General features: G+C 42.3%; 42 protein-coding genes. 28 read left to right on the top strand and 14 right to left on the bottom strand.

Annotated elements, in window-relative coordinates:
• Window positions 1-137: 137 nt before the first annotated feature.
• The 6 genes from C7460_RS10790 to C7460_RS10765 all read right to left on the bottom strand — a co-directional run bounded on the left by C7460_RS10790 (window position 138) and on the right by C7460_RS10765 (window position 6,480).
• Window positions 138-2,414: a glycoside hydrolase family 9 protein gene (locus tag C7460_RS10790; protein ID WP_115868111.1), complete on the bottom strand. Its 2,277-nt coding sequence runs from the start codon at window positions 2,412-2,414 to the stop codon at window positions 138-140.
• Window positions 2,415-2,522: 108 nt separating this feature from the next.
• Window positions 2,523-3,179: a phosphatidylserine decarboxylase family protein gene (locus C7460_RS10785; RefSeq protein WP_115868110.1), complete on the bottom strand. Its 657-nt coding sequence runs from the start codon at window positions 3,177-3,179 to the stop codon at window positions 2,523-2,525.
• 2 nt (window positions 3,180-3,181) lie between these two features.
• Window positions 3,182-4,456 (bottom strand): Glu/Leu/Phe/Val family dehydrogenase, encoded by a 1,275-nt coding sequence (locus C7460_RS10780; protein WP_115868109.1) that lies wholly within the window; start codon window positions 4,454-4,456, stop codon window positions 3,182-3,184.
• A 69-nt stretch (window positions 4,457-4,525) separates the two neighbouring features.
• Window positions 4,526-5,344, bottom strand: coding sequence for a phosphatidate cytidylyltransferase (locus C7460_RS10775; RefSeq protein WP_115868108.1), 819 nt, complete (start codon window positions 5,342-5,344; stop codon window positions 4,526-4,528).
• Window positions 5,337-5,543 carry a putative signal transducing protein gene (locus C7460_RS10770; RefSeq protein WP_115868107.1) on the bottom strand — a complete coding sequence of 69 codons (207 nt, stop codon included), beginning with the start codon at window positions 5,541-5,543 and terminating at the stop codon, window positions 5,337-5,339. Before C7460_RS10770 ends, C7460_RS10775 begins: the two co-directional genes overlap by 8 nt.
• Window positions 5,536-6,480, bottom strand: coding sequence for a CPBP family intramembrane glutamic endopeptidase (locus C7460_RS10765; protein ID WP_115868106.1), 945 nt, complete (start codon window positions 6,478-6,480; stop codon window positions 5,536-5,538). Before C7460_RS10765 ends, C7460_RS10770 begins: the two co-directional genes overlap by 8 nt.
• A 38-nt stretch (window positions 6,481-6,518) precedes the next feature.
• Here C7460_RS10765 and dusB point away from each other — a divergent pair, with 38 nt between their 5' ends.
• Together dusB and C7460_RS10755 are read left to right on the top strand one after the other, a co-directional pair.
• Window positions 6,519-7,514 (top strand): tRNA dihydrouridine synthase DusB, encoded by a 996-nt coding sequence (gene dusB / locus C7460_RS10760; RefSeq protein WP_115868105.1) that lies wholly within the window; start codon window positions 6,519-6,521, stop codon window positions 7,512-7,514.
• A gap of 23 nt (window positions 7,515-7,537) precedes the next feature.
• Window positions 7,538-8,434, top strand: coding sequence for a DMT family transporter (locus tag C7460_RS10755; protein WP_115868104.1), 897 nt, complete (start codon window positions 7,538-7,540; stop codon window positions 8,432-8,434).
• Between the two features lie 56 nt (window positions 8,435-8,490).
• On the opposite strand, the gene C7460_RS10750 is transcribed toward C7460_RS10755, so the two are convergent.
• Complete coding sequence (locus C7460_RS10750; RefSeq protein ID WP_115868103.1) at window positions 8,491-9,411, bottom strand: hypothetical protein; 921 nt, start codon at window positions 9,409-9,411, stop codon at window positions 8,491-8,493.
• 549 nt (window positions 9,412-9,960) lie between these two features.
• On the opposite strand from C7460_RS10750, the gene C7460_RS10745 reads away from it, so the two are divergent.
• The gene (locus C7460_RS10745) at window positions 9,961-11,805 is read left to right on the top strand and encodes a glycosyltransferase (RefSeq protein ID WP_115868102.1); all 1,845 of its coding nucleotides are present in this window, start codon (window positions 9,961-9,963) and stop codon (window positions 11,803-11,805) included.
• 61 nt (window positions 11,806-11,866) lie between these two features.
• On the opposite strand, the gene C7460_RS10740 is transcribed toward C7460_RS10745, so the two are convergent.
• Together C7460_RS10740 and C7460_RS10735 are read right to left on the bottom strand one after the other, a co-directional pair.
• Window positions 11,867-13,027, bottom strand: coding sequence for a homogentisate 1,2-dioxygenase (locus tag C7460_RS10740; RefSeq protein WP_115868101.1), 1,161 nt, complete (start codon window positions 13,025-13,027; stop codon window positions 11,867-11,869).
• Window positions 13,028-13,056: 29 nt separating this feature from the next.
• Window positions 13,057-14,682, bottom strand: coding sequence for a S41 family peptidase (locus C7460_RS10735; protein WP_245986303.1), 1,626 nt, complete (start codon window positions 14,680-14,682; stop codon window positions 13,057-13,059).
• A gap of 129 nt (window positions 14,683-14,811) precedes the next feature.
• Here C7460_RS10735 and C7460_RS10730 point away from each other — a divergent pair, with 129 nt between their 5' ends.
• From C7460_RS10730 to C7460_RS10715, 4 genes are read left to right on the top strand one after another with little or no spacing between them, the layout of a single operon-like run.
• A complete protein-coding gene (locus C7460_RS10730) occupies window positions 14,812-15,516 on the top strand; it encodes a hemerythrin domain-containing protein (protein WP_115868100.1) in 705 nt (234 codons plus the stop codon).
• The gene (ruvX, locus tag C7460_RS10725; RefSeq protein WP_115868099.1) at window positions 15,516-15,929 is read left to right on the top strand and encodes a Holliday junction resolvase RuvX; all 414 of its coding nucleotides are present in this window, start codon (window positions 15,516-15,518) and stop codon (window positions 15,927-15,929) included. Before C7460_RS10730 ends, ruvX begins: the two co-directional genes overlap by 1 nt.
• A complete protein-coding gene (def, locus tag C7460_RS10720) occupies window positions 15,926-16,477 on the top strand; it encodes a peptide deformylase (protein WP_115868098.1) in 552 nt (183 codons plus the stop codon). Before ruvX ends, def begins: the two co-directional genes overlap by 4 nt.
• Window positions 16,474-17,268 (top strand): amidohydrolase, encoded by a 795-nt coding sequence (locus C7460_RS10715; protein WP_115868097.1) that lies wholly within the window; start codon window positions 16,474-16,476, stop codon window positions 17,266-17,268. The genes def and C7460_RS10715 overlap by 4 nt, the downstream gene beginning before the upstream one ends.
• Here C7460_RS10715 and C7460_RS10710 read toward each other — a convergent pair.
• Window positions 17,257-17,640, bottom strand: a complete 384-nt coding sequence (locus C7460_RS10710; protein WP_115868096.1) for a hypothetical protein — start codon at window positions 17,638-17,640, stop codon at window positions 17,257-17,259. The two genes, C7460_RS10715 and C7460_RS10710, sit on opposite strands and share 12 nt — an antisense overlap.
• Window positions 17,641-17,683: 43 nt before the next feature.
• Here C7460_RS10710 and C7460_RS10705 point away from each other — a divergent pair, with 43 nt between their 5' ends.
• Window positions 17,684-18,949 carry a UDP-N-acetylmuramoyl-tripeptide--D-alanyl-D-alanine ligase gene (locus C7460_RS10705; RefSeq protein ID WP_115868118.1) on the top strand — a complete coding sequence of 422 codons (1,266 nt, stop codon included), beginning with the start codon at window positions 17,684-17,686 and terminating at the stop codon, window positions 18,947-18,949.
• 74 nt (window positions 18,950-19,023) lie between these two features.
• Here C7460_RS10705 and C7460_RS10700 read toward each other — a convergent pair whose 3' ends face one another.
• Together C7460_RS10700 and C7460_RS10695 are read right to left on the bottom strand one after the other, a co-directional pair.
• The gene (locus C7460_RS10700; protein WP_115868095.1) at window positions 19,024-22,038 is read right to left on the bottom strand and encodes a glycosyltransferase family 117 protein; all 3,015 of its coding nucleotides are present in this window, start codon (window positions 22,036-22,038) and stop codon (window positions 19,024-19,026) included.
• Between the two features lie 139 nt (window positions 22,039-22,177).
• Window positions 22,178-22,480, bottom strand: coding sequence for a TIGR03643 family protein (locus C7460_RS10695; protein WP_115868094.1), 303 nt, complete (start codon window positions 22,478-22,480; stop codon window positions 22,178-22,180).
• Between the two features lie 130 nt (window positions 22,481-22,610).
• Here C7460_RS10695 and C7460_RS10690 point away from each other — a divergent pair, with 130 nt between their 5' ends.
• Window positions 22,611-22,748 (top strand): DUF2256 domain-containing protein, encoded by a 138-nt coding sequence (locus C7460_RS10690; protein ID WP_115868093.1) that lies wholly within the window; start codon window positions 22,611-22,613, stop codon window positions 22,746-22,748.
• Here the strand turns inward: C7460_RS10690 and C7460_RS10685 are convergent.
• Window positions 22,739-23,386, bottom strand: a complete 648-nt coding sequence (locus tag C7460_RS10685) for a sulfate ABC transporter permease (protein WP_115868092.1) — start codon at window positions 23,384-23,386, stop codon at window positions 22,739-22,741. The genes C7460_RS10690 and C7460_RS10685 overlap by 10 nt on opposite strands.
• A gap of 85 nt (window positions 23,387-23,471) precedes the next feature.
• Between C7460_RS10685 and C7460_RS10680 the strand changes: the two genes are divergently transcribed.
• Window positions 23,472-24,641, top strand: coding sequence for a tetratricopeptide repeat protein (locus tag C7460_RS10680; RefSeq protein WP_115868091.1), 1,170 nt, complete (start codon window positions 23,472-23,474; stop codon window positions 24,639-24,641).
• On the opposite strand, the gene C7460_RS10675 is transcribed toward C7460_RS10680, so the two are convergent.
• Window positions 24,638-25,699, bottom strand: coding sequence for a glycosyltransferase (locus C7460_RS10675; RefSeq protein WP_115868090.1), 1,062 nt, complete (start codon window positions 25,697-25,699; stop codon window positions 24,638-24,640). The two genes, C7460_RS10680 and C7460_RS10675, sit on opposite strands and share 4 nt — an antisense overlap.
• Window positions 25,700-25,953: 254 nt before the next feature.
• On the opposite strand from C7460_RS10675, the gene C7460_RS10670 reads away from it, so the two are divergent.
• The 18 genes from C7460_RS10670 to C7460_RS23740 form a co-directional block, all read left to right on the top strand.
• The gene (locus tag C7460_RS10670; protein WP_147302913.1) at window positions 25,954-27,033 is read left to right on the top strand and encodes a hypothetical protein; all 1,080 of its coding nucleotides are present in this window, start codon (window positions 25,954-25,956) and stop codon (window positions 27,031-27,033) included.
• Window positions 27,034-27,111: 78 nt separating this feature from the next.
• Window positions 27,112-28,065 (top strand): glycosyltransferase family 2 protein, encoded by a 954-nt coding sequence (locus tag C7460_RS10665; RefSeq protein ID WP_115868088.1) that lies wholly within the window; start codon window positions 27,112-27,114, stop codon window positions 28,063-28,065.
• A gap of 3 nt (window positions 28,066-28,068) precedes the next feature.
• Window positions 28,069-29,934, top strand: coding sequence for an asparagine synthase (glutamine-hydrolyzing) (gene asnB / locus C7460_RS10660; protein WP_115868087.1), 1,866 nt, complete (start codon window positions 28,069-28,071; stop codon window positions 29,932-29,934).
• A gap of 11 nt (window positions 29,935-29,945) precedes the next feature.
• Window positions 29,946-31,046 carry a glycosyltransferase gene (locus C7460_RS10655; RefSeq protein WP_147302912.1) on the top strand — a complete coding sequence of 367 codons (1,101 nt, stop codon included), beginning with the start codon at window positions 29,946-29,948 and terminating at the stop codon, window positions 31,044-31,046.
• Window positions 31,047-31,048: 2 nt separating this feature from the next.
• Window positions 31,049-32,005, top strand: a complete 957-nt coding sequence (locus C7460_RS10650; protein ID WP_115868085.1) for a sulfotransferase family protein — start codon at window positions 31,049-31,051, stop codon at window positions 32,003-32,005.
• Between the two features lie 4 nt (window positions 32,006-32,009).
• Window positions 32,010-33,095, top strand: a complete 1,086-nt coding sequence (locus tag C7460_RS10645; RefSeq protein WP_115868084.1) for a glycosyltransferase — start codon at window positions 32,010-32,012, stop codon at window positions 33,093-33,095.
• Entirely contained in the window at window positions 33,092-33,913 is an 822-nt protein-coding gene (locus C7460_RS10640) for a glycosyltransferase family 2 protein (protein WP_170147966.1), read from the top strand. Before C7460_RS10645 ends, C7460_RS10640 begins: the two co-directional genes overlap by 4 nt.
• Entirely contained in the window at window positions 33,913-35,136 is a 1,224-nt protein-coding gene (locus C7460_RS10635; RefSeq protein WP_115868082.1) for a glycosyltransferase, read from the top strand. Before C7460_RS10640 ends, C7460_RS10635 begins: the two co-directional genes overlap by 1 nt.
• A 45-nt stretch (window positions 35,137-35,181) precedes the next feature.
• Complete coding sequence (locus C7460_RS10630; protein ID WP_115868081.1) at window positions 35,182-36,387, top strand: hypothetical protein; 1,206 nt, start codon at window positions 35,182-35,184, stop codon at window positions 36,385-36,387.
• Window positions 36,388-36,428: 41 nt separating this feature from the next.
• Entirely contained in the window at window positions 36,429-37,724 is a 1,296-nt protein-coding gene (locus tag C7460_RS10625; protein ID WP_147302911.1) for a glycosyltransferase family protein, read from the top strand.
• 262 nt (window positions 37,725-37,986) lie between these two features.
• The gene (locus C7460_RS10620) at window positions 37,987-39,051 is read left to right on the top strand and encodes a glycosyltransferase family 4 protein (RefSeq protein ID WP_115868079.1); all 1,065 of its coding nucleotides are present in this window, start codon (window positions 37,987-37,989) and stop codon (window positions 39,049-39,051) included.
• Window positions 39,048-39,869, top strand: coding sequence for an ABC transporter permease (locus tag C7460_RS10615; RefSeq protein ID WP_115868078.1), 822 nt, complete (start codon window positions 39,048-39,050; stop codon window positions 39,867-39,869). Before C7460_RS10620 ends, C7460_RS10615 begins: the two co-directional genes overlap by 4 nt.
• A gap of 3 nt (window positions 39,870-39,872) precedes the next feature.
• Window positions 39,873-41,132 carry an ABC transporter ATP-binding protein gene (locus C7460_RS10610; protein WP_115868077.1) on the top strand — a complete coding sequence of 420 codons (1,260 nt, stop codon included), beginning with the start codon at window positions 39,873-39,875 and terminating at the stop codon, window positions 41,130-41,132.
• A gap of 15 nt (window positions 41,133-41,147) precedes the next feature.
• On the top strand, window positions 41,148-42,923 hold the full coding sequence (gene asnB / locus C7460_RS10605) for an asparagine synthase (glutamine-hydrolyzing) (RefSeq protein ID WP_115868076.1): 1,776 nt from the start codon (window positions 41,148-41,150) through the stop codon (window positions 42,921-42,923).
• Window positions 42,924-42,926: 3 nt separating this feature from the next.
• Window positions 42,927-43,547, top strand: coding sequence for a class I SAM-dependent methyltransferase (locus C7460_RS10600; protein WP_115868075.1), 621 nt, complete (start codon window positions 42,927-42,929; stop codon window positions 43,545-43,547).
• Window positions 43,537-44,247 carry a hypothetical protein gene (locus tag C7460_RS10595; protein ID WP_115868074.1) on the top strand — a complete coding sequence of 237 codons (711 nt, stop codon included), beginning with the start codon at window positions 43,537-43,539 and terminating at the stop codon, window positions 44,245-44,247. The genes C7460_RS10600 and C7460_RS10595 overlap by 11 nt, the downstream gene beginning before the upstream one ends.
• Window positions 44,186-45,208, top strand: a complete 1,023-nt coding sequence (locus C7460_RS10590) for a hypothetical protein (protein ID WP_170147965.1) — start codon at window positions 44,186-44,188, stop codon at window positions 45,206-45,208. The genes C7460_RS10595 and C7460_RS10590 overlap by 62 nt, the downstream gene beginning before the upstream one ends.
• 82 nt (window positions 45,209-45,290) lie before the next feature.
• On the top strand, window positions 45,291-46,091 hold an 801-nt coding region (locus tag C7460_RS23740; protein WP_170147964.1), incomplete at its 3' end, for a hypothetical protein.

The raw sequence follows: 46,091 nt of genomic DNA, 5'->3' as shown, positions 1-46,091 counted from the left end.
TTTGACGTATAAACACGCCTACAAATTACGCTGGGTCAGTCACTTTTCAAGTAAAAACCTTACTCAAAAGCCAGAAACACACTTTTTAGTATGAAACCGTTATTGTGTGCGGAAGACAGGAGTGGCTTTTTTGTTGACTAGAGTTTGATAATCCTCTGTGTTTCGGTGTATCCCGGATATTCCGCTTGTATCAAATAAACCCCATCCGCTAAATTGTGGACGTTAATCCGGGTCAGATTAGGGGCGATGGAAACGGATTGAACAGATAGGACAGTGCCGGACAGGCTTCGGATTATAATTCGCTGAGGTGTTTGATCATGCTTCAAAAATAGCTCCCCTGTGGTTTTAGTTGGAAAAAGCTTGCTGTAGCTGTTTGCATGTAACAGTGCACCTACCTCAAGAGTTGTAGCCTCAATCGTTGCGTAATCTGACTCCCAGTCTTTGTAAGATGCCTTCACTCGATAGGTATAATTGGTGCCTGGTAGTAGCCCTTCGTCTGTATAGCTGGTGGTGTTGGCCGCTAGCTTTGCTACTTCTTCAAACGCACTATTTCCTCCACTCGATCGCTCTATGATATAATATTCTTCAACAAATGCATTATCCTTCCATATCAGGCTTATTTCGGTGTCTGTCACTGTAGTAGATTCTAAAAGTGTTGGGATAGCTAGTTTGTTTGCGGCAGTGAAATCACTCTCAGATGCCATTGCTTCCAGCCCACCCGCCAGAAAAACGAATGGTGCATTCCAGTTGATGGTGACTTCCGTCATGCTATATGCACAGTCGATATCCAGAAAGGCTTTGGCAGGTAAGTTGCCAAAATCAGTGCCCGTACAGTAGCCGCTATAGTTAGACCACTGACCATCGGGCCCACCAGCAATAAACCCGGGAACAGGATCTGAAATGTTGTCGGCCATGGATTGTCGGTGGTGAATGTTCATCACACGCTTGGAGCCAACTCCAGTGAGAAAACTGTAACCTGTGGCATTTCTACCCAATAAATAATCTACTATGCTAATGGCTGCATTGAGGTATTTAGATTCTTTTGTGTGCAAATACGCATAGAGCAGCACCATGCCATCATTTCCAGCATTGGAGTTAGATCCCCAGTAGAATGAATCATGTGAAATTTTGTAAGGTGCATTAGCTCTTCGTTTTTCTAAATCATTGGCTAGAGCTAATACCTTGTCTTTGATAGAGGAAAAAGATACTGCATCGGTAAGCCGGTCTGGGTTGTTGAGAATAGAGGCCAGCCCTAAAAAATGCGTTCCAGGCCAGGATGGTGCTCCTAGCCAATGATTAAAATCTACCGATTCGAGGTAAGTGTCGTTTTGCGTGGTAAGGTAGAGCTCTATTCCAGCCCAGTTAAATTCATCGGCTACATTGCCATCACCATATGCACCAGTATAGACATCCGGATCATATTGCTGATTCACTTTGTTTTGGTCGTAAATTCGATCTGGATGGTTTAGTGCCCATGTCCAGGCCTTTTTGGCTGCAGCCAAAAGCTGTGTGGCGTACGTGCTGTCAAACGGCTCGTATATACGTGCTCCTTGTGCCAGGGCTGCCGCAAAGTTGAGTGCGGCAGCTGTGGATTTGTAGTAAACGTATCGTTGGGCATTGCTGGTAGCAGGCATTACTTCTCCTACAAAGTTGAGGGTGGTGAGTTTGTGATACACACCACCGTCTTCGTCCTGCATGGTTAGCATCCAGTCCAGTTCATAGCGTACTTCATCTAGCAGGTCGGGGAGGTTATTAGAGCTTTCGGGTATCCGCAATTGAAGCTGGTCGTAATATTGAGGAAAAGCTTCATAGGCCGCCAAAAGCGTGTGTACACTGATCCCTCCGTTTACAATGTACTTGCCAAAATCCCCCGCATCATACCAGCCTCCTGGTGAGCTAATGCTGGTGCCTTCTGGACGGGCGGAACTTGCTGCTGAGCTATGTACCAGTACATGATCGTCTGGATGCCCTGCTGCACGATGCCAGTGATCGCCAAAACCAGGATCAATGGCCATAGATGCTCTATTGAAGTAGTACGCACGGAAAGCTGCCTTGGTGGCTCCGTTCAGTACGTGATCATTGATCACAAAGGGGTATGACTTGCCAATATCAGGGATGTCCAGAAAATATTCTCCTGGTGTAGTCAGGCTAGAAAAATCGGCAATGGTGACACTTTCACCAGAAGATTCCCAGTAACCATAATCAGTCAATTCTCCGGAAAAGGCGCTTTCTTGATCAGATACATTCCTTACGTTGAACCCAGTACCCAATTTGCCTTCTACGACTACTGCGAGCTTTTCGGTATTGGGGTAATAGCCTATTTGATTGAGGCGTATAGCTTCGGTGCCATTTTGCCCATGAGCAGCTGCTAACAGAGTAACTGAAATGAAAAAGTAAAGCCTGAATTTGTGCATGTGTTGATGGATTGCGTCAACACGAATATAAATATCAGGCTAGTAGGTTTGTCACCAATTGACAATTGGTAGGGCCATTATAAACAAATGCCCCCTAATCATCTGGATTTATGGAAGCTCTGCAATTATGGTTTTTCCTCCGTAGCTGATCTCGTTGAGGTCTACTTTGATGTCCGCATCAAGGGGTAGGTACAGGTCTATTCTGCTTCCAAATCGTATGAAGCCAAACTTGTCTCCCTGCTCTACAGTATCACCGGTTTTGGAATAAAAGCAAATGCGACGAGCCACTGCTCCTGCCACCTGGCGCATCATGATTTCTACACCGGATGGTAGCTTGAGACCAATGGAGGTCCGCTCATTGTCAGTACTGGATTTTGGGTGCCATGCCACGAGAAACTTACCCGGGTGGTATTTGAAATAGGAGATTTCCCCTGCTACCGGGCTCCGGTTTACGTGCACGTTCAATGGAGACATGAAAATTGATACCTGTATTCTACGATCTTTGAGGTATTCAGATTCCTCCGTCTCTTCGATCACCACCACTTTACCATCTGCAGGTGCTATGATTTGTTTGGGGTTTTTAGCTACAGGAAACTCTGGATCGCGAAAAAATCTCACAACGAGGATAAAAAAGATGACAGCAGCTACTCCTAGCACGATCTGTACGATCTGAAAGGGTATAAGCCAATAGAGCAGTGCATAGAGCAGCCCTAAGATTAGGGCTGCTACTGGTATGATTTTTTTTCCTTCCTTGTGAATGTTCATTTTTAGAATCCTCCTCGGTATTTATAGGTTTTGGCGACTTTATCTATAGCTACAATATAAGCAGCTATTCTCAGCGATACATTATACTCTTGAGCTGTTTCGTATACTTTATCGAAAGCAGTCTTCATGATCCTGTCTGATCGGCGGTTTACACGCTCGGCCGTCCATTTGTAGCCAAGACGGTTTTGCACCCACTCAAAATAAGATACAGTTACTCCACCAGCATTGGCCAGAATGTCGGGCACAGCCATCACACCATTATCATTGAGAATAGCGTCAGCTTTAGCAGAAGTAGGGCCATTGGCACCTTCTACTATCAGCTTGGCTTTGATCTGGTGGGCGTTGTTTTCAGTGATGACATCTTCTACAGCTGCTGGCACGAGTACGTCTACTTCTAGCAGTAGCAGCTCTTCCGGATCGATCTTTTCTGCTCCGGTAAAGCCCTCCAGTGAGCCGTTGTTCATGTTTCGGTAGTTGATGGCCTCCTGTATTTTGATGCCATCTTTGTTGTAATAAGCACCCGAAAGGTCCGATACGCTGACGATACTCACGCCACGTTCTTCCAGTAGGCTTGCAGCCCATGAGCCGACGTTTCCAAAACCCTGCACCGCGCATGTAGCTTTAAATGGATTGATTTTCATCTTTTCCATGCCGGCAAGGGCCGATATCATTACTCCACGGCCAGTAGCCTCCGTGCGTCCTAGTGAGCCACCAAGTACTAGCGGTTTGCCGGTTACTACGGAGTTTACTGTCATGCCTTGAGACCGGGAATAGTGGTCCATCAGCCAGGCCATCTCGCGAGGACCTGTGCCCATGTCCGGAGCAGGGATGTCTCTGTCTGGCCCGAAGATCTCATGCATGGCCTGAGTAAAGGCACGTGTGAGTCGTTCTATTTCTCCGGGAGACATTTCTCTGGGGTTGCACTTGATGCCTCCTTTAGCTCCACCATAGGGGATGTCTACCACGGCACACTTCCACGTCATCCATGCGGCCAGTGCTTTTACTTCATCCAGATTTACATCCATGTCATAACGGATGCCACCTTTAGACGGTCCCAGGATGTTGGAGTGAATCACACGGTACCCTTCAAATACTTTGATTGAGCCATTGTCCATAGTAACGGGGAGTGAAACAATGACTTGTTTGGATGGGGATTTCAAAACGTTGTAAACTTCATCATCCAGACCCAAGTGTTGGGCTGCAATGTGAAATCTCGACATCATGGACTCAAAAGGATTGCCTTTGTCCTTGATAGGAGCAGGTTCAATGTACGCCATGCTTATATAAGAATTAAATTGGGGTTATTGTTTATTTGGCCACAAAGCTAAGTTTTTCCCCAGATTTAACTAGAAAAGTTTGAGGAAAACGACAATGAACGGAACCGATAGAATTAAGCTGTCAAATCGGTCCAAAAAGCCTCCATGACCCGGTATAGAAGTGCCCGAATCTTTAATCTGCATGGTGCGCTTAAACATGGACTCTACCAGGTCTCCATAGGTGCCGGTAATCACTACAATGAATGCCACGGAGACCCACTGCCACATCTCTAGCCCGGTGCTGTACCGGCTGATGATGATGGAAAATATCACTGCTGTAACGGCTCCACCAATAGACCCTTCCCATGATTTTTTTGGCGAATGCCTCTCAAAGAGCTTACGCTTTCCAAATCGAATTCCTGCAAAATAAGCTCCAGTATCACTGCCCCAGATGATAAACATAAGGCCCAGGAGGATTTCATAGCTGTACCACCCATGGTAGTGCACTACCACGTTCATGAGGGCAAATGGTAGTGCCACGTAGGTGAGGCCTAAATAAAACAACGCAATATTGAGAAAAGGTGTGTTGTCGTTTTTCTTATACAGCTTCACTAAAAAAATGAGTGATGCCACCGGGAAAATGGCAAAGTAATATTTGGGGTCTAGTGTGCCCCGAGATACAAAAAAGGAGAGTACAAATAACGCTGAGCCGATCGTGACACCCAGCAGTCGAATGGGCAGGTAGCTTTGCAGCTTGATGAGTCTGTAAAACTCCCACTGAGCCAGTAGGGAAATGGTGAAAAAGACAATAAAGTAGCTCCATTCGCCGATAATCAGCGATGATATGATAATGGCCGCTCCGGCAGCTGCCGAAATGATACGCTGGTAGAGGTCAGTAAATTTACTCAAAGTTGATGTCGTCGTTTATAAGTTTTAGAGCCTGAATCACATGCTCAGGAGCTACTTTGATTTCGAAAAAACCCAACTGGTAGGCAGAGTCCTTTTTGTTGAGCAGTACGGGTTGCATGTTATGATCTTCCAAGACGGCTTTCACAATTTCTGCCCGGTACTGAAGGGTGTCTCTAAATACGGTCTGCCAATCACGCATTTTTTGTCAGCGCAAAGTAATTTTTGAATAAATATAACAATACCCCACCCACCACAAAAAATAAGGCAGTAACATAGAGTGGAGGAGAGGCCTGATCGTCCATTGGGTCGAATGACGTATAGCCCAGCTGGGCAGCGTATAGCATACAGAGTGTCAGGCCATTATTGACAAAATGTCCTACCATAGCCAGCGAAAGGTGACCAGACCAATAATAAATGTATCCGAAAAGAGCTCCTAAAAAGATTCTTGGCACCACACCATAAAACTGTAAGTGAAACATGCCAAATAGAATGGCAGCTGTCCAGATGGCTACATGGTGATTGGCAAATGCTTTACCAAAAAGATTTTGGACGAGGCCTCTAAACAGGAGTTCTTCACCCACTGCGGGCAGTACGGCAATTACCACCATGGCCAGCCAAAACTCTGAGAGCGAATCGAAAGAGGTAAGGTATCTGGTGATCTGCTCTAGTTGAGCTTCTTTGCTCTGTGCCCATTGCTCAAATCCCGAAATAAAATCGGGTAAGTCTATGTTTTGGTTCCACTCGACAACCACGCTGTTGGCCACCATAAAGCAGAAAACAATTGCGGCAGTCATGAGCATCGGTCTGCTGGCGGGTGTGGGTGTTTGGAAAAAGGAGCTTGCCGAGCTGCTGAGTGTCCATCTCATGTAGGCGAATGGTACAATTACGAAGGCACCTAGTGATGTTACACCCTGAATGATCAGCAAAGGAACTTTAGAGTCCCCATTGGTGTATGGGTTGGTGAAAAGAGCCAAAGCCTGCGCGTGATCAATGCCATAAATACCCATGACAATGAGCAGGCCCAGGTAGTTAAATAAAAAAAGGGCAGTTAGCACATAACCACCCAATATCAATAGGTACAGCCACGGAGATCCCGGTTCAGTGCCGGTAGTGGTGTTTTTGAGGATATTGTTCATAATTGCCCTAAATTTACGGCAAAATTAGCGTTAAGTCTGTGGTCAAAATTGGAAACTTAGAGGTAGGGGAGTTCCCGCTGTTGCTGGCTCCCATGGAGGATGTGAGTGATCCGCCGTTTAGGGCAGTATGCAAAGAAAACGGTGCGGACATGATGTATACGGAGTTTATCTCCTCAGAAGGGCTCATACGAGATGCAGCCAAGAGTGTGGAAAAACTCGATATCTATGATTATGAGCGCCCCATAGGCATTCAAATCTTTGGAGATAAGATAGACTCTATGCGGCAGGCTGCGGCTATTGCTGAGGAGGCTAATCCGGAAATTATCGACATCAACTACGGCTGTCCTGTGAAGAAAGTAGCCTGCAAAGGAGCTGGAGCAGGAATCTTGCTGGATATCCCCAAGATGCAGGAGATGACTGCAGAGATCGTAAAAGCAGTGGATAAGCCCGTGACGGTAAAGACACGACTGGGGTGGGATGATAGTACTATACGGATAGTGGAAGTAGCCAAGCGCCTACAGGATGTGGGCATACAGGCACTGACAATCCATGGACGTACGCGCAAGCAGATGTATAAGGGTGTGGCTGACTGGACCAAAATTGCGGAGGTGAAGAACCACCCTGATATTCATATTCCAATTTTTGGAAATGGCGATATCGACAGCCCTGAGAAAGCTGTGGAGTACAAGGAAAAATATGGCGTAGACGGTATCATGATCGGGCGGGCAGCTATAGGCTATCCCTGGATATTCAATGAAATCAAACACTTCATGGAAACCGGCGAGCATCTGGCACCACCCACGCTAGAAGAGCGCGTTTCAGTAGCCAAAAGGCATCTGGAGTTTTCAGTGGAGTGGAAAGGCGAGCGCAAAGGAATTTTTGAAATGCGCCGACATTATACCAATTACTTCCGTGGTATTCCAAACTTCAAGCCTTATCGCACCCGATTGGTAGAGTCAGACTCATTTGAGGAGCTCTCTGGCATTTTGGCTGAGGTAAGTGAAGTTTTCTCTGATGTGGTGCCTGTAGTTTAAGCTACTATTTCCCAACGACAACTATGACCCAAAAACCCACCCTGAAGGCCTGGGGCCTTCTCATCGGACTCTCTCTGATTTGGGGGAGCTCCTTTATCCTGATCAAAAAAGGTCTGCTAGGTCTCACCTCTATGGAGGTGGGCAGCTTGCGTATCTTGTCTGCGGCATTGGTTTTACTGCCTTTTGCTATCAAAAACCTCAAGAAAGTGAAGCGAGCCCATCTGCTCCCGCTGATTTCAGTAGGTTTTGTGGGTAGCTTTCTGCCTGCGTTTTTGTTTGCCATTGCGCAAACCCGGCTGGAGAGTTCGGTCACTGGAGTACTCAATGCGCTCACGCCTTTGTTTACGATGCTGGTCGGATTTCTCATTTACAAACAATCACAGCGCCCTCAGGTGTTTCTCGGTATTGGAGTAGGCTTTGTGGGGACAGCCTTGCTGGTGATGGCAGGGTCGGGAGGCGATTTGTCGTCGTTTAATTACTACGCCTTATTTGTGATAGCAGCCACGCTCATGTATGCACTCAACCTGAATGTGATCAAGCATCACCTACATGGGCTCAAGTCCATGACGATTACTAGTGTCTCTTTGTTGTTTGTAGGGCCTTTAGCCGCTATTCAGCTGTTATTTTTTAGTGAATTTACTACTAAGCTCATGACAGTAGACGGCACACTACTTGCGACGGGGTATATCCTCACCCTTGGTATCGTGGGTACTGCATTTGCGCTGCTGATTTTTAATAAACTAGTAAGCCTTACAGACCCTGTTTTCACCTCTTCTGTGACCTATATTATCCCCATAGTGGCTGTATGCTGGGGAGTACTGGATGGAGAGGTTTTGCTTACCGCCCACGTCATAGGAATTGCGCTGGTGTTAGTTGGGGTTTTTCTGGCCAATCGTGCTGGTAGAAAAGCGCGTGCATAAAAAAATCCGCTCCTCAAAAGAAGAGCGGATTGATATTGGTGATACGTAATGTGTCGTTACATTTCCTGATCGCCCAGCTTTTTCAAGTCAAACTCTTCGAGGAAGTGTTTCGCCTGGTCTACGTTCTGGAATTCGAAAATCTTGTTTTCACCTTTAGTGCTATGGATTTCAATTTTCACCGTATCCACACGGTTGTCATGTCCCAGAGGGTCCGAAATTAGCTTGCCATCAGAAGCGTCTTTGTCTACTTTGGTAGCCAGATTTTGTGTTTTTCGCTTGATACGCCCACAGTAGGAGCATTTGTATTCTTTTTCGATCTGGCCATCTTCAAATTCCGTTGGTTGCTTGATGATGGTTTCTTTGTTGATCTTCAAGGTCTGGAACCCGCATCGGTCACACTCAAAGGCGCTGAGGTGTCCTTTGTATTTTTCTATGTGTGTTTCTCCTGTTTCTTCATCTATCCACACATCATAGTCTACAGAGAAAGCATCTTCCTCAGCCTGCATGCCTTCGTCCAAATACGCATCTTCCTCTTCCTCGCTAAGGAGCTTCATTTGGTTGCCAGTATTGGGGTTTACACGTGGTGTGTAGCGTAGTTTTTTGAGCTTTTTCTCTAGAGGACCTGGATAGTAGTACTTAAAAATGAGAAATGCGATATATGCATGTAGCGTACCGATACACATTCCAATGAATATGCGCACAAAAAGCCAGATAGGACTCAGAATAATGGTTTCGGCGTAGGTCGTATTTACAAGAAAAAAGATACCTACTGCGAGGATATAGTTGACGTTGAGATATGTTTTGATCTCAGATTCACCAGCTATGTCATGTTTAGTTTTAAGGTTGGTGGCTGTAGCATACCGTAACCAGTAGGCCACCAGTACAATGCCGCCTACAGCCATCGCAGCAATAAAGAGGTACCACATGGCCATGTGCCATACGTCTAAAAAGGCTGAGTACGATTCGTTGATTTCCATAATGAATGTTGAATGTCTTTTTAAAGTTACTACTCTCCCCTGAGGGATTGATAAAACCTGTATGCTATTCCACGCTGGGTTAGGACGGTCATAGACAGTCTTAGCGGAAAAATACAATAATTCAATGAATTTAAACTAACAGAAATGCGATAGGATTATTCACATCTGGAATCAACATGAGATTGGCTATTTGCTAAAAGCAAATTTTGAGGCTCAGAAACCTGTTCTGAAATATGGTGGAAGTAATGTGTAATGGTCTGTACGACTTGTAGCTGGCTGGCTCTACGCTCCGTCTCTCGGATAAATGCGAATAAGCAAAGCAGTAGGATGAATAATATGAGTTTGCAGCCTTTCATAGGAGGTTAGCCCAGTTTTTTAGTAAAATGCTCATGTAGATGATGCAAAAGACATGGGCAAAGTTGCATGTCTATCGAAAAAAATACTGAGATCAATTGTTAAGGTTACATTTTGCCATTGATAATTTGCTTTTTACTCAAAAAAAGAAACAAAATTGCTTTTCTTTAATCTTATAGATTAAACCTAAACTAAATGCCCAAACAAGGAAAAACCTCACCACGAAGACTGACAAAATCACAAACGGGAAATGCTCTACTTTTGGAAATAGCCTGGGAAGTGCTCAACCAGGTGGGAGGAATTTATACAGTAATCAGATCTAAAGTGCCTACAGTGGTACCCAAGTGGGGTGAAAACTATTGCTTGCTGGGACCATATATGCCGTCAAACGTAGCAGCTGAGTTTGAGCCGATAGAGGGTGAGCCCACGGATGCTATAGGTAGGGCTGTTCAGCGCATGCGTGACAATGGGTATACTGTACACTATGGGGTGTGGTTGGTATCGGGTAGGCCCAAAGTTGTCCTTTTTGATCTGGGGAGTGTGATGCATCGCCTGGGCGAAATCAAATATTTGCTTTGGGAGCACCACAGTATTTCTACGCCGGGAGATGATCACCTGCTCAATGATGTGCTTGCTTTTGGGGAAATGGTCAAAATTTTCCTGTCCGAACTGGCTGCTGAGGTGAAAGGAAGCAAAGAGATACTGGCGCATTTTCATGAGTGGATGGCAGCTTCGGGGCTGCCAGACCTAAGGCGTGAGCAAGTGCCTGTAAAGACGATTTTCACTACGCATGCCACCTTGCTGGGGCGGTATCTGGCCATGAACGATCCACAGTTTTATGACCACCTACCGTTTGTAGACTGGCAAAAAGAAGCGCGTCATTTTAATATCGAGTCGAATGTCATGCTGGAGCGAGCCGCAGCACATGGGGCGCACGTGTTTAGCACGGTGAGCGAGGTGACTGCTGCCGAGTGTCGCCAGCTGCTGGGCCGAAACCCGGATGTGATTTTGCCTAATGGGATCAACAATCAGCGGTTTGAAGCTTTGCATGAGTTTCAAAACCTGCACCTTGAGAATAAGAATAAGATCCACTCCTTTACCATGTCTCATTTCTTTTCCAGCTATACTTTTGATCTGGATAAGACATTATACTTTTTCACCTCTGGCAGGTATGAGTTTTTAAATAAAGGATATGACCTTACGCTGGAGGCTCTTGCCCGTCTCAACCACCGGTTGAAGACCGAAAAATCCGATATTACCGTAGTGATGTTTTTTATTACCAAAAGACCTTACTACAGCATCAACCCGGAGATTTTGCACAGCCGTGCTTTGTTGGAGGAATTTCGACATACAATAGATGCCATTAAAAAACAGGTGGGTGAGCGACTGCTATTCGATGCGGTGAACCATAAGGATACCAAGTTGCCAGAGCTCAATAAGTTTGTGGATGACTACTGGAAGCTGCGTTTTAGGCGTACGCTACAGAGCTGGAAGTCAGACAACCTGCCGCCGGTCATTACACACAATCTGCACGATGACGCCACGGATGATATTCTCAATTTTTTGAGGAGGTCAAATCTGGTGAACAATGAGGAGGACCCGGTAAAAGTGGTGTACCATCCGGATTTTATCAACTACACCAACCCTCTGTTTTCTATGGAGTATGGCCAGTTTGTTAGGGGCTGTCACCTGGGGGTGTTTCCGAGCTACTATGAGCCGTGGGGTTATACACCTCTAGAGTGTATAGCTTCTGGAGTGCCTACAGTCACTAGTGACCTTGCCGGCTTTGGTGATTATGTGCAGGAGCAGGTGCCAGACCATGACCGCAGGGGTATTTACCTGGTAAAAAGAAATCAAAAGTCCTTTGATGAAGCTGCCGGCAACCTGGCCAACAAAATGTACAACTACGTGCGGCTGAGTAGACGAGATCGTATAGACCTGAGAAATAGAACGGAAGCATCATCCACACTCTTCGACTGGTCTAACCTGGTAAAGTATTATGATCAGGCCTACCTAAAAGCATTGAAAATGGATCAATAATCAAAGCACCTGAAGGCAGGTAAACTTTTGCCTTCAGGTGGTTATTGGTTGTTCGTGAAATTTATTCCGTCCAGCTCATGGGGTAGTTGATGTCCACATACTCCAGGGCTTCTTCTGTAACATACAGAGGTCGGAAGGTGTCTAGCATCACAGCTAGCTCCTCAGTTTCTTTTGCTCCAATGCTTTTTTCTACGGTGCCAGGATGAGGGCCATGGGGCAGACCGCCCGGATGCAGGGTAAAAGATCCTCTATCTATTCCTTTTCTACTCATAAAATTCCCCTCCACGTAGTAGAGCACCTCATCACTGTCAATGTTGGAGTGGTTGTAGGGCGCAGGTATAGCCTTGGGGTGGTAGTCAAACAGCCGGGGTACAAAAGAGCAGATGACATAGCCAGCACTCTGAAACGTTTGATGTACTGGTGGTGGCTGATGGATACGCCCCGTAATAGGCTCAAAATCGTGAATAGATAATGCATAAGGAAACAGGTAGCCATCCCATCCCACCAGATCAAATGGAGACTGATCGTACTCGTACTGATGCAGCATGTCTCCTTTTTTGATTTGCATGTGGTACGAACCGCGTTCTTTTTCAGTGATAAGTTCACTCGGAGGTCTAATGTCACGCTCACAGTAGGGCGAGTGTTCGAGCAGTTGGCCGAGTTCGTTGCGGTACCTCCTCACGGTCTCTACTGGAGATGCCGATTCGATGATGAGTAGCCTCAAAGGTCCTTCTTCCCATTCGAATTTGTAAATGGTAGTGCGAGGGATGACCACATAATCACCCGCCTCTACATACAGCTTGCCAAACTGAGAAAGTAAGCAGCCCTTGCCATCATGGATAAAGACTACTTCATCAGCTTCCGCATTTTTATAGTAGTAGTCCATAGTACGGCTTTTAGGGTTGCACAGCGCCATTTTCACATCGCTGTTCATCAGCAGTACTTTGCGAGCACTCAGATAGTCATTACCGGTTTCGCCCACATTGCTGGTACTGAGATGCGTTTGCTTCAGGCCATAGTCTTTGGCAATGGTGGATCCAAAAGGTACAGGGGTGCCTATAGCCATTACCCGTGTGGGTGGAGTGATATGGTACAGGTTAGAGTATATGCCTGAAAACCCTTTTGAGGATACCAACTCCTCAGCATAAAGGCTGCCGTCTGGTTGTCTAAACTGTGTATGTCGCTTGGGAGGTATTTCTCCCAGTCTGTGGTAATAGGTCATGTTGTTTATTTGGGGTTATGATCATTTTTCTAGTTACTATCTGCTAGTCGATTGGCTTCATCTATGAGCGTAAGCGCTTTTTGGAAAATTTCGTTTTGCTCATTGAAGATGGGGTAAAAGCCGTCATTTTTCCAGATGTTTCTGGCTATAAATGCCTTTAGGTATGTTTTTAATAAAGGCATCGAACGATTCAGTTGATCTTGTTTTAGGGCAACGCCATTTTCCTCACCTAGAGCTGTGAGTGCAGTGATAATTTCATCAGTCACTTCAAAATCATTTCGAAACGAATCAAAAGACATTTTTTCCAGTCTGGACCGGTTTTCATCTACGTAGCTTAAGCTAAACTCAGCGATCGTGTTGGTGTTGAAAAGGCGAGTGAGGTACGAAGTATTGGCACTGGTATCCAGGGGTACAAAATAATCTGGCATGATACCCCCACCGCCGTACACGGTTCTTCCCTTGTCGGTTTCAAAGATCAGGCTGTCATTCACTTTAATGCTGTCTTTAGAGTACATTTCGCCGCTAGCATAGCGCTCATAAAATTCTTTGTGGTAATCCTCTAGCGAGCCTTCATAGGGTTTTTGGATGCATCGTCCACTAGGAGTATAGTACCTGCTGATGGTCAGTCGCATCGCAGATCCATCGTTTAGTGCCACAGGCATTTGTACCAGACCCTTGCCGAAAGACCTACGGCCTACGATTAATCCTCGGTCGTGATCCTGAATGGCTCCCGATACGATTTCTGAAGCGGAAGCAGAGCCTTCATCAAGCAAGACAATTACAGAACCTTTTTCAAAACTACCTTCACGCTGAGCGAAATATTCCGTATTGTGACGGGCATCTTTTCCTTTGGTATAGACGATCATTTGGTTGCCAGCGAGTAATTCATCCACCATTTTTACTGCCGGGTCCATGTAGCCACCAGGGTTGCTGGTGAGGTCCAGAATCATTTTCTTCATCCCGGCTTTTTTCAGCTTGTGAAGCGCTTCTTTAAATTCCATATAAGTAGTAGCGGCAAACCTGCTTACTTTGATATAGCCGATCTCGTCATCTACCATGTAGGATACGTCTACCGAATATTGTGGGATTACATCACGCTCTATTTTAAACTCCAGAAGTTCGGGTTCCCCTTTTCTAAGGATATCTACGGTCACGATGGAGCCTTTTTCACCACGAAGGGTTTTTATCACATCCTGATTAGTAAACCCGGTGCCGGCTACTGTTTTGCCATCTACTTTGATGATCTTGTCACCGGGGCGAATGCCCAGCGCTTCGGAAGGACCACCACTAAGGGGCGATACGACATGTATTGTGTCTTTAAAAATGTTGAATTCTATGCCAATGCCCTCAAAGTTGCCTTCGAGTTGGGCCTGTGAGATTTGTAAATCCTCGGCAGGAATATAGACCGAATGTGGATCTAGCTTCGCCAGCATTTCTTCTATGGCCGTTTCTACCAGTTCGTCGGTGTTTACTTCGTCCACATAGTCGTTTTGGATGTGTGAAACCACCTGTCTAAACTTGAAAATACTCTTGTAGAGGTTATCTGCAGCAGAATTGCTACCGGCCATATTGGCACCAATGAATATTCCCAATGCGATAGCCGCAGCTATAAACAGTGGTAGACGGATGGCGTTCTTATTGTTTTCTTTACTCAAGGCTACGAGGTTTTTTTAAGATTCTAAAATTAAGCGTCTTTCGGGTCATTTCTAAACGTGTAAGCTACCAAAAACGTTTCTGTTCAAAAACAGTGGCTCTTTTTCAATCATATTGGTATCTTTGAAAAGATGCGTGTTTTTCAACAGACCATCCGATCTTTAGTGGACGAAAACTACGTCTACGCACGCGCCCTCAGTTATTTAGGGGTGGAGTTTTACTTATGTCCAGATCGAAAGCTCAAGGATGTCTGTCAGGAAATGGGACTTAAAAAGAGTCAGGTGCTAAAGGCATTTTACCTTTTCGATCGCTCACATAGATTTTCATTTAGTGAGCTAAAAAACTACCCGATTGAAATTGTGATAGAGTACCTCAAGCACTCTCACCACATGTTTATCAAAGAAAAGCTCCCCTACATTGCCGGGCTGGTGAACAATTACCACAGCGAAGACCTCAAATTGATATTTCCGGAATTTGTGGAAGAATTTATCAATCACATCTACGAAGAGGAAGATACCGTTTTTACCTACATCGACCAGTTACTGGAAATAGACAAAGGAAAGTTTCAGAGTATTTTTACTTTGGATTCCGCTATGTCCCTACGCCAAATTCATCGGGAACACCGAGAAGAAGATGAGCTGGAGGGCATTCGAAACCTCGTGGAGGAACTCACCCTTTCAGATCTGCACGGGCAGGTGATCGAGCGAGAGATCAAGGCCTTTGATCGGGAAATGTGGTATCATGCCGAGATCGAAAATAAAATACTATTTCCCAAGGCTATAGCTCTGGAGGCTATGGTCAAATCAAAAATCGACGAACTTACGAAACTTAATTAATGGCGCGAATACTGGCGATAGACTATGGAGCCAAGCGCACAGGAATAGCGGTGACTGATCCCCTCGGGATGATTGCATCTCCTCTTGATACTGTGCCTTCCCATACGTTGATGGATTTTTTAAAGTCCTACTTTGAAAAAGAGGAGGTGGAAGCAGTAGTGATTGGTATGCCCAAAAAAGTAGACGGTACGCCCACTAACGCTACCCCACTGGTAGAGGCAGCTGTGAACAGGTTTCGCAAATTATTTCCCAACAAGAAACTATTTTTGCACGACGAAAGGTTTACCTCCAAAATGGCCATGGATGCCATGATCGCCGGAGGGACTAAGAAGAAAGACCGGCGAAAGAAGGAAAACATCGATAAAATTAGTGCAACAATCATTTTACAATCGCATTTAGAATCTCAGATATGATATACCCGATCGTGCTGTATGGAGATCCCGTTTTGAAGAAGGGGGCGGAGGATATTCCTCATGGTGAAGATATCAAAGAATTGGTGGCGGACATGTTTGACACCATGTATGCCGCCTCTGGCGTGGGACTGGCAGCTCCACAAATTGGCAAGTCTATTCGCCTGTTTGTAGTAGACGACCGTCCTATGATGGAAGAAGATGAAGAAGGGATCAAAAAAGCATTTATCAACCCGGAAATCCTCGAAGAAGATGGAGAGCCGTGGGCTTTTGAGGAGGGTTGCCTTAGTATTCCCGGTATTCGAGAGGACGTCAAGCGAAACGCTATTGTCAAAATCAAATACTACGACGAGGACTGGAACGAGCACATCGAAGAGTTTGATGACATCCATGCCCGGGTGATTCAGCATGAATACGATCACATAGAAGGAATTCTTTTTACGGATTACATTACCTCATTTAAAAAACGCCTGATCAAAGGCAAGTTGGCAAACATTAGCAAAGGCAAAGTAGACGCTGACTATCGGGTGAAAGTGCCTGTAAAGCGATGAAGCTTGAGCTATCTATAGCACTACTCCAGGCCGATCTTTTCTGGGAAAACCCTGATGCCAATCGAGCTTCGTTTGAGGAGATGATCTGGCAGGTGCCCAAAGGAACAGACCTCATCATTCTGCCGGAGATGTTTACCACGGGCTTTAGTATGCAAGTGGAGCAGCACGCCGAAGTAGCCAATACGAATACCCTAAAGTGGATGCAGCAGCAGGCTGCACAGACAGGAGCCGTGCTGATGGGCAGCGTGATGACCAAAGCACAGGGTAACTTTTATAACAGAATGTATGTGGTCTATCCAGATGGAAGTTTTAAAACTTACGATAAACGCCATCTGTTTGGGTTGGCTGGAGAAGATAAAGACTATACAGCTGGTACCGAAAGAGTTGTAGTAGAGGTGCAGGGTTGGAAAGTTTTCCCACTCATTTGTTACGATCTGCGCTTTCCTGTGTGGGCCAGGTCTCAGCACACTGATGCACAGTTGTACGAGTACGACCTGCTGGTATATGTGGCCAACTGGCCAGCGCCTCGTGTGAATGCCTGGGATACGTTGCTCGCTGCTCGAGCTATAGAAAACATATCGTATTGTGTGGGCGTAAATCGTGTAGGCGAAGATGGAGTGGGGGCGAGCTATGTGGGGCACTCTGCTGTTTATGATTATAAGGGCGCTCAGCTTACCTTTTCCGACAAGGCGGAAATAATGACTGCTAAGCTCTACGCTGAGGAACTGAAAACATTCCGCGAGCGCTTTCCTTTTCAGGCAGATGCCGATCAATTCAGATTATTGGATTAGCTGAATCAGCTCTTCATGCCCTTCAAAGCGTGTTGCCTTCCATTTGGTGAGGAATGGCTTTAAAAACCTGCTTTCCGTATGGTAAAAGCACGTCACAGGGTGTTTGTGCAGGTAGTTTAGCAATGGGGTGATGGCTCCACCTGGCTGGTCAGTGTCCTGTATATCCAAAATCACAGAAATTTCTGTGCTTTCATTCAGGAGCTTTTTAGCATAAGCCACAGTCACTGCATCCGAGAAATTATCCAACGTAAGCAGCGTGTCGTTCGGAGTGAGCGCTGCTCTAAGTGCTTGCTCCAGCTCACTACCGAAGGCATAGTCCGTAGTGGAGGGGATTACCTGAAAAAGTAAGAATGTACGTGCTGGCTTGTCCATGGGGATCATTTTCTGGATGCCAAAGAAAAGTATATTTGTGGTGATGGAAAATTTTATTGAATACCTCTACTCCAAGTTTTTGCAAAGCGATGGAGTGTCTATAGATACGCGTACGATTGAGCAGGACAATCTCTTTTTTGCGCTCAAAGGGCCAAATTTTGATGCCAACAAATATGCCAGCCAGGCACTGGAGAAAGGTGCGGCTTTTGCCGTAGTGGACGATGAGCAGTACGCTACGGATCCGAGGATTATTTTGGCAGAAGATTGTGAGAAGGCTTTGCAGGATTTGGCGATATTTCATCGCAGTAGGTACAAGCGAAAACTTTTGGCAATCACGGGTTCTAATGGGAAGACTACCACGAAAGAACTGGTCAACAGGGTGCTGAGTAAAAAATACATCACCCATGCTACCAAAGGAAATCTCAATAATCATCTAGGCGTGCCACTGACTTTGCTGCATATTCACCCTCAGGTAGAAGTGGCCATCATCGAGATGGGAGCAAATCATGTGGGCGAAATCGCTGAGCTGTGCCGCATGGCCAACCCCAATTACGGATTGATTACCAATATTGGTGAAGCTCATACGGAATATTTCGGCGGAATAGAAGGTGTCTTGCGCGGGAAAAGTGAGCTTTTTGATCATTTGCGAAAAACAGATGGAAAGCCTTTTATCAACCAACAAGACCATCGCCTGTCCAATATGGCTAAGCGTTTTGATCAGCCCACCCTGTTTCCATCTGCTGACCTGCAGCTTATCAGTGCAGATCCCTACATTCGGATAGAGTTGGCAGGAGAGGATATCCAAACCCAACTGATAGGGGCTTACAACTTTGGTAACATCGCTGCGGCTGTGGCTGTGGGAAGGGAGTTTGGAGTGAGTGATGAACAGATAGCTGAGGCTATCGCGGGATATGTGCCTGCCAACCAGCGCTCTCAGGTAGTAGAAAAGAATGGGCTTCAACTCATTGTAGACTGCTACAATGCCAACCCTACGTCTATGCAGGCTGCCATCGAAAACCTGGCTGGGATGACAGGGAAAAAATCAGTGATCCTTGGAGACATGAAGGAAGTAGAAAATAGTGCGACCAAACATCAGGAGTTGGGGCAGCTAGTGGATTCCAAAGGCTTCGATCGTGTAGTATTCGTGGGGGCAGAGATGGAAGCGGCTCATCAGGAAGTCCCACATTCTGTATGGTATCCAGATGTGGTGGCACTTGAGCGTGTTTGGGGTACCCTGGCTTTTGAAGGCACGGTTTTACTCAAGGCTTCCCGCAGTGTGGGTCTCGACCGATTGGTAGAGCGGTTTTAAGCCGTGTTACTTAAACATTAAAAAGCCCTCGGCGATTAGATCGCCGAGGGCTTTTTTAACCATTCTGGAAAAGCTTACTGGTTTTGGAAGGAGCTGTAATATTTGTTAAACATCTCCTCATATTTGGCTGCTTCTTCTTTGTGGCCTGTTGCACGGTAGGCCCGTGTCACCGCATTGAGCGAAAGCAGCATTTGTTGCAGTTCGTTCGGGTCGTAGCTACCTGTACTGAAGTAGTAGTCTAGCATCTCCACCGAGTTGGTGGAGGTGATCTCAGCGATGTTATCAGCCAGTGCTTTCAGCTTAGAAGTTTTGATTTCGCCCACAAGCGTATCTGTACTCACTGTCAGCTGATCCAACTCCAATAGAATACCTACCTGCTGCACGTTGAAATAGTCGTACGGGATGGATTCATTTGGCATCACTTCCAGGCATTTGATGAGCACATTTTGTGCTCTATCATAGTCCCCTGCATCGATCAGTGAAAGGGCCAACGTATTGAACGCAGATCGGTGGTTGAGGCAGAAGTTTCGGTAATCCTGTGAGTAGTACACATCAGGGTTGTCCAGCTCTCTCCACTGATATTTGTTCATCACATTGTCATACATCCGATCTATGTTTACCTGATACTGCTGCGGGTTCGGGTTGAGCACCGGTAGCAGTCTATAGGCAATACCTTCCTGCACGGCGTACTTGCGGATGTCCATATTTACTGAGGAAAGCGATGTGGTATTGAAGTAAATCGGACGCTCCCAGTTGGAGTTTACAATCAGGTCGATCACGGCCAGGTCACTTTTTTCCAGTCCACGGCCCTGGATGCTCCACTGCATGCGGTCCACCACACGGTCTTTCAGGTTGTCAGGCACGATGCCCATGCTCAGCACTCGCTCTTTGTCCACATTGAGGAACATCTGCTTGGCGGGCACGGAGTTGTAATAAGATCCTGTACTCAGGGGAATCTGCAATCCTTTATGCTCCTTTTTGATCAGGTCCAGGAAGCGATTGACATTGATGGCACCTTTGATACTCTTGTTTTCTACCACAGGGAGGTAATCATTGAGACCGCCTTGCTGATAGTGTTTGAGCGTAAGGCCAAATGGCAATGCTTTTGATTCGTAAGCATCTCGCATCATTTGCTGGATGTACCAGTCAGTATTGAAGTATGAGAGTACGATTACACGCACGTCGGTTCTTACACCTTCAACCTCTTGTGCGTACCATAGGGGGAAGGTGTCGTTATCTCCTCCTGTGAATATGATTGCATTCGGCGCGCAGGTTTCCAGGTAGTTTTTGGCAGAGTCTACAGAGAAGTAGCGGTCCGATCTGTCGTGATCGTCCCAGTTTTCTTTAGCCATTATGCCTGGGATGAATAACCCAAGGAGTAAGGCCACGCTGGCCAGTACCTTTTTGTTTTTCACTACAGCTCCGAGCAGGTCATAAATAGCGAGCACACCAAACCCTATCCAAATGGCGAACACATAGTAGGACCCGGAGTAGATATAGTCACGCTCTCTAGGCTCTACTGGAGGGGAGTTGAGGTAAAGCACCAGTGCCACACCCGTAAGGAAAAAGAGCAGTAGCGTTACAGAAAAATACTTTTTGTCTTTCTTATATTGAATGAAAATACCCAGTAAACCCAATAACAGCGGGAGTGAGTAATAAATATTTCTGCCTTTGTTTTCCTGCAAAAGGGAAGGGAGGTCATCTGTAAACGCTCCTCTGAGTCCTACCCAGCTGGCATCCTGGATGTCCGATGCTCTCCCGGAGAAGTTCCACAAGAAGTAGCGCATGTACATGGTGCCCACCTGATGGCTGAGCATGAAGTAGATGTTGTCAGCAAAGCTTGGCTTTTCACCGGGCTGTAATCCGGTGATTTCGCGGTAGCGCCGCTTGTGCATTTCTGTAGAGCTATACATCCGTGGCAAGATGGTAGTGTGTGCCGGATCATAAACATACTCTAGCTTGTAATCCTTGATTTCGTATTTGTCTTCACCACGCATGTAGACCTTATCGCCTTGCTTCTGGTCGGTGATTTTAGCTGTGTAGTATTGTCCATGGAAAAGTGGACGGCTACCATACTGCTCACGTTTCAGGTAAGACACGAAAGAAAGAACGTCTTCAGGGTTGTTTTCGTCAATCGGTGGGTTGTAGTTACTGCGGATGAGTACTAGTGTGTAAGATGAATACCCGATGATGATAAATGTGAAGCCAAGAAGTACGGTATTTAGCGTAAGCTTTTGCTTTTTGATCGAGTAGAAAATACCATAAATCAAGGCTCCAAGAAAGGCAGCACCAAAGAAGATGACCCCTGAACCAAATGGAAGCCCCAGTGCATTCACGAAGAAAATCTCCAGTGTACCCGCAATAGAAGGCAGTCCAGGGATTACCCCGATCAAAATCAGGATGATGATGGCTCCGGAGATTACCAAAGTGGAGATCACTCCTTTTTTGGTGATTTTGTCGTAGTATTTAAAATATACGATCAGTCCCAGAGCGGGGATCGTTACGAGGTTGAGCAGGTGAACTCCGATCGAAAGCCCCATCATATAGGCAATGAGGATGATCCACTTGTTACGGTCCGATTCGTTTTCGATGTTTTCCCACTTGAGAATAGCCCAAAAGACAAACGCTGTGAAGAAGGCAGACATACCATATACCTCGGCCTCTACGGCGCTAAACCAGAACGAGTCAGAAAATGTGCAAGAAAGTGCTCCAACTATACCAGCGCCCATGATGAGGATAGTTTGCTCGAGCGACTCTTCGCCTTTTTTGATTTTCAATACACGCTTTACCAGGTGGGTAATGGACCAGAAAAGAAACAGGATGGAAAACGCACTACTCAGTACACTGACCATGGTCACCCAGTAGGCTACGCTTTCTACGTCTCCAGCAGCAAACATGGAGAAAATTCGTCCGATTAAAAGGAAAAAGGGTGCTCCCGGAGGGTGGGGCACTTCAAGTTTGTAGGAGCAGGCAATGAATTCGCCACAATCCCAGAAGCTGGCGGTTGGTTCGATCGTCATTACATATACGACTAGTGAGATCAAAAAAGTGATCCAACCGACAATTACATTCGTTTTTTGGTATCCCATGGTGATAGTTTTGAGTCAACAAAGGCGAAAATAGCAATTATGGCTAATAATCATGTGCAATGCGCTTTATATCTAGCCAACGATGCAATTGCCTGGTACATTATTCGCAAAAAGAGCACCTGGGTTATGTGAAAAAATGTTAACGTCGGGAATGACGCTTGCTGATGCTGTTGGTGCTGATAGCTTTTTGTCTGGAGCTCCTAAAGATGCCTTCGGTGAAAGTTCGCAACTTTCGGTGTTTGGTAGCTCTGCCTTGCACACGCTCGCGCCATTTCTTCCAGCTTTTTTTCGTTAGCTCTTGTCGCATCAGGGTGATTACATCTACTTCAGAGAGCTCGTATTGAAACCAGATTGCTTCGAAGGGCGTGCGGTCTTCCCAGGCCATTTCGATGATCCGGTCTATTTCTTCGGGTTCTAGATTGTACTTTTCGGAGATCTTCATACAACGCCCAACATTTCGTTGCTAGTGGATGTTTGCTAAATGTGCCGAAAAATAAGCTAGTGGCGTTTTTACAATTATTACATGCAAGTATGGAAATTTGGGGCTTTGCTTGTTTGAAGTATTTTAAGAGATGAATGGAGTTCGAAAAGAACATCTTCCCGAGAAAATTTGTCCGGTGTGTCAGCGACCTTTTACCTGGAGGAAAAAGTGGGCTAAAGATTGGGAAAACGTGAAATACTGTAGCGAACGGTGCAATCGTCAGCGGTAAACAACCACATAATAGCCCAGCCAGAGCAGGAAAAACAGCACATAGGATGTCGCTACGATAGTTACCGAGATTTTTAGCTTTTTTCCACTCACCCAAAAGATTCCTAACGCCAAAAGCGCCCAGTATACCAGCTCGAAAAGATTTAGCGCTTTAAGTGGATAATGCCATGAAGAAGGTATTTGACTGTAGTCAAAAAAGTGCATCAGGCTTAAGGGGTAAAAAGCCATCACCTCAAAATAATCAGGGTCATTAGCCAACACGACCAGCCAGAGCGTTTTTAATAATTCTGGAACGATGAATACGAGCTCCATAACGAGGACTAGTTTCCAAATCTGCGCATACGTGATGCGATAGCCAAACATGAAGCAGCCTACCCAAAGTACGAAAGCTGTAAGTGAAAATTTCCATGCCAAAAAGAGCGGAACAGACAGGTACTGAAGACCAAAAAACAAGTCCATCAACCACATTTCGCCACGCTGCTCCAGTATTTCAAAAGCGGCGATGGAATCGATCACAAAAAGCCTTTTTAGGAAAAATGACGCAAAATAGAGCAAACAAATGATCAGGAAATATGCTTTTCCGTTGGTGTGGTACCAGTCTTCTAAAAAACGGTCTCGATACTTACTAAAGCCACTCATTGGCGCTAATTTCGTTGGAAATTTGAAAAAGATCAGGAGTTTGGAACAATTGTTGTCAAAATTAGTCTTCGCATATACTAAATAGATGAAAAGGTATTTAATAGTATTAGGGTTTGCTATTGCATCGGTTACGGGTTCGGCTCAGGTAGCACCGGCGCAAATTGACAGCACATTTAGCTTGCTGAACAACCCTTTTGTGCAGATGGAGGCTACGCAGGCAATCAACGACATGTACAACTTCCGTTTTGAGCGCTCCATGTCACATTTTAAATACCTGAAAAATCAGTATGGATGGCATCCACTGCCTTATTTCCTGATGGGACTCAACTACTGGTGGCGCATACTCCCCAACTTTGACAACAAACAATACGACGAGACCTTTTATGCCTATATGGATACTGCGCTCGTGCTGTCTGAGCGCATGTACAATGAACTCAACGAAGTGGAAGGAGCTTTCTTCCTCGCCGCTACACACGCTTTTAAGGGGAGATTGTATTCTGAGCGGAGAGATTGGGGCAAGGCTGCCTTTTCAGGGAAAAATGCACTGAAGTACATGGAGGAGTGTCGAGGAAATGGAGACCTGAGCCCTGAGCTGCTTTTTGGTGATGCTCTCTTTAATTACTATGCCGAGTGGGTGCCCGAGAACTATCCGTTGCTGAAGCCCATTATGGCAGTTTTTCCAGATGGAGACAAGGAGCTAGGTATCCAGCAGTTGAAAACCGTGGCCAGAAATGCGTTTTATACCCGTACAGAAGCACAATATTATTTGATGCGGATTTCCTATTATGAGGAAAAAGATTTGCCTGCTGCGCTACAGTTGTCAGGGTATCTACATAAAACCTTTCCTCGAAACGCTTATTTTCATCGATTTCATACCAGGTTGCTTTATCAGTCTGGCCAGTATGATGCTGCGGTAAAAGAAAGCAAGTCCATTCTCAATAGAATAGACAGTACCTTCGCGGGGTATGAGTACAACTCGGGAAGATATGCCTCTTTTTTCCTGGGCCACATCAATGAGCTGCGACGCAACTTTGAAGACGCTAAGAAGTATTTCAAACTGGCGATGGAGTATGGAGAGGCTGCCGACGCTACAGACAAAGGTTACTATATCTACTCGGTATTGCATTTGGGAAGAGTAGCTTTGAAAGAGGATGATCGAGAGGCTGCGAAGGAGTATTTCAAACAAGTGAAAAAGCTGACCAGCAGAAAGCACGGGGCGAATAAAGAAGCCAGGCAGCGACTCAAAGAGCTCTAGCCATCAAACAGGCTAAGAAATTTGGCTTTTTGACTAGCGACACTGTAGTGCTCGACGATGTGTTGTCTTCCTTGTGCTCCCATAACTTCTCTAAGTTTAGGTTCAAAAAGTAATTTTCTCAGGTATTCTTCCCACTGAATTTCCGATGAGGCCAGAAAGCCGTTTTTGCCATGCAAAACGACCTGGTCGTTTACCCCAACAGGACTGGCAACTGCTGGAATGCCTACGGCCAGGTATTGGATCAGCTTAAAACCACATTTGCCTTTGGCCCATTCAGTGTCTTCCAGCGGCATAACGCCAATGTCCATTTGTTGTAGGGTTGTCACTTCATTTTCCGGGCTCCATTTCACAAATTCGTAATTCGGGAGGTCCAGTTTTGGGTCTTTGTTGGCTATTACCAGAAAGCGAAAGGTGTGTGTTTTCGCAAGACTTTTGAGGGCTGGTAGGATGCTTTCGAGGTAAAACAACGTAGAATGTGAGCCTGTCCACCCGATGGTGGGGAGCGAGTTCTTATTGGATGAGGGTAGGTGTGTCGTAGTATCTACCACTGTTGGGAAGATGACGGAATTGGCTCCATGAGACTGGGCGTAGCGGGCCAGGTAGGCGTTTCCTGCTGTCACTTTCCAGCTCCAGGAGCAGGTTTTGTCTACTTTGTGTCGGTGCTTTAGCCATTTCCAAATGGGGTTTTCATGGTTTTGGTCACCCATCCAGATGGCATCATCATAGTCGTAGATGATTTTTTTGCGAAAGACCTTAGCGATCAGCCATTCGAAGACAGGAGGGCCGAAGGGGGCCAGCTCACGATGGATAAAAACATGGCTGTAGCGAGACAAGCGGAACAGCATGAGAAATCTTCTGACGAAACCTGAGCATACCGCACTTATTTTAGCCAATTGATGGCCGGGTTGGTAGAGTACGTGCCAGCCTTTTTCCGATAGAAAAGATTGAAAATCGTAAGGCATCTCGTTTTCTTCCATAAATTTGAGAAAGAGCTCAAATCGGAAGCGCTGAGACGGTGCATGTCCGTGCGGATAGGGAGCCAGGAAGAGTATCTTCATGAAAAACAAAGCTAGCCAAAGTGGAACTTAAGGACCTGTTTATCACACCGATTTATGCGGCCCTGCTTTTGTTTGCGGCCTATCAGGTGCGGCCCTATGTCACCAATAGGGATACACAGAGGTATTTTATGCCTGCTTTGCTAGTTAAGTTTTTTGGGGCTATTGCTCTTGGACTAATCTATCAATTCTATTACAATGGAGGAGACACTTTCAACTACTTTACCCATGGCAGCCGCTGGATATGGGAGGCCTTTATGGATAATCCAGTTACTGGGTTTTCTATATTGTTTGAAGAAGGGGGGGCAAGGCAGCCGGAGACCTTTCAGTACACGCAGCACATATGGTATTACAGGGATCCTCAGTCTTTTACGGTGGTGCGGATTGCCGGGTTGATTGATTTTTTTACTTTTCACACCTACTCAGCTACAGCATTATTTTTTGCAATATTTAGTTTCAGTGGAGCCTGGTTCTTTTACAAAGCTGTGGTTCAAAAATATCCGGGCAATGAGCGGAAGTTAGCAGTGGCTATTTTGTTTATTCCGTCAGTGGTTTTTTGGGGTTCAGGAATTTTAAAAGATACGATTACATTTGGAGCATTGGGGTGGTTGACCTATTGTGTCATCAATATTATCGATTTTCAGCGACTTAATATTAAGTATTGGGTGATCGGAGCATGTATGGCGGTATTAATTTTTAAAATCAAGTCCTACATTGTGATATGCTTTATACCAATGCTTTTTGTGTGGCTCTACTGGAAGTATCAGGTGCAAATTAAAAGTGCAATTTTAAGAGTACTAATTGCTCCCGTATTGCTCATGATCTTTGTTAGTTCCGCCTACTTTTCACTGGATCAGGTGAGTTCTTACAGTGAAAAGTACAGTTTGGACGCTATAGCTGAGCGAGCGGCTATTACAGCGTATGACATCCGGTATGGCTGGGGAGCACGAACGGGAGGTGATGGAGGCTATGATATCGGTATACCAGATGGATCTTGGCAAAGTATGATTTCTCTTGCACCCAAAGCAATAGTTGTAAGTCTTTTTAGACCATTTCTCTGGGAAGTCAAAAATCCTCTCATGCTCCTTTCCGCATTGGAAAGTATAATCATAACGATTCTTGTTTCTCTGATGCTGGTTAAAGGAAAATGGAAGAGAATTGTTGAAGACCCATTTCTTTTATTTTGCTTGTTTTTTGCTCTCTTATTCGGTTTTGCTGTAGGTATTAGTACGGGGAATTTCGGGACACTAATGAGATATAAGATCCCTATGATGCCATTTTTCTTTACATTTTTGATGTTGGCATTGGATAAAAGAGAAAAGAAATATGGCGAGTAATAACTATTTCATTAAAATCGGCTATGTTGAAAACCTTATCGAACAGGGAAAGTCAATTAACTCCTGCCAGCTTGTTCTATGCATAATGTCCAAATAGCTCCTTTAGTTTCTGTCCTAATTCCGGTATACAATGCTGCTAGTTATCTAAACGAAGCGGTGCAAGGTATTCTAGATCAATCGTTTTCGAATCTTGAAGTTCTGATTCTGGACGATGCGTCCACAGATGATTCTTGGGAACTCATCCAGGCATTTAAAGACCCGCGGGTTAAAAAGTACAGAAATGAGGTGAATAAAGGGTATTTAAAGTCTTGCAATATTCTTTTCAATAAGGCGATAGGAGATTACATCACCTTCCAAGATGCCGATGATATCTCAGATACAGATAGAATTAAGCTACAGCTCCAGGCATTTGAACAAGATCCGGAATTAGGAATTTGTGGTACAGCTATTTTTAGAATTGACTCTGAAGGAAGAAAGCTTTATGCTGAGAAAAAAGCATTAGCAAGTGATGTGATCAAGGCAAATATTGCTACTACTCCGCAGTTTTGCGGAGCAACAATTATGATACCTAGATTGGTCTTAGAAACAATAGGTGGTTATAAAGAATATTATGATCGGATAGGGTCTGAAGATTATGACTGGGCTTGCCGCATAGTAGAGAAATTTAAAGCTAAAAATTTAGAACGGCCACTCTATTATTATCGACAACTTTCGAATGCTATTTCGAAAGAGATCAATCCTCGAAAAATGGTTAGTGGTAAGATGGTAAAGTATTTTGCTCAACAGCGCAGGGAGTATGGCACAGATGATCTATTGGATAACAAGATGGATCAAGCAAATAGAAAAGAGAAGGAGTTTATTCAACCCTATGAGCGTGATAGATCCCTGATCTATATTGAGTATGCATCCTGGTTTATGTATAATAAGTTGTATAAAGATGCCGTCAGGTCAGCTTTTATGGCGCTTACGATACGACCATTTAGCTTAAGAAACTTACGTACGTTATTGTATTGTATTCGTAAATCACGATAAGATATGTGTGGAGTAGCTGGTAAAATAGACTTTAAAGGCCAAGCTGTCGATGGTGATTTGTTGTGTCAAATGACTTCTTATTTACAAGAAAGGGGTCCAGACATTACAGGATATTATACTGAGAAAAATATCGGCTTAGGTCATACAAGACTTAGTATCATTGATTTAAGTGAATTAGGCCATCAGCCCATGTCCTACCTTGACGTTGTGCTGGTTTTCAACGGAGAAATCTATAATTACCAATTACTTAGAAAAGAACTTATTGAAGATGGTGCTTCGTTTAAATCTAGTTCAGATACCGAAGTACTTATACTGGGGTATCGCCATTGGGGTATTGACAAGTTATTAGCCAAACTGGACGGAATGTTTGCATTTGCTTTGTATGACAAATTACGAGAGCAATGCTTTATAGCAAGGGATCCATTTGGGAAAAAGCCCCTGTATTACTATCATGATCAATCAGAGTTTCTTTTTGCGTCGGACATCCGTTCAATCTGGGGAGTAGCAAAGAATAAATTGAACTTCAACCATCATGCGTTAGACTACTATCTGGCAGAGATTACTTGTCCGCAACCCTACACGATTTGGGAAAAGGTCTTTCAGGTCAAGCCAGGTCATTATTATGTTTTAAATACGACTCATTCAGGACTAAAAGAATTTCAATATTACAATCCGAAGTTTTCTAATGCCTATAGTAATGTTGATGAGACTGAGGTAGTTGAGTTAACAGAGGACCTATTAACTAAGGCTATCATGAAACGATCCATAGCAGATGTGGATATTGGTTGTTTCTTGAGTGGAGGTATTGATTCAGGTCTTATATCAGCTATTTATGCTTCACAATCTTCAAAGCCAATTAATACTTATACGGTTGGTTTTGAGGTAGAAGCCTACAACGAGATCCCAAATGCGCAGGTAGTGGCTGACAGGTATCATACGAACCATGAAAATATTATACTGAATCCAATTGCAGTTGAAGACGTAGTAGATCTAATTGAGTATTTCGGTGAGCCTTTTGCGGATTCATCGGCGATCCCAACCTATATGATCAGCAAAGCAATTGGTAAGCACGTAAAGGTAGCTTTATCGGGTGATGGCGGTGATGAGGGTTTTGGAGGGTATGATCAATACGTTTTAGCAAGTAAGGCCAATAAGTTTGCTCTGGATTATAAAAGTCCTTTGGCGAAAGCCATCATCACACCCATAGATAAGATATTATCTCGAATTAATCCTAAAAAAGATAATTATGGTTCATTGAACGCTTATCTTCAGTGGCCGGGTGAAAAACGTTTGCTTAGAGATATCGGATTTTGTGATCAAAATAGGGCGGACCTACTTTGTGAAAGCACTGACTTTACAGCTAAGTATTTACGTGAAATATGGGAAAGTGAAGTAGATTTTCATGATCCAGTCAATCGGCTCATGAGAGCCTCACTCAAAACACGGCTTTTGAATGATTACCTCGTTAAGGTAGATAGAGCATCCATGAAAAATTCGTTGGAAGTGCGATCTCCGTTTTTAGATAAGCATTTGATGGATTTTGCACTTAACCTTCCTACTAAGATCTTATTTAAAAATGGCCAGAGCAAATACTTACTTAAGCGATTGGCAGAAAAGTACATTGCCCCAGACGTTGCCTCTCGTCCGAAGATGGGTTTTGGAATTCCTTTGGGACAATGGTTGAGGAATGAATATCAGTCCTTAATTGATGAGTACTTAAAAACTTCTAGATTTATTGAAAGAGGCTTTTTCAATTACAATTTTGTTACTCAGTTACTTGAGGAACATATATCTCAGAAAGCCAATCATGGAACTAACATTTGGTCCCTTATATGTTTCGAAATTTGGTGTAGAAAATTTCTTGATTAAAATAGTTTATTGTGAATATTCTATTCTTTGCTAATCCGAAATCAGTGCATGATAGAAACTGGATGCAGTTTATTGCTAATGATCCTCGGTATCGCTGTTTTTGTATAAGCCGTAAGATTCATGCTGATTTTAATGTGGATAGCTTGGGGAATATCATCTACTTGGGGGCGCTACCGGATTTTTCGATCATTAGGTTTTGGCAACCTATTGGTGGCCTTATTCGAATATATCAATTGCTCAGGAAGAATAAGATTGATATTTTTCACATCATTTATGCTGAACCTAATGCACTTTGGGCGATGGGTCGTACCTTTTACAAGGTTCCTATGATCCTGACCACCAGAGGGACAGATGTCCTCAAGGCTATTCCTAAACATTTTGAAAAAACAGACTTGCTGCAAAAGATTATTCAGTTTCTGTATAAAAAATCACTTCGTAGCTTTTCTACCATTACAAGTACTTCGCAGAGACAGATAGACTCAATTAAAAGCTTGGGAATTTTTTCTGATTTTCGGGTAGTTAGAACGGGGGTGCATGTAGAGGCCATTAGTAAATCAGTGGAGAGACTTTCAATAGATAAACCCTTTATATTATTCCCGAGGCTCATGAAGCCTATCTATAATCACGAGTTTTCAATTGCGGCAATAGGATTATTAAGTGATTCCACCAAGTCTTCTTACACGATGGTCTTCCTTGATAAGGATTCGAAACAATCAGATTATGTAGAAAGGATTTCTGGACTTATAGAGAAATCCCTTGATGTAGATTTTCTTTTTTTGGATAGGGTTCAGGAAAAGGAATTGTTCGACCTTTATAGGCAGGCAAGTTTGTGTGTGATGAACCCGATTTCAGATGGTAGTCCTGTATCGGCCATGGAGGCGATGTATTTTAATACTCCTTTAATTTTAGGGCCTCTAGAATATGACGCTGATATATTTGGTGAGATAACAAAACTTGAATCATGGGATCCTTCCGAGTTGAGCGGGCTTATGGAAGAAAAATTACGCTTAACTGAAAAACCAAACACGAAATCTATCATACTTGAAAAAGGGAACCGGCAAAAAGAAATGAATAAACTGTGTCAAATTTATGAGCGCTTACTAAATCAGTAATTATGCGAATAGTTTTCATAGGAGGGACAGGTAGGTCAGGTACAACAGTGCTTGCAAAGGTGTTGTCCGGCCATTCCAGGATGATGGCATTTGATTTTGAGACCAGGTTATTAATAGATCCGGATGGGCTTCTGACATTAATTCGAACATGGGAAAATAATTGGAGTCCTTACACTGCATCAAAGGCTTTATCTAGATTTCGGCAAATGACGTTAGAACTAAGCAGGCCAATTGGACTTAGGTATAGGATTATCAATAAAGTTTTATCCAAGCTAGGTTGCTCTTATCAGAGATACCGACAAGTTCCTTTTCATTCTGCAATACAACCAAATGAGTTTGTACAGCAAACTGATAAGTTCATAAACCGTCTATCAAAAGGAAGTTATCAAGGAGTGTGGTATGGAACGGAAAGTTTTGTTAGTAATCCAAAGGTCTACGTAACTGAACCCATACCTAAGGAAGAAGTTGTATCCTCAGTGCGTTCGTATATTGATTCACTTATCTCCCCAGTGCTTCAAAGCAACAACAAAGAAATTTGGGTAGAGCACACTCCTTTTAATGTGCTTCATACAGAAGAATTATTGTCGGTTTTTCCTGAGGCAAAATTTATACATATGAAAAGGGATATTCGAGATGTCATATCTTCATACAAAGGAAAGGATTGGGGTGCAAAAAACTTGGATTACTTAATCAGCTGGATGAAGGGATACTTTGATAAGTGGGAAAGGTCAAGAAACAAAATATCAAAATCGTCTGTCAAAGAAATCTGGCTCGAAGACATGGTTAACAGCCCCAATGATACTCTAAAAGAGATATTTGATTTTATAGGAGTAGAGGATGAAAGTGACAAATTGCGCCTTGATTTATCATTATCAAATCAAGGAAGGTGGAAAGATGAAATGACGCCTGATGAGGTCGATCAAGTAGAGGGTCGACTTAATAAGTATCTTTATAAATAGTAGCATGCAGGGATCTGCAAGAACATTTCTTATTATTTCGCCTGAGCCCTGGAGTCATTTGTTTGTATCCAAGCATCACTATGCTATTAATCTGGCCAAAAAGGGATACAAGGTGCTATTTTTAAATCCCCCATCTTCAAGTGGATACGCAATAAGCAAAACGGATTATGAAAACTTGGATGTATTGGATTATCCCGGTTTTATCAAAGGGCTTCACTTATTTCCATCTTTGATCAGAAAGCATCAACAATTACGGGTCTTCAATAAATTGAGAAAACTTGCGGGTGTGCCGATCGATGTAGTATGGTCTTTTGATAATTCGGTTTTCTTTGATTTTGATGCGTTACCGGTTTCAGTTCGTATTTCACATATTGTCGATTTAAATCAAAACTTTCAGACCTCACGAGCTGCTAAATCTGCTGATTTCTGCTTTGGCGTAACGAATGAAATTGTCAATGTCCTATCAGAATTCAATCCAAATACCTACAAGGTAACCCATGGGCTAAATGTGGCTCATGTTGAAGTGGAAGTATCCTTGCCTGGTAATGGTGAGATTAAGGCAATGTATACAGGCAACTTAGCCATGAAACATTTAGACTGGGAAATACTCCATCATGCGGCAGAGGAGCACCCATCTATCGACTTTATTTTTGTTGGTTCGGGGAAAGAAATTTTTGATGGTTATAACGCTACTCATACTTGGAAAAAGAAGATTTTAGATAAAGAAAATGTCTATTTTTTGCCACCGGTAAAAAGCGAAGAAATTCACAGTTATCTAAAAAAAGCAGATCTTTTATTGGTTGCCTACCAGCAAAAGCATCATATCGATCAAACAAATTCACATAAAATCCTGGAGTACCTATATTCGGGTAATCCTGTAGTAGCCACATTTACGGCAGAGTATGCAGGAAAAGGCGTGTTGAATATGGTCAAAATGAATGCTGAATGGGTTAATCTTCTTTCCAGTGTCTCTGAAAATTTGAAAATACATCAGCAGGTTGAAAGACGTCAAGAAAGAAAGGCTTTTGCGCTGAAGCATACTTATGAAGAAAAGCTTAACCAGATTGAACAAATCATATTTCAGCATTGAAACCACTAGTGACCATCATCACGCCAATCTACAATGGCGAAAAGTATTTAGCTGAAACCATTAGTTCGGTGATAAATCAAACCTATGAGCATTGGGAACTATTACTAATTGATGATGGAAGTACTGATTTATCCTTAGATATTGCTCAATCGTTCACGGATCAACGAATACGTGTTTTTAATCAAAAAAACAATGGTGTTGGATCAGCAAGAAATGTGGGGTTGAATCAAATGAATGGGGATTATTTCTGTTTTTTAGATGCAGATGATATTTTGCCTCCTACAGCTATTAGCCGTCGGCTAGAAAAATTTCAGAAAGATGAATCGCTAAGTTTTGTTGATGGAGTTGTTTCTTATGTTGATGATCAACTTATAGCTACAGGAAAGAAATATGTGCCCTCCTTTAGTGGGCAACCACTGGATAGATTACTAGCGCTTGATCGTCAATGTCTCTTTGGTAATACATGGATGATAAAAAAGAGGAGTGGTATTCAATATCAGTTTGATGAAGAAATGACCCATGCAGAAGACCTTTATTTTTATATAACCATTTGCAATCAGCACAATGGGAAATATGGTTTCGTCACAGATGAGGTATTGTGGTATAGGCAGACAGGTTCAAATTCCATGAAGAATTTGAAAGGCCTGGAGGATGGGTATAATAAGTTGCTCAAGAGAATTAGAAAATTTCGCATTGGCTCTAAGTTCCAACGCATTTATTTAGCCTATCGGATAACACGGATTATGACCCTATCTCATTTATTTGATGGTCGAGATGCCAAAAGTGCAGTTAGGTGTTTATTTAAATACTGGATGTAATGGCAAAAAACACCCTGGTATTTATTTACAATAGCTTTAACGACCCTCTATTTCAAAATTTGATGCTGAGCTATCTTAAAACCTTGACAGCAAGGCACAATGTTGGGCGGTTCTATTTGATCACATTTGAACAAAAAAAATATCAGCTTTCCCCAAAAGAAAGAGCACGTATAAAGTCAGAGCTTGAATCTCATCACATCTATTGGAGGCCGTTAACTTTTCACTCTGGAAAGCTATTACTGCTAAAAAAAGCCTGGGATTTTTCCATTAGCTTCTTGAAAGTACTTTGGATTCGAGTCCGTCATCAGACTCAGATTATTTTTTGCTTTGCAAATGTCTCAGCAAGCTTTGGTTATGTTTTTAGCAAACTGATGCGTATGAAGCTCATGATTTATTCCTATGAACCTCATAGTGAATTTATGGTGGATTTGGGATATTGGTCAACTTCTGATTTGAAGTATAGGTTGCTGAATAGTTTAGAGTGGAAAGCCGGCATGCATGCAGATGTTGTAATGACCGGAACACAATGGATGGTAGATGAGCTAAAGCGAAGAGGATCGAAAGCAGAACTTTACAGGGCACCTACAGCAGTAGATCCTGAAATTTTTAAGCCAGATCTGTTAAGTAGAACAGATGCAAGGAAGGCATTAGGATATAGCGACGATGATCACGTCTTTATCTACGTGGGCAAGTTTGGAGGACTCTATTACGTGGAGGGTATTCCAAGGTTGTGCCAAAATATGCATGCTCATGTGAAGAATGCCAGGTTTTTGATTGTGACCTCCAACGATCATTTAGAGATGAACGAGCTATTTTCTAAGTACCTGCCAGAAGTCGTATTTAAAATTACCGGAAATTTGAGCCAAAAGGATCTAATTGCATGTATGAATGCTTCAGATTTTGGAATCAGTGGAGTGCCTCCAAGTCCAAATCAGAAATATCGATCACCTACCAAAGTTGCAGAATACCTGATGGTGGGGCTTCCATATATCACCACGGAAGGTGTAGCAGAAGATGATGTGTATGCGATGGAAAAAAATATTGGCGTTGTGACGTCTGATTTCAACGTTGACCTTAATTCGAATTTCTATGAGAAAATTAATTCATTACTGGAAGAGGATAAGGAAAAGCAAGTAAGTAGAATTCGGTCGATAGGACTTGAATACCGGTCGAAAGAAAAAATTGATAAGTTGTTAGTTGAGTTATACTCCGTTTCTAATTAGGTGTCGGGCGAATCTTCCCGTGTAGTGCAGATGGTATAAGCCGTTATGAAGAAAATAAATAAAAAATCAGCAGCCTTGCTTGTGCATAGGCAAGGTTATTGGGCCTACGATACAGCGCTTGTTTGCGAACAGCTGTCCTTTAAATATTTAAAGTTTTTTGACACGCTAAAAGCACCAGGCCAGGATTTAAACCCCTATCATCTAGAGCCTGCGGACCAGGTAGATATCGTTTACATCGCGTCTCACTCATTTAGATATATATTAAAAACCTCAACTAAAAATGAGCAGGCCGTGGTTGATATGATTAGAAAATATTGTAATCAGGTTATATTGATTGATGGATGGGATTCATTTGATTTAAGTGTAGAGCCACAAACGGTTGAGTTGGTTGATAAAGTACTTAAGACAAATGGTGTTTATCGTGACATGGATTTATACAATTGGAAGGTTGGATGCGACTACCCAGGAGTTAATTGGACACAGAAAATCACACCTAAGTCGTATACTTATTCACCAACGCAATTAAATAAAGTCCATCTCGCATACCCTTGTTTCTTGGGAATCTTACCTGGTGTGAGGAATAAATTGCGATGGATAAAAACCAATAATGCCATCCTGAAGAATTCCTTTCGTTTTACAGTGGAGTCCTTATTCGATCTGTTGAGAAAAAAAATGCTTGTCAATCTTAAACCTAATGAGTTACTTCACTTTTTGGGAGATTTAGGGCATTATCAGCGATATGAGTTATTGAGGCTTCTTACAGAGAATAATATCGCGGGTAAGTATGGCGTATTCCGGGTCCTGCGAAGGATTGCAGGAACCCCTAATTGGAGGGACATGGAACTGGATGAATCTAAATACAATGAGATTGTCACATTCCTGCAATCGAACGACTTGATCATGGAAAAGAAAAATCGAATTTTGTATTTATTGGAGCAATTGAACTATTGGGTTTCCCTGTCTCCTACCGGTTTTGGCGAACTTTGTTTCAGGCATGGTGAAGCTCTTAGTTTAAAACGGTTGCTGATTTGTCAGGATTTGTCACACGTAAAAATCAGATTTCCATTTGAAAATGGCAAGAATGTGATTTACACAGATCCTGGGTTTGAAAACCTTCTCGAAATAGTAAGTGCGATTCAAAAAGACCCTGAAAAATACGACCCCATCAGACAATCTGGATTTGATGCATGGAATGACTGGGTTAAAGATTATCAGAATGTTTTAACCAAAAGCTTGGTAAAGTTTGATTAAGATTAAAAATAACCAAGGAAGTTAAACGTTTACTGAAATAAATGAAAAAAATACTCATAATATCATGCTTTACATTACCTGCAGATGTGATTGCCTCCTATCGCACAATGGCATATTTAAAGCATTTTAAAACTTTTGGATACGAACCTACTGTACTTACCCACTATGGAGGAATGAAAGCCCAAAAGGAAGTGACTTTTGAAGATTATGAGTATGGACGCATCATTAGAATACCAAATGAACCCTCATTATTTGGGAATATAGTCCGATTATTTGAGCGAATCCCAATAATTAATAAAATCTCTATTTTGGCCCGTTGGGCCATGGGTTATTTAGACGCAAGTTCTGACTCAATTGATAGTTATTATAACATGAAAGCGTATTGTGTCAATCTATTGGATATTCGGCAATATGATCTAATGATAGGAATTTTTTCGCCACATCACCATTTAAAGCTTTGTTATCAGCTTCATATGCGTTTTCAAATACCTTATGTATTGGATTTTAGAGACCTATGGAGTAATAGAATAATGGCTCGTAACTACCATCCTAATATTACAGAAAGGTTTCAAGACCTGCTCGATGGATATTATTGGAAGAAATGGCTGTCGAAGGCTTTGTTTTTCACCATTACCAGTGAGCCATGGAAAGCACGCTTGGAACGATTGACGCCCGTGAAGGGGTATCTAATTACCAATGGTTTTGAAGAAGAGTCATTCACGCTGCAGCCTTCGGAACTACATGATGAATTTGTTGTTTTACATGCCGGCTCTTTATACGAACATCAAAAGATAAACATCTTTCTAGCAGGCGTGAAACAATTTATCGAGACATGCAAGCCGATAAACTTCAAAGTTAAGTTCATCGGCGGGGATCGTTCCAGTGGTATTGAAGGAGATCGTTTTGGATTTATGCATGCACCTGTAAAGCGGATAAGGCGCTATCTTAATGCGGATTATTGTGACGTTACTCACCGAGTAGATAAGAAGATTATTTTGCGTATGATGTCATCCTCTCAATTGTTGTTGTTTTTAGGACATTCAGAAATAGAGGGATGGTATTCGGGTAAAATATTTGATTATTTAGCTTCACGGCGGCCAATATTACTGGTGCCGGATGATTCAAGTGTTGTTTCTAAATTGATAAAAGAGACAAAAAGTGGTTTCATAGCGAACACACCGGAACGAGTATACATGTGCCTGCAATTGGCATATTCACAATGGAAAGCAAACGGCAACTTTCGTTATTCAGGTGATGAAGAAGAAATCCTTAAGTATTCGAGAAAGAGCCAAGTGAAGAATATGAGCGCACTTTTGGATAAACATTTAATTTCATAGTTCTTGGTATTGTAATCTATGATGAAAAGGAAAAAATTAAGACTGGCAATAGTAGCTCCCGCTAAACCAGCCATATCCGAAACATTTATTAACGCTCACTTGAGGTTACTTCAACCGCAATGCTTTTTCTATGGAGGTAAAATCCCATTAGTTTGTAACGGAAAGAGTATCCAGCCCTTCTGGTTACGTGGGTTTCGGAGAATGATTAGAGATAGGTGATGAGTTAGCCTTAAATTATATGTCAGATTGATGGAATAATTTGATGAAGAGAAATTATAGAATAGCACTTGTGTTGCCTAATAACATAGCGTATTCAGGGACATTTTTAGAAAGCCATATTAATCACCTAGCAACGATCTCAACTTTCTCATCTGAATACCCTCTGTACGGAGTAAGTAATCCACTCAAAAAGGGTTATAGGTATTTTAAGGAGAAGTTAATGCTCTACAAATTGAGGAGAAATAGAATTGATATTTTATTGGCCGAATTTGGAACAATTGGAGCAGAAATCTTGCCTTTTGCCAAAAAATATGGAATACCATTAGCAGTCGAGTTTAGAGGGTTTGACTTATCGATTGATCGGTATGTCAGCTTGTATTTGAAGAGGTACATTGAATTGAGTAAGTATGCTAAATTAATTGTTGTTAAGTCAAATTCTATGTTAGCTAAACTTGAGAAAATTGGTTGCCATTTAGATAATGTAGTTATTATTCCAAGCGGATATGATGTCAATATTTTCAATGATAATGTCTTTAGTGTCAAATCGAATGCAGTCTTGTTTGTCGGGAGGTTTGTTGAAAAAAAAGGACCAACCTTAGTAATTAGAGCATTTAATGAATCCTTAAAGAACAGCAGTAACATAAAACTTTTGATGGTGGGTGATGGGGTAATGCTTCAAGAATGTAAAGAGTTGGTTTTCAATCTTGGAATCGAGAGCTGTGTAAATTTTTATGGGGTCGCTACCCCGACCGAAGTAAGGGCTTTAATGCAAGAAAGCTTTTGCCTGATAAATCATTCGGTCACAGCTAGCAATGGTGATCAAGAAGGTTTGCCGAATGTTATTTTGGAGGCAATGGGGTCTGGTCTCCCTGTCATTGCAACAAGGCATGGTGGCAATTCAGATATTATCGTACATGGAGAAAATGGATTTTTGGTAGACGAGCATGATACTCAGAAGGCTGGGCGGTATTTGAATAACCTATTTGAGAATAAAACAAAAGCCCGGTTAATGGGCAAGAATGGCTATAAATTGGTGAAAGATAAATATACCAAGTATTCTTGTATAGATTCATTGAAACGGGAGCTTGATAAACGAATGAAATCATGAGTGATGTAATTGTTATAGAGCCTGATAAAGGTTGGAAACTAATTAGTATACGTGAAAGCGTTCGGTATCGGGATTTGCTTTACTTTCTAACCATTCGTAGCATAAAAGCAAAATATGCACAGTCAGTTCTAGGAGTGGGGTGGGCTATTTTGCAACCCCTTACTCAAACGCTGATTTTCACAGTTGTTTTTGGGAATTTAGCTGCATTATCAAGTGATGGGGTTCCTTACATCCTATTTAGTTTTGTGGCAATGGTTCCCTGGAATTATTTTTCGAATATTTTAACGGAAAGCTCGACCAGCCTAATTCAAAATAAAAATCTTATTAGCAAGGTTTATTTCCCACGCTTAATACTTCCGTTATCATCAGTCTTTTCTAAACTGCTGGATTTTGCAATTGGGTTTGTTGTAATGTTGGGTTTTTTTATCTACTATCAATTTGCACCGGGAATTGAAGTCTTAGTTTTTCCATTGCTCTTAATAATTCTGGTTATGACATCTCTAGGGACTGGGATGATTCTGTCCTCACTTGCTGTGCAGTATAGAGATGTACAATATGCAATGTCCTTTTTAGTCAGGGTTCTTATGTATGGGGCTCCAGTGGTTTATTCTATAGAAATTATACCGAAAGAGTATTTGTATGTTTATGCACTTAATCCCATGGTTGGAGTTATTGAAGGTATGCGATCAGCATTCCTAGGCACTAAGGAGATGCCATGGCCACTAATAAGTATATCCGCTATTGTAGCTTTAATTTTATTTTTATTTGGTGCTTTCTACTTTCAAAAAATGGAAAGAAAGTTTGCAGACCTTACATAACTTATGAGCGATCCAATTATAAGAGTTGAGGGGATTTCAAAGAAATACCGATTAGGTGAGGGAAAGAAAAAGGTTGATACTTTTTCTGAAAGGATTAAGGATGCACTTATGTACCCTATCAATAATTTCAAGAAAATTAAAAGCCTAACAAAATTTAGTAAGGAAGATGATGCTTCGGTATTTTGGGCACTTAAAGACATAAATTTTGAAGTAAATCAAGGTGAAGTTTTAGGTATCATAGGTCATAATGGTGCAGGAAAGAGTACACTTCTTAAAATATTAAGTCGCATAACCGAGCCAACCGAAGGAAGAATCACTATCCGGGGGAAGGTGTCATCACTATTAGAAGTAGGCACTGGCTTTCATCCTGAGCTAACGGGTAGAGATAATATCTACATGAATGGTACTATTCTGGGAATGAGAAAGTGGGAGATTGATAAAAAATTTGATGAGATCGTTGCATTTTCAGGGGTAGAAAAACATATAGATACACCGGTTAAATTTTACTCTTCGGGTATGCAGGTAAGATTAGCTTTTAGCGTTGCAGCTCATCTGGAACCGGAAATTCTTGTGATAGATGAAGTTTTGGCTGTGGGGGATGCTGAGTTCCAACGAAAATGCCTAGGTAAGATGGAAGATGTTGCTGGTGCTGGAAGAACCGTGCTCTTTGTCAGCCATAATATGGGGGCGGTCGAGGGATTGTGTAAGAATGGGCTGCTGCTCAGTGGTGGGCAAGTTAAATTTCAATCCAATGTCAAGGATACCATCGCTTATTATCGAAACCTTGCAACTATTGATAATATTGATTTAGTTAATAGAAGTGATAGAAAAGGAGGAGTTGATTTCAAATTTGAGAAAGTTGAATTTAACGAAGGAAACCCAGTCCTTACTGGCAAACCTCTAACAGTCACTATTTTTTTTAATGCAAGATTGGACATAAGAAACTTACATGTGGCGATGACAATTTGTGCCTCCTTTGAAGATCGCTTGATGGTAGTCGATAATTCTAGTCAAGGAGCGCCATTAAGTGTAACTGCTGGAAAAGGAAAGATTACAATAGAATTGGAAGATTTAAGACTTTTACCACATAAGTATGAGATTAACCTGTGGGCGGCTCAATCAAAACAGGTGCTCGATTATGTATTGGGGGCGGCCAGCTTAAATGTTCAAGAAACGGATATATATGGCACAGGTATTACTTTAAACACAAAACAGCATGGTTACTTTGCAAGTAACCGGTGTAAATGGGAAATAGTTGGTTAATGAATTTTCAATCAAATGTGCGGGATTTTAGGTGAGCTTAATCTTGGTGAGCAAATTGATGTGACCGCTTTTGATGAATGCAGAGATGCCATGACACATCGCGGGCCAGATGGATTTGGTACAGAAGTGTTAAATGACGGAAGAGTTGCTTTGGGGCATAGGAGGCTTGCAATTATAGATCTTACGGATGATGGTAAGCAGCCAATGTGCAATGAAGATTCAACTGTGTGGATTACATTTAACGGTGAAATATATAATTTTCGGAAACTGCGTGAGGAGTTAATTAATTGTGGCCACACTTTTCGCTCTCATTCAGATACGGAAGTACTAGTACATGGTTATGAGCAGTGGGGCATAAAAGAACTTTTAAATCGGATTAATGGAATGTTTGCGTTCGCAATCTGGGATGATCAAAGTAAAACACTCTATTGCGCTAGAGATCGATTTGGAATAAAGCCACTCTATTACACACATCAAGCAAGCCATTTTGGCTTTTCATCAGAAATAAAAGGACTCGAAAATCAGGGATTTACACTAAATAAAGGTGTCATAAGCGATTACTTCACATATGGTTATATTCCTGGTCCTGCTACAATTTGGAATGAAGTTCACAAGCTTGATCCGGGTTATTATATAGAAGTCGACTCAAATCTTAAACTTTCGAAAAAGCGTTATTATCGGCTTAGAACTGGAAATGCCATAATTGATGAAAGGGAGGCAGTATCACTTTTTGAGACACAGTTCAATAAATCCGTTTTAAGTCACTTGGAAAGCGATGTACCGGTCGGCATTTTCTTGAGCGGTGGCTATGATTCGACAGCTATTTCAACAGCTGTACTTGAATCAAACCGACCTTTAGCTTCTTACAGCATTGGCTTTGAGGGTTGGAATAGGTCTGAGCATATGGATGCACGTGCTATCAGTAAAGAACTTGGCACTACTCATTATGAAAGAGTGTTGACCGATGCTAATTTAGGGCACATATCTCAGCTAGCGTACTATTACGATGAACCTTACTGTACCACAGGAGAACTTCCCTATTATCAAGTTTCTAATCTTGCTTCAAAGCATTGTAAGGTTGTTTTGGCAGGAGACGGTGGGGATGAGGTTCTGGGTGGATATAAATGGCATGCAAAGCTGTTATCAGAACATCAAAACTCTTCTCCCATTAAAAGAATCATTCATAGCCTCTTTTCCAAATTGTATTTCAGTTATCTGGTAAAGAGTTATGATCAAAAGGTGAGTTACATGCCTCCTAGCTCAAATTTCACTTTAAATCAATTCCTTTCAAAGGAATACCAAGATGCTAATTACAGAACTACCTGGGTTTACGAAAAAGCAAATCTTAATAAAGATAGTCTTGTTAAAAATTTCCAGCTAATTGATTTTGATACATTCCTTCTAGAAGCTTGCCTCACAAGGGCTGACCGCTCCAGTATGGCAAATTCATTGGAAGTAAGGGTGCCTTTTTTAGATCACAATTTGGTTGAATTGGTTTTGTCATTTAATGAAAAAGTTTACTTTAAACCGGAGGTAAAAAAGTTTTTACTAAATGAATATTTAAAATCTAGAATAAACAATCAATTTCTTGAATTGCCAAAACGCGGATTTAGTAATCCATTATTGAGGATCTTTGAAAACAAAAGATTTAAAAATGACGTGCTTAGTGGGGTAGTTCGAGGCTTAGGTATTTTGAATCCGAATTATTTTAGTAATATGGAGAAGTTTGGAGCTAAGGCTTATTGGTCGGTGGTTGTATTAGAATATTGGCTTAGAAGATGGTATAATTAACATATGTTTAAGATTTTTAGAAACTCTTCCAGAATACGTGTTTCAGGTGATTTTGCTGTAAGTGTATTTAGGAAATATCAGAACAAGTACCTCAAGGAAATTACGAATGATTTTAATGGGAAATGTCTGAATGTAGGATCACATCCTCTTGAGAAAGATAAGGAAGGAAAAAGATATGAAGACTATTTTTCTGATGGGCAATATCACACATTAGACATTAACTATTCCTCAGACGAGCCATATCATTTTCAATTGGATTTAAGTGATGTGAAGTTGCAATTCAAATTTGATTTGGTGCTTTGTATGAGCGTGCTTGAGCACGTTAAAAACCCGTTTTTGGTCGCCGATAATTTGAGCGCCATGTTAAAGACTGGTGGTAGACTTTATCTAACACTGCCTTTTTTTTATCCGATACATAAAGATCCTGAAGGAAGATATAGTGATTATTGGCGCTTTACAGATGATTCAATTGCCGTACTATTTCCAGACCTGGAAATAGAATGGATTCACCATATTCCGTCTGTTATCCGAAGTGTAAGAGATAGGAATAAGTACTGGTCTGAAGATAGGACTATAAGTGGTTATTGTATTCTTCTAAGTAAGCCTGAGAGAAATGGAATATAAAAAGGGGATTGATCGTAAGTTCCGACTTCCTAGGGTTTGGTCAAATCAAGAACTCAAGAAGTTTGCGCATCTTTTCAGAGGAAATGTCATCAATGTGAGTGGGTGGAAAGATGAAGATAAGGAGGGGGAACATTACAAGAATTATTTCAAAAATGCTTCATCATATGCTATTTCCAACTATAAATCTGAGGCTAGAGGATTTCAGGGTGAAAAAGGAGAGATATTCTTAGATCTCACAAAAAAATTGGATCAGGGTCTGATTGAAAAATATGATGTCGTGTTTAATCATACAGTTTTAGAACACATTTATGAAGTTCATATAGCGTTTGCTAACTTATGCAAGTTGAGTAACGACATAGTAATTATAGTAGTTCCATTTCTACAGCAAATGCATGCGGATTATGGTGATTACTGGCGATTCACGCCTTTAACAATCAAGAAAATGTTTGAAGAACAAGGCATGAATTTGCTCTATCTGAGTTTTAATTCAGAACCTAATGCTTCAGTTTATTTATTCGCAATAGGAACGAAAAATATAAAAGAGTGGAGTAAAAAAATACCGCCTCATTTTTCATATGAAGACCCGACCAGTACGGGGGATGGATTTGAAAATTTCGTAGGTTGCCATGCAATTAAGAATGAAAGAACTAACCCAAGTGTTAAAGATCGTTTTAAACAAATCATGGATGCTTTCAGATGAATCCGTAGAGAAAACGCTTAGAGAAGATGTTTTGGTCGTTCACAGAGCATTAAATGAACGAACCAAGAAAGCTTCAAGGATACTTTTAGAGGATATCTTTTCCTCAAGTAATATTATTGAAATAGGGTTAGTGCCATTTGCTGAGACAGTTAAAGAGGGTTTAAAGAAAGGAATAGAAAGTAAGAAAAAATGGCTTTTATGTATTGATGCTGATGTGTTAGTTAGCAAGGAGGGCATTAAAAAGTTATTTGAAAATGCTTGCTTAATGCATGAAAATGTGTTCGAAATCCAAGGATTAATTCTGGACAAATTTTTCGGGATATTAAGACCAGCTGGAAATCATTTGTATCGGGTTGAATTGTGTCATCTAGCGTTGAATAAGATTCCGGATAGCTTGCGTCCTGAAACAGATATGATGAATCAAATGGCGCTTGATGGATATCCTCGCATGCAGTGTGATGCGCTGGTTGGTATTCATGATTTCGAGCAGCATTATCTAGATATTTACAAAAAATGTTTTCTTCAGGCTAAGAAGCACAGAACTCATCGCAAGGAACTAAGAAGGTTTTGGGCTGATAATACAGCTAAAGATTTCGACTTTGTGGTTGCCCTTTTAGGCGAAATGGCTGGCTCAATTTATGAAAATGAAATAACAGTTGACGCAGGTGAAATCTATCGAATTTCAAAATCAGTAATAAACATTGATTGGCTCCCTGAAAAATCTAAAAATTATTCAAATTCAGATTTAGTTAAGTACGTCAAGGAAAAAATAGACTCCCATGATTACAAATCTGTCAAAAATTTTCAGGAGAAAATGTTTCCTCAGAGTAGATGGAATAGAATAGTAGATTTCAAGATTCTTAGGAGTCAAAATCGCCCTTCGTTTCTAAAGAAGGTTGTTTACAAAATTGGACTTTTACTCGAAAAGGTAGGAGCTCAACTTAAGTTAGCCGATCTTTAATTAGATAAATGTATGGTTTGTCTAAATAAGCAATAATGGAAAGTGAATTTTTGTTTATTCATGTATGTTTTACCATGAGGGGATGAATTATGTAGCAAGTTTTTTGGTGGTAACAGGGCTGATTTACCCTGCTATAGGTCAGCCTCAGGCTGATTTTTCTGTCCAGCCTTCATTGTGCTTAGAAGAAAGTCTTTCACTATCGAATGAGTCGGTAAATGCGGTTAGTTATGAATGGGATTTTTGTTTCGGGGACTTAGCCTCTACTCCAACAGTATCAACATTAATGAGTCTCAATGGTGTTAACAATCCTCAGCGAATAAAGATAGTTGAAGATGCGGGGGAGTGGTACGGATTTGTTACCTCCAGGAATCAAAACTCATTAGTACGTATTTCATTCGGCGTATCACTTGATAATCCATCACCGACTGTTTCCAGTATCCCTATCAGTGGCCTCAATAAAGCTGACGGTTTTGTCTTGCTGCGGGAGTCGGATGAATGGGTAGGCTTTTTATTGAGCTCGGGTAACAATAAATTATTCCGGTTAACCTTCGGTTTGGACCTTTCCAGTGCGCCGGCTATTGAAGATTTAGGAGGGATAGGCTCAATTAGTGCACCACGTGGCTTGGGTTATGTAGAAGCAGAGGGAGTACATTATCTGATTGCCTCCAACATTGCCACGGACACTTACACTGTTTTAAACCTGGGTACAAGTGTGAAGACAGATCGCGCAAGTATATCGGCTTTTACCTCGGATGCAATAGCGGGAGCAGATTTATTAGCAGATTTAGAAGTGGTATATGAGGGGGGATCGTTTTATGGTTATGGCATATCATTTGGCAACAACACCGTTCATCGATTAAGCTTTGGATCATCGCTAATGCAG

Source organism: Marinoscillum furvescens DSM 4134 (assembly GCF_003386095.1).
Classification (GTDB): Bacteria; Bacteroidota; Bacteroidia; order Cytophagales; family Cyclobacteriaceae; genus Marinoscillum; species Marinoscillum furvescens.
Note: the sequence above shows the minus strand (reverse complement) of the source record. Positions and strands in the feature narration are given on the sequence as shown.

Excerpts from the sequence above, each read along its gene's own strand:
- C7460_RS10790 (WP_115868111.1), bottom strand. The coding sequence starts at position 2,414 with ATGCACAAATTCAGGCTTTACTTTTTCATTTCAGTTACTCTGTTAGCA.
- C7460_RS10785 (WP_115868110.1), bottom strand. The coding sequence starts at position 3,179 with ATGAACATTCACAAGGAAGGAAAAAAAATCATACCAGTAGCAGCCCTA.
- C7460_RS10780 (WP_115868109.1), bottom strand. The coding sequence starts at position 4,456 with ATGGCGTACATTGAACCTGCTCCTATCAAGGACAAAGGCAATCCTTTT.
- C7460_RS10770 (WP_115868107.1), bottom strand. The coding sequence starts at position 5,543 with ATGCGTGATTGGCAGACCGTATTTAGAGACACCCTTCAGTACCGGGCA.
- C7460_RS10765 (WP_115868106.1), bottom strand. The coding sequence starts at position 6,480 with ATGAACAATATCCTCAAAAACACCACTACCGGCACTGAACCGGGATCT.
- C7460_RS10755 (WP_115868104.1), top strand. The coding sequence starts at position 7,538 with ATGACCCAAAAACCCACCCTGAAGGCCTGGGGCCTTCTCATCGGACTC.
- C7460_RS10750 (WP_115868103.1), bottom strand. The coding sequence starts at position 9,411 with ATGGAAATCAACGAATCGTACTCAGCCTTTTTAGACGTATGGCACATG.
- C7460_RS10745 (WP_115868102.1), top strand. The coding sequence starts at position 9,961 with ATGCCCAAACAAGGAAAAACCTCACCACGAAGACTGACAAAATCACAA.
- C7460_RS10740 (WP_115868101.1), bottom strand. The coding sequence starts at position 13,027 with ATGACCTATTACCACAGACTGGGAGAAATACCTCCCAAGCGACATACA.
- C7460_RS10730 (WP_115868100.1), top strand. The coding sequence starts at position 14,812 with ATGCGTGTTTTTCAACAGACCATCCGATCTTTAGTGGACGAAAACTAC.
- ruvX (WP_115868099.1), top strand. The coding sequence starts at position 15,516 with ATGGCGCGAATACTGGCGATAGACTATGGAGCCAAGCGCACAGGAATA.
- def (WP_115868098.1), top strand. The coding sequence starts at position 15,926 with ATGATATACCCGATCGTGCTGTATGGAGATCCCGTTTTGAAGAAGGGG.
- C7460_RS10715 (WP_115868097.1), top strand. The coding sequence starts at position 16,474 with ATGAAGCTTGAGCTATCTATAGCACTACTCCAGGCCGATCTTTTCTGG.
- C7460_RS10710 (WP_115868096.1), bottom strand. The coding sequence starts at position 17,640 with ATGGACAAGCCAGCACGTACATTCTTACTTTTTCAGGTAATCCCCTCC.
- C7460_RS10705 (WP_115868118.1), top strand. The coding sequence starts at position 17,684 with ATGGAAAATTTTATTGAATACCTCTACTCCAAGTTTTTGCAAAGCGAT.
- C7460_RS10700 (WP_115868095.1), bottom strand. The coding sequence starts at position 22,038 with ATGGGATACCAAAAAACGAATGTAATTGTCGGTTGGATCACTTTTTTG.
- C7460_RS10695 (WP_115868094.1), bottom strand. The coding sequence starts at position 22,480 with ATGAAGATCTCCGAAAAGTACAATCTAGAACCCGAAGAAATAGACCGG.
- C7460_RS10690 (WP_115868093.1), top strand. The coding sequence starts at position 22,611 with ATGAATGGAGTTCGAAAAGAACATCTTCCCGAGAAAATTTGTCCGGTG.
- C7460_RS10685 (WP_115868092.1), bottom strand. The coding sequence starts at position 23,386 with ATGAGTGGCTTTAGTAAGTATCGAGACCGTTTTTTAGAAGACTGGTAC.
- C7460_RS10680 (WP_115868091.1), top strand. The coding sequence starts at position 23,472 with ATGAAAAGGTATTTAATAGTATTAGGGTTTGCTATTGCATCGGTTACG.
- C7460_RS10675 (WP_115868090.1), bottom strand. The coding sequence starts at position 25,699 with ATGAAGATACTCTTCCTGGCTCCCTATCCGCACGGACATGCACCGTCT.
- C7460_RS10670 (WP_147302913.1), top strand. The coding sequence starts at position 25,954 with ATGGATAATCCAGTTACTGGGTTTTCTATATTGTTTGAAGAAGGGGGG.
- C7460_RS10665 (WP_115868088.1), top strand. The coding sequence starts at position 27,112 with ATGCATAATGTCCAAATAGCTCCTTTAGTTTCTGTCCTAATTCCGGTA.
- asnB (WP_115868087.1), top strand. The coding sequence starts at position 28,069 with ATGTGTGGAGTAGCTGGTAAAATAGACTTTAAAGGCCAAGCTGTCGAT.
- C7460_RS10650 (WP_115868085.1), top strand. The coding sequence starts at position 31,049 with ATGCGAATAGTTTTCATAGGAGGGACAGGTAGGTCAGGTACAACAGTG.
- C7460_RS10645 (WP_115868084.1), top strand. The coding sequence starts at position 32,010 with ATGCAGGGATCTGCAAGAACATTTCTTATTATTTCGCCTGAGCCCTGG.
- C7460_RS10635 (WP_115868082.1), top strand. The coding sequence starts at position 33,913 with ATGGCAAAAAACACCCTGGTATTTATTTACAATAGCTTTAACGACCCT.
- C7460_RS10630 (WP_115868081.1), top strand. The coding sequence starts at position 35,182 with ATGAAGAAAATAAATAAAAAATCAGCAGCCTTGCTTGTGCATAGGCAA.
- C7460_RS10625 (WP_147302911.1), top strand. The coding sequence starts at position 36,429 with ATGAAAAAAATACTCATAATATCATGCTTTACATTACCTGCAGATGTG.
- C7460_RS10620 (WP_115868079.1), top strand. The coding sequence starts at position 37,987 with ATGAAGAGAAATTATAGAATAGCACTTGTGTTGCCTAATAACATAGCG.
- C7460_RS10615 (WP_115868078.1), top strand. The coding sequence starts at position 39,048 with ATGAGTGATGTAATTGTTATAGAGCCTGATAAAGGTTGGAAACTAATT.
- C7460_RS10610 (WP_115868077.1), top strand. The coding sequence starts at position 39,873 with ATGAGCGATCCAATTATAAGAGTTGAGGGGATTTCAAAGAAATACCGA.
- asnB (WP_115868076.1), top strand. The coding sequence starts at position 41,148 with ATGTGCGGGATTTTAGGTGAGCTTAATCTTGGTGAGCAAATTGATGTG.
- C7460_RS10600 (WP_115868075.1), top strand. The coding sequence starts at position 42,927 with ATGTTTAAGATTTTTAGAAACTCTTCCAGAATACGTGTTTCAGGTGAT.
- C7460_RS10595 (WP_115868074.1), top strand. The coding sequence starts at position 43,537 with ATGGAATATAAAAAGGGGATTGATCGTAAGTTCCGACTTCCTAGGGTT.
- C7460_RS10590 (WP_170147965.1), top strand. The coding sequence starts at position 44,186 with ATGAAAGAACTAACCCAAGTGTTAAAGATCGTTTTAAACAAATCATGG.